The following is a 56,816-nucleotide window of genomic DNA, read 5'->3' as shown; positions in this document are numbered from 1 at the left end:
GTTCGCAGAGGCCGGCCGCCGCCATCTCGCGAAGATCGCGTCGAACCGTATCTTCCGAAACGCCAAACTCCGCCGCAAGTTCGGCGGCGATAACTCGGCCTTCCGACTGCAACTTTCGCGCAATCGCGCTTTGTCGTTCTGCCAGCAGCAGCTCATTTCCGCTCATGCCGATTTGCCCTAAAAACCGAGATCAGACAGCAACACGTACAAACGTGCATAAACATGCATTGCCAGCGGTTCGGTGTTTTGGCAATTCACAAAATGAAACACTCGGTACAAAACACGCGATAAATGAGAAAATTTTTCGCAGATGCCGATTTTCTTCGCAGTTTTCTGCGCATCGCAGCGCCCTATTTTCTGCAATTTTCAACGCATCGAACACACCTTGTGAACTGGATAGAAAAATGAACCTCCTGAAAACCATCGCCGCTGCAGCCCTGATTCAGGCCGCTGCGCTCCTTCCCGCCGTTGCCGGCGAAAACCTCGACGCCGTTAAATCTGCCGGTGTGTTCAAGATCGGCACCGAGGGCACCTATGCCCCATTCACCTATCATGACGACAGCGGCAAGCTTGTCGGCTTCGACGTCGAGATCGGCGAAGCGGTTGCTGCGAAGCTCGGCGTCAAGGCTGAGTTCGTTGAAGGCAAATGGGACGGTCTGATCGCCGGCCTCGATGCCAAGCGTTACGACACCGTGATCAATCAGGTCGGCATCACCGACGCGCGCAAGCAGAAGTACGATTTCTCCGAGCCCTACATTGCCTCTAAGGCTGTGCTCATCGTTCGCGATGGCGACGACAGCATCAAGGGCTTTGCTGATCTGAAGGGCAAGAAGTCGGCACAGTCGCTGACCAGCAACTTCGGCAAGCTTGCCGAACAGTCCGGAGCCGAACTGGTGGGGACCGACGGTTTTGACCAGTCGATCCAGCTGGTTCTGACCAAGCGCGCAGACGCCACCATCAATGACAGCCTGTCCTTCCTCGACTTCAAGAAACACAAGCCCGATGCTCCGGTAAAGATCGCCGCCCAGCAGGAAAATGCCGACTACTCCGGCATCATCATCCGCAAGGGCGAGCCGGAACTGCTTGACGCCATCAACAAGGCACTGGCCGACATCAAGGCCGATGGCACCTACAAGAAGATCTCCGACAAGTACTTCGGCCAGGACGTCTCGAAGTAAGTCGCTGCGACAGGCAGTCTTGCTGCCGCCGCCACATCCTTTATATGTGCGTGAAAAGCGTCCAGCGAAACCTCGCTGGACGCATCTTGTTTGAGGATTGACCTTTGCCTCACTGGCTTCAACTGATGGCGGAGTCGCTTGGCCCGCTCCTCTGGGCCGGCCTGATCTTCACGATCCCGCTGACGCTCCTGTCCTTTACGTTCGGTCTGATCCTTGGCCTGATCACGGCGATCGCGAGGCTCTTCGGCGCAGCACCTCTCGCTGCCATCGCCCGCTTCTATGTCTGGGTCATCAGAGGCACGCCGCTTCTCGTACAGCTGTTCGTGATCTTCTACGGCTTGCCAAGCGTCGGCATCCTGCTCGATGCCTTCCCGGCGGCCCTGATCGGCTTCACCCTCAATATTGGCGCCTACAGCTCCGAGATCATCCGGGCCGTCATTTCCTCGGTGCCCAAGGGGCAATGGGAAGCAGCCTATTCGATCGGCATGAGCTGGCGTCAGGCAATGACCCGCACGATCCTGCCGCAGGCCGGGCGCGTCGCCGTGCCTCCGCTTTCCAATACCTTCATCTCGCTCGTAAAGGACACGTCGCTTGCAGCCGCCATTACGGTGCCCGAACTGTTCCAGGCAGCGCAGCGGATCGTTGCAACCACTTACGAGCCGCTTATTCTCTATATCGAGGCAGCTTTCATATACCTTGCCCTGAGCTCGGTTCTGTCCGCGCTGCAGGTCCGCCTCGAGCGTCGGTTCGCGCGCTATGGCGGCATGCTGGAGGCAAACGCATGATCGAGCTTTCTCACATCGAAAAGCGCTTCGGCGATGCCGTTATCCTGAAGGATATCAGCATTCGTATTCCTGAGGGCAATGTCACGGCGCTGGTCGGCCCCTCCGGCGGCGGCAAGAGCACGTTGCTCCGTTGTATCAATCTGCTGGAGATTCCGACCGCAGGCACGATCCGCCTCGGCGATGAGACCCTGAGCTTTGCGCCGGGCCAGAAGAACGGCTGGCAAGCGATCCAGAAGATCCGTCGGCAGACCGGCATGGTGTTCCAGAACTTTCAGCTGTTTCCGCACCAGACCGCTATCGAGAATGTGATGGAGGGCCTGATCACTGTTCTGAAGTGGCCGAAGGACAGGGCCCGCGAACGGGCGATGGAATTGTTGACGAAGGTCGGCATGGCGCACAAGGCCGACGCCTGGCCTTCGACACTGTCGGGTGGTCAGCAGCAGCGCGTGGCGATCGCCCGTGCGCTTGCTCCATCGCCGCGTGTTCTTCTCTGCGACGAGCCGACGTCGGCGCTCGACCCCGAACTCTCGGCTGAAGTTGTCGACGTCCTCGGCCGCCTCGCCCGCGAGGGTACGACCATGGTGATGGCAACGCACGACCTGCGCCTTGCATCGAAGATCGCCAATGACGTGGTTTTCCTCGAAGCCGGCAGCGTCGTCGAGACAGGCAGCGCACGCAACATCTTCACCGCGCCGGAGCGCGAGCGCACCAAGCGCTTCATCTCAACGATAAACGCCGCCCACACCTACGATATCTAGGCACGAGCGGCGTTCGAATTCGGTACCGTTCAGGAGTGACAGGTTGCATCCGTCGAGACGCGACTTGTCTTTCTGCTGATTAGTTCTTTGCGCGTTCGACGTAGGAATTGTCTTCCGTCGCGATTACGACGCGGGTGCCGGCATCGATGTGCGGCGGGACCGAGGTGCGTACGCCGTTCGACAGCATGGCCGGCTTGTAGGAAGACGATGCCGTCTGGCCCTTGACGACCGGCTCGGTCTCGGTGATCTCGAGCGTCACGTGGCGCGGCAGCTGCAGGGCAAGCGCTACACCTTCGTGCATCGACAGGATGCAAACCATGCCTTCCTGCAGGTAGGCCTTCTGGTCACCCATGGTTTCGACGTCGACGACGACTTGGTCGTAGCTTTCCGGGTTCATGAAGTGGAAGCCTTCGCCGTCCTCATAGAGGAACTGGTGGTTGACGTCTTCCACGAAGGCGCGCTCGACCTGCTCGGTCGTGCGCCAGCGCTCGGACACCTTCACGCCATCGACGATGCGGCGCATGTCGACCTGGGTGACCGGCGTGCCCTTGCCCGGGTGGAAGTTGTTGGCCGTCAGAACGACGTAAAGCTTGCCGTCAACATCGAGGACGTTGCCCTTGCGAACAGAAGAGGCGATGATCTTGACCATAAGAGTTCCTTGTAACTCGGCTTTTGGCGTCGTAGAGGACTGTCGAAATGGCCCCGGAGACGCAATCAGGTATTCTTTGGGGCGCAACTAACCTAAAATCCGGCAAATTGCCAGCCCTGGATTGGCTGATCGGTCAGGACTTGTTCGAATGAAAGCTTCGATCACCAATATCTCCCCCTGGTGGACGCCCAGCGTTCATGCGGACCGTCGTCCGTTCCTGATGGGCCGGAACGCTGTCCAGCTGGCTGTGCGTGGTTATTTCCTGAGCGAGGACTTCGTCGAGGTCGACACGGCGGCGCTGCAGGTTTCTCCCGGAAATGAAGCGCATCTCCATGCTTTTGCCACCGAAGCGCTGACGACCGACGGGCAGGCCATGCCTCTCTATCTTCACACTTCGCCCGAGTTCGCATGCAAGAAGCTGCTGGCCGCCGGCGAGCAGCGGATTGCGTGTTTTGCGCATGTATACCGCAACCGTGAGCGCGGGCCGCTTCATCACCCCGAATTCACGATGCTCGAGTGGTATCGAACGGGCGAGAGCTATGAGAGCTTGATGCGCGATTGCTCCAGCCTTGTCGCTCTTGCGGCGGAAACGACGAAGAATCCGAAGTTCGTCTATCGCGGCAAGGAGTGTGATCCCTTTGCCGAAGCAGAGAGGCTCAGCGTTGCCGCGGCATTCGACCGTTTTGCCGGCATCGACCTGCTGGCATCGATTTCGTCTGATGGTTCGACCGATGTCGAGCGTCTGGCATCCGACGCAAGGAGCAATGGGATTCGCGTTGCCGATGACGACGGCTGGGCTGATGTCTTCAGCCGCGTTTTGGTCGAACGCGTGGAGCCGCATCTTGGCGTCGGGCAAATGACGATCCTCGACGAGTATCCCGTTTCGGAAGCGGCGCTTGCGAGGCCTTCCGCGCGTGATCCGCGCGTCGCCGAGCGGTTCGAGGCTTATATTTGCGGCGTCGAGCTCGCTAACGGCTTCGGGGAACTGACCAACGCTGTGGAACAGCGCCGGCGCTTCGAGATAGAAATGGCGGAAAAGTCGCGGATCTACGGCGAAACCTATCCAATCGACGACGATTTTCTGGATGCGCTAGCGATCATGCCTGATGCGAGCGGTATTGCGCTCGGTTTCGATCGCCTGGCGATGCTCGCTACCGGTGCGTCGCGGATCGACCAAGTGCTGTGGGCGCCTGTCGCGGAGTATGGGCAATGAATGTCGTGAGGCCGTTCAAGTCTCTCAGCGACCTTTCCGAAGCCGGTCTGCTTCAGGGGCGGGACAAGGCCGAGCTTGAGAAGGTTTCGGCGCGCTACGCGATTGCGGTCACGCCTACCATTGCGGGGCTGATCGATCCGACCGATCCAGTCGATCCCATCGCGCTTCAGTTCGTGCCTGATACCGCGGAACTTCACGTTACGCCCGAAGAGCGAGCGGATCCGATCGGAGATCATGCCCATAGCCCGGTCGAAGGGATCGTGCATCGATACCCGGACCGCGTGCTTCTCAAGGCCGTGCACGTTTGCCCGGTTTACTGCCGCTTCTGCTTCCGGCGGGAAATGGTCGGTCCTCAAGGGCTTGGGACGCTCGACGCGGCGGCGATGACGGCTGCGTTCGACTACATCCGGTCACATGACGAGATATGGGAGGTCATTCTGACTGGCGGCGATCCGTTGGTGCTGTCGCCTCGTCGCCTGGCTGATATCATGGGTGAGCTCGCATCCATCAGTCACGTCAAGATCATCAGGTTTCACACGCGTGTCCCAGTCGTCGATCCGCAAAAGATCGACGCGGCACTGATCGACGCACTGAAACGCAGCGGCAAGACGGTTTATGTCGCTCTGCATGCCAATCATCCGCGCGAAATGACAGACGAGGCGCGAGCCGCGTGCGGTCGCCTTGTCGACGCGGGTATCGCCATGGTTAGCCAGTCCGTGCTGCTGAAGGGCGTCAACGACGATCCGGCGGTGCTCGCGTCGTTGATGAGAGCCTTTGTCGAGACGCGCGTGAAGCCATACTATCTCCACCATCCCGACCTTGCGCCGGGCACCAGTCACTTCCGCCTGACGATCGAGGAAGGGCAGAAGATCGTCGCCGCATTGAGAGGTCGGATCTCCGGACTCTGCCAGCCGACCTATATTCTCGATATTCCCGGCGGTTATGGGAAAGCAGCCATCGGAGCACAACCTATCCGGCATATGGAGGATGGATGCTATATCGTGTCCGACTTCCAGGGGCGTGAGCATACCTATCCGCCTACCTGATAGTTCAGCCACGCGAAAGACGTACTGAATCAGGACGATTTGTCGCGCGCATCCGGCGTCGCCGCTGTTGCGACCTCCAAGTTAAGTTTTTGGTATATTTCAATTTTCTGGCGCGCTTACGCCTGCTTCTTGGTTTTTAATGACCGGGGTTATTTTCCTTTAACTACGTCATTTAGGGGAATCTTGGCTTTTCGCGAATAGAGCTAGTGTTATTGAGGCGTTAGTTGCCCCCTCGGGATATGATGATCTTGGAGATATTACGAATGAATACGACAATCCGCGAACTTCTGGTCAAGTTCGGTAAGCTTCCTGTCGCCGTTGACCAAGTGGCCGATGAAGCGGATCTCTACGCAGCGGGTCTTACTTCCTTTGCTTCCGTACAGCTGATGCTCGGCATCGAGGAAGCGTTCGACATCGAATTCCCGGATAACCTTTTGAACCGAAAGTCTTTCGCCAGCATTTCGGCGATTGCCAAGACGATCGAAGTCATCAAAGACAGCCGGAAAGTTGCTTAAATGAACATGCCGGTCAAAATCACGGAAGAAGATCTGAGTGTCAGGGTTTCCCGGGTTGCGGCAATCGCTGCCAAGCACGCGGACTCCGTTGATTTTGAAGCCAGGTTCCCGAGCGAAGCTGTTGAGGCAATGAAGGCCGAACGGCTGCTCGGCATCCAGATCCCCAGCCAGTTCGGTGGGGAAGGCGCAACCATCGCACAGATCGCCGAGCTCTGCTCGATGCTGGGTCAGGCCTGTTCGGCCGCGGCGATGGTGTTCGCGATGCACCACATCAAGCTCTGCAGCCTTGTCGAGCACGGCGACAGCAGTGAATGGCACCGTTCCTTCATGCGCCGTGTGGCCGCCGAGCAGATGCTCGTCGCATCCGCGACCACTGAAGGTGGTATCGGCGGCAATCTTCGAAACAGTATTTGCGCCATTTCTATCGAGGGTAAGACCTGCCGTCTCGAGAAGGATGCAACAGTCATTTCCTACGGCTCACATGCCGACGCGATCATGATCACGTCTCGCGCCCATGCGGATGCCGCGTCTTCGGATCAGGTTCTGACCGTCTTCCTGCGCGATCAGTACACGCTCGAAAAGACTCATGTGTGGAACACGCTCGGTATGCGCGGAACCTGTTCCGACGGCTTCCTTTTCAAGGGTGAGGCGCCGGCCGACCAGATCTTGCCGAAGCCGTTTGCGGAAATCGCGGCGCAATCGATGCTCGCCTCCTCACATCTCCTCTGGAGCAGCGTCTGGTACGGCATCGCGGTTGATGCGGTTGCTCGCGCGCAGGCATTCGTTCGTGCCGCTGCGCGCAAGTCGCCAGGTTCGCCGCCGCCGGGTGCGCTGCGCCTTGCCGAGGTTTCCAATCTTCTGCAGATGGTTCGATCCAACGTGGTCGCCGGGCTGAAGGCATATGAAGATGCCAAGAGCGATGGCGACAAGCTCTCGTCGATGGGTTTTGCGGTGACGATGAACAACGTCAAGATCGCGTCGTCTGAGACCATTCTCGAGATCATCAACCACGTGATGCTGATCTGCGGCATCATGGGCTACAAGAATGGCACGCCTTTCAGCGTGGGCCGTCATCTGCGCGATGCCCATTCCGCGCAACTTATGATTTCCAACGACCGCATACTCGGAAACACATCGAGCATGCTCCTGGTCCACAAGCAGGACACAAGTCTACTGGGGTGATGACATGGATGCACAAGTGACGTTTCTCGATCGGCTCTTCGAATCGGGACTTCTCATCGATACCGGGGTCGATGGCCTCTATGGCCGTAGCGGGCAGTTCGAAGACGTCATCGCCGCCTTCGAACGTTTGATCGATAAGTTTGGTGGCGCCGATGGTGCCGAAGCCATGCGTTTCCCGCCCGGCATGAACCGCGCATTCTTCGAGAAGAGCGGTTACATGAAGAGCTTTCCGCAGCTTGCGGGCACTGTCCACAGCTTCTGCGGCAATGAGCTCGATCACGTCAATCTTCTTCAATGCATGGAAGTGGGTGAAGACTGGACGGCGGAGCAGAAGGCTACCGACATCGTTCTGACGCCTGCCGCCTGCTATCCGCTGTATCCGACCGTTGCCAAGCGCGGCCGTCTGCCGGCTTCGGGTGGCTTGTTCGACCTGCAGTCCTACTGCTTCCGCCATGAGCCGTCGCAGGATCCTGCGCGCCAGCAGCTCTTCCGGATGCGCGAGTACGTGTGCATGGGAACCGAGCAGCATGTGACCGATTTCCGCCAGCGGTGGATGGACCGTGGCGTCGAAATGATGAGCGCTGTGGGGCTCGATGTTACAATCGACGTCGCAAACGATCCGTTCTTCGGCCGCGCCGGCAAGATGCTTGCCAACAACCAGCGCGACCAGAATCTCAAGTTCGAGCTGTTGATCCCGATCACTTCGGTCAGCAAGCCCACCGCCTGCATGAGCTTCAACTACCATCAGGATGCCTTCGGCACGAAGTGGGGTCTCAACCTCGAAGATGGCAGTGTCGCGCATACGGCATGCGTCGGCTTCGGGCTCGAGCGGATCGCTCTTGCGCTTTTCCATCACCACGGACTCGACGTTAAGGAGTGGCCTGCGAAGGTGCGCCAAGCGCTGTGGGGCTGAGCGTATCCATGACGGCTGTGTTCCCGGGGATTCGCCCCGAGGGCTACGAGCCACATGCCTTGCATTCAAGTGAGCGCATGTGGCCTGAAACCAACTGCTATGTCGACCTCTGGATCGAGGTGCTGAGTGCCTTCGGTGTTTCGCCGCTGGCCATGCTTGGCTTCACGCTGACGCAGGATTTCGAAGGCGACCAGTTCACTTTCTTCAAGGTGCCTCTCGAAGACCTGGAGGCGCTTTACGATATCCGCGTGACTGAGCTCGCGATTTTCGATGAGGTGCATCGGCACGTCGAGACGCAGATCGCGCGTGGCCGGCTTTGCCTGATCGAGATGGACTCCTTCTACATGCCGGATACGCTGGGCACGGCCTATAAGACCGAGCACGGCAAGACGACGGTTGCGATCAACCGTCTCGATTTTACTGGCAAGTGGATTGAGTATTTCCACAACGGTGGCTATCACGCGCTGCAGGGCGACGATTTCGACGGCCTTTTCCAGTTTCATCTGTCGGAAACAGATCCGCCGTTCCTTCCCTATACCGAGTTCGCCAAATTCCCGGAGAGAGCGAAGTCGAACGCAGATGTTCTCGACGTGGCAAGACGCCTGCTCGACGTCCATTTCAAGCGCCGTCCGCCGTCAAACCCGATCCGCGCTTTTGCAAGCGTCTTTCCGCAGCAGGTGGAGGCAGTTGCCGAGCGTCCGTTCGGCTTCTTCCACAAGTATGCCTTCAATACCTTGCGGCAGTTTGGCGCCAATTTCGAACTTGCCGCGGATCACCTGCTTTGGCTTTCAGGAGATGAGTTCTCTGAGGCTGCAGATCACGCCCGCCGGATCTCCGAGGTCGCAAAGTCCGTCCAGTTTCAGCTCGCGCGCGCTGTGACCCGCAAGAAGTTCGAGCCTTTGGCAACTGTACTTGATCCTGCCGCAGATGCATGGGATTCCATGATGGCTTCGCTTGCGGAGCGTCTGTGAAGCCGAGGGCCTGACAATGCGGGGGAGACTGGCGAGTATTGGAGCGGAAACGACTCCGCTCAGCGAAGGCTGGAATCTGGTGCTGACGGAGCCAGGCGCTTGCGCCTCTCCGCACGAGTTGCCGCTATCCGCAGACGTCATTCCTGCCGAAGTTCCTGGTACCGTTGCCGCTGCCCTGGAAAGAGCTGGCCTCTTCGACCGCGAGAACCCGCGGCCGCTCGACACGCAGGATGCTTGGTATGTCTGCCGCCTGTTCGACGCTCCGCCTGGTGATGCCATTCTTCGGTTCGAGGGTCTTGCGACGCTCTGCCATGTCTTTCTGAACGGCCAGGAAATCCTTGCCTCCGAAAGCATGTTTACCATGCATGAGGTCCCGGTCACGCTCTCGGGCGGTGACGAGCTGGCCATGTGTTTTCGCGCGTTGGCACCGCGATTGTCCGAGAATGGCCCGCGTGCGCGCTGGCGGCCGCAGATGATTACGCCGCAAGGTCTGAAGAACGTCCGGACAACGCTGCTCGGCCGGATGCCCGGATGGTGTCCGGAAATTCATGCTGTCGGGCCCTGGCGCGCGGTGACGCTCGTCCGGCGCGATGTGGTTTCCATCGACAATGTTTCGGTGCGAGCGACACTTGAAGAGGATGGAACCGGCAAGCTCAGCGTTTCGCTCCATGCCGATGTCGACAATCCGAGTCTGATGCTGCGATGTGCCGGTCGCGAGCAGCCGTTCGAGAAGGTGGGAGAGAAGCATTACTCCGCTATTCTCCGGTTGCCCGATGTCGAGGCCTGGTGGCCTCACACGCATGGCGAACCGCATCTCCATGCGTTTTCAATTGTCGTCGATGGTGTCGAGATCGATGCCGGAAGAACCGGCTTTCGGCAGATCGAGGTCGACCACGGCGAGGACGGCAAGAGTTTCGGATTGCGGCTGAACGGAGAGCCGGTTTTCTGCAGGGGTGCAGTCTGGACGACCGCCGACATCGTGCGGCTGCCGAGCGAGCGGGGTGACTACGAACCGTTCCTTCGTCTCGCCGCCGAGGCGGGGATGAACATGATCCGGGTCGGCGGGACCATGGCGTACGAAACGCCCGAGTTCTATGCCCTGTGTGACGAGTTGGGCCTGCTCGTCTGGCAGGACTTCATGTTTGCCAACTTCGACTATCCGAAGAACGACAAGGCTTTCATGGCTCATGTGCATGCCGAGGTGGAAGAATTTCTGCACGGCGTCCAAGGGTCTCCGTCGATAGCGGTGCTTTGCGGCGGCAGCGAGATCTATCAGCAGGCGGCAATGCTCGGGCTTCCTGCCGAGTTCTGGAGCAATCCGATCACCGAGGAAGTCATTCCGGCAATCGCATCGCGGTTGCGGCCCGATGTGCCTTACGTTCCGAACTCACCTTTCGGTGGGGCGATGCCGTTTTCACCGAATTCGGCGGTGACGCATTACTATGGTGTCGGCGCCTACATGCGCCCGTTCGCGGATGCGCGTCGCGCCGATGTGCGCTTTGCTGCGGAAAGCCTCGCCTTTGCGCATGTCCCGCAGCAGAAGACGTTGCAGCGATATCTCGATGTGCCGCCGGTCCACAGCCCCCTCTGGAAGGCGCGCGTACCCCGCGATCGCGGCGCCTCGTGGGATTTCGAGGACGTCAGGGATTTCTACCTCGGCGAACTTTACGACGTTGATCCGGCTGCCCTGCGTCGCGAAGACAAGGGTCGCTATCTTGATCTCTCCCGAGCGGTCACCGGCGAGGTGCTCGAAGAGACTTTCGCGGAGTGGCGCAGGAGCGGCTCGCGGTGCAATGGTGCGCTGGTCTGGACGCTTCAGGACCTGCTTCCAGGCCCCGGCTGGGGGGTGATCGATTCGACCGGAGAGCCGAAGCCGATCTGGTACGCGATGCGACGCGCATTCCGGCCCGTGCAGGTGGTGTTGACGGACGAGGGAACCAACGGGCTCGACGTTCACGTCATCAACGAGACCAATCATATCCTGAAGCTTGATCTTGAGATCGTTTGCTTTCGTCGCGGCAAGCAGCACGTCGTCAGTGGCGGACGTATACTGACGCTGGAGCCGAGAAGCCGCGAAACCTTTGCGGCTACAGACCTTTTCGGTGCGTTTTTCGATACGACCTACGCGTTTCGCTTTGGGCCGCCATCACATGACGTCGTCGTCGCGCGGCTGCGCTTGCCGGATGGCGGGCTGGTTGTCGCGGATGCGTTCTATTTCCCGATCGGGCGCGCCAAGGCATGCCATGATGTCGATATCAGCGTCGCTCTCACACGCGACGACAAGCGCTGGTTCGCCGATCTGACGACGGATTGCCTTGCGCAATCGGTCCATCTGACCGCCGACGGCTTCAGGGCAAGCGACGACTGGTTTCATCTCGCTCCGGGAGCGCCGAAGCGTGTCGAGCTTTTACCCTTGCCGGGAAAAAGCGAGGAAGATGCCCCATCCGGCGAAGTCGCAAGCATCGGCTGTGCCCGATCCTTTGCGTTCTAGGCAGCGCGGTCTGGAAAAATCGACCGGCTTTGCAAACCAATTTTGAAAGACTTTCACATTAGCATGGCCGGCATCAGACGGCTTGAACGGGATTGACATGTCGAAGGGAATTATTGCGAATTCGGTGATGAACGGCGCTGCAGGCATGCTGCTGCTGCTGACCGGGTTCCTTTCGTCCATCATTACCGCCCGTCTTCTGGGACCGGAAGCAAACGGCATCATCGCCTTCTCGCTCTGGCTCGTCGTTACAGGCGCCTCGATTGCTGAACTGGGGTCGAGCATTACGCTTGGGAAGACCCTGCCGCAGCTGCAGGCCGAAGGGTTCGATGCACGTCGCAGGCTTGGGTTTGCATCGCTGCTCGTCACTGTGATGCTGTGCTCGACGGTTGTTCTGGTTGGCCTTTACGCCCTGTTCTTCCTGACTTCGGAGGAAATGCACTGGGCAAAGACGGCGCCCTCGATTGCCTATGTGACCGCCGCGCTCTTCTTCGTTCAGTCGATCGGGTCGTTCGTCAAATTCTACCTCATCAGTGAGCGCAGGCTCGGGGATTTCTTCAAGCTCGCGATCGGCGTCTGCGTGCTGCAGCTTGTCGGCGTTGGCGCAGGAGCGATCTTCTACGGTGTCGAGGGCGTGCTTGTCGGCTATCTGCTCGGACAGCTTGTGTTCTTCGTCGCGACTCTGCCCATCCTATTCACCAAGCGGGATCGATGCGGCGTGCCGCTGAAGTATCTGGCAACCTCGTCCGTCATGATCGCGGCGCAGTTCCTGATCGACTCGATCTTCCTGAACAGGGTCGAAATTCTCTTCCTGCAGCAGTTCTGGTCGGTCGAGATGGTCGGCTTCTATGCGGTGGGTCTGTCGATCGCCAATATCGCGCTGCAGCTGCCCATCCAAATGACCGGCAGCCTCTTGCCCTATTATTCCGAGCGGCGGCACACGAGCGACGACCGCGCCTTGCCGGTCGAGGTTTTCGCCGCCGTTACGCGCAGCATGGCCTACATCATTCTGCCGATGAGTTTTGGGCTTGCGGCGATCTCGAGTGAGCTCGTGCGGGTGATTTTCGGCGAAGCCTTCGACAGAAGCGGCACCGTCGTCGCGCTGCTCGCGCTTGCCGCACCCTCCTACACATTCATGCAGACCCTGAGCCTCTATCTTCTTTCGATGGACAGGGTGCGCGATCGTGTTCGCGTCAGCGTTGTTGCCGCCGCGATCATGACGATCGGATGTCTGATGGTCGTGCCATACTTCGCTGCCGAGGGTGCTGCAGTCGTCAGAATCGCTGTGTTCACGATCATGTGCGTGATCATGGTTCGCCAGACTGGGTTCGGGAATCAGCTTTCAGGTCTATATGTAAGCCTATTGAAGACGATGACGTCGGCGGCCATTTGCGCTTGTATTGCCGTCGTTGTTTTACACTTCCTAAACGGTTCTGTTGGACTTTTGATCGCGATAACGGCCGGGGGCTCGGTTATATTGTCGCATTGAAGATCCTGAACGTAATTCCGTCCGAGGATGCCGAGGTTATGCTTTCAATCGTGGAGAAAATGCCCAGCTCGCTCAAGGGGCGTGCCAGGAAGGCCGTGGAGTTCATCGCTCCCGTTAATCGCGACAGAGCCGAAGAGACGGCTCCAGCCGATGTGAAGTCGGATGACGATCTCTATGCGGGAACCGCGGATGGCGCCGGCAGGGAAGCAGCGATTCCGTTTGCGTTCGACCAGACCGTCGCGCTTTACAAGCCGGAGACAACAGGCGTCAAAAAGCGCTCGACCGCGGTGCTTTTTGTCAACCCTTGGGGTTTCGAGGAAATGTGTACCCGGCGCTTCTTCCGCGTTGCCGCCGAGCATTTCGCCGACGTTGGCGTGCCGAGCCTCCGGTTCGATTACCCGGGCACCGGTGATGCGCTCGATCTCGGTGCTGCGCCCGCGAGTCTCGCCGTGTGGGAGGATTCGATCCGCGCACACGCTTCGAAGCTCAAGGAACTCAGCGGGTGCGATCGCATCGTATTCGTGGCCCAGGGCCTCGGCGCCACGCTGGCACAACGGATCGGCCACACGATCGAAGGCCTGGATGCCGTTGTCATGCTTGGCCCGGTTCTCAACGGGCGCTCCTACCTGCGCGAGCTCAGCGCATGGTCGAAGTTTATCAATCATCACCTCGGCCTGACCGAAGACGATCTTCCGAAGGACCAGCATATCATTGCCGGTCTCGTGCTGCCTGACGGCATCGCGGCCGAGTTGTCGAAGCTGAAGATCGGGACGCCGGAACGGATTGCCGCGCCTCGCTATCTTATCCTGGAACGTCCCGCGCGTGCCGATGAAACGGCTTTCGCCGACGGCCTCAGCGCTCTCGGTGCTGCCGTCGAGCAGCGGTCATTCGATGGCTATGATGATCTCGTAACCGATCCGCTATTCGCCAAGGTTCCGCTCGGTACGGTGCATATGCTTGCCGAATGGATGGATACGCACACGTCGCTCGACAACAGCGATGCGCGGTCCGTACAGGCCGTCGATGCCGGAGTGCTCAAAGGAAACGGCTTCGAAGAGGTGCCGGTACGCTTCGGTGAGTTCAATCACCTCGTCGGTGTGATCTGCCGTCCTGTCGGACCCGCAAGCGGAAACGCCGTGCTGTTTCTCTCGACCGCCTATGACCGTCATTGCGGTTGGGGGCGTACGATCGTCGATATGGCCCGCAATCTCGCATTGGAAGGAGTTGCCTCGCTGCGGTTCGATTCGGCGAATGCCGGCGATAGCCCGCCGCGGCCCGATGCACCGGCTCAGATCCTCTATTCGGCCACGCAGAACGAGGACGCACGCGCTGCAGTCGATCTGCTGGAGACCGTCGTGCCGGGCCCGCTGATGGTGGCAGGGCGTTGCAGCGGCGGATACCTGGCGATCCGGGCGGCTGTCGCGGATGACCGGCTGAAAGCAGCGGTGTCGATCAATCCGTTCGTGTTCTATTGGGATCCGAATCTCGCCGTCGAGAAGAGGCACGTGGTTTCCGTTCCACGCAGCTTCGAGGATTACGGCGAGCGCCTGGCGAGCATGGATACGTTCAAGCGCCTGATCCGTGGCGATGTCGACATCAAGGCGGCCGTCAAGAACGTGGTCATTGCCTTCGCGCGACGCATGTCGGTACGCATTGCTCCATTGATCGAATATCTGCCGGGTCGTCGCCACACTGCTGTCGAGGTCAAGCGGTCGTTCTCGATCTTCGGCAAGCGGAAGGTGCCGCTAACGCTGATCTACAGCGAAGGCGATGTCGGTCTCGAGCATATGTACTTCCATTTTGGCCCGGGTGGCCGGAAGTTCGCGCGCCATCCGAATGTCCGGCTGGTGATGCTTGCTGATGCCGATCACAATCTTACGCCGCCGGAATCACGACGGACCGTGTTCCAGGAAATCGTTCGGCTGGCAAAGGGGTAAAGCCGGCTCAGCCGGCGATCAGTTGCTCGTAGACCGAGATGTATCGGTCTGCGACGACGTCCCAGGAATAATCACCTGCTTCTTTCAGCAGTTGCGCCCGAATTGCGGGTGCATTTGCATGAAGACGTTCGAAGGCTGCATCCAGCGCGTCTGCCGCCGTCGCCGCATCGGAGAAGTCCGTCACCGAAATCTGTTCGTGGCGATCCGCGAGTGTCTTGTAGGCTTCGTTGGCATTCAGCACGGGCAGGAGGCCTGCACTCATCGCCTCCAGCGCTACGAGACCGAATCCTTCATAAGCCGACGCCGACGCGAAAATCGAGGCGCCCGAGATAATCTGGCGAATGGCGTCATTCTCGGGCGAAACGTGGATCGTGATTGCCGTTTCGATGCCGAGTTTCTTGGCCTGATCGACAAGCTCGTTTCGGCTCAGATCATACTCCACCCCGACGATATCGAGATGCCAGTCTTCCGATCGGGTCCTCAAGGCGGCAAGCGTCGTGAGCAGATTATCCAGCCGCTTGTTCGCAGAGAAACGGCCGATGGTGACGATCCGGCGTCGCGGGATGCGGGAAGCCCTATCGGCAAACTTGCCGATATCGGCACCGTTCTCGATGACAATGGTGCGGCTCGGCGCAATCTTCGAGAACTGCCGGAGATCGGACATGCTGCAGCCGATCACCTTGTCGTAGGCCATGGCTGACAGGCGGGTGATGGTTTGAAACCAAACCTTCTTCAGGGATGCATAGTTCGGGGTGTGGAAGAAACCGCCATGCGTCGTGACGACCATCGGCTTCCGATGCAGCGGCCGCCCCCAGGCGAGCGCGTCATAAAAAAAATCGATCGCGTGGACGTGGATGAGATCAGCGTCCGAGAGGTGGCGGAAGACCTGCGGCGCGATCGGATATCGCGTGCTGCCCGACCACGGGATACGGACGACCTCCGTGCCGTTTATGAACTCATGAGCCGGCAATTTGGAATCGGGCGTCGTGAACAGCGAGTCCAAGGTAACGACCCGGACGCGGTAACCGCGCTTGAGCGTGTGCTTTGCAAGGTTTGAGACAACGTCCTCCAGGCCGCCGCGGTTCGGCAGGAACTGGCGGATGACGTGGACAATCAGCGGCGCGGAAGCGACTGATGGCTCTGCGTCTTTGACGTAGGTTTCGACGGCGGACATGGCTCACCCCTTTGGCCGCAGATGGCCAAGAGTTACAATCCAGCCAACAGAACTACGCGCGTCGTTAAGGTGGCGTTTAAACGCCGTCCTTGCTGATTTTAGTCGTCGGCAAAGTTAACCGATCATGATCCGCAATCAGAATGCCTTGAAGGTCAGCGTCGTCAGCGAGCGGACAATGCCCGGGATATTGGCAATGTTGTCGTTAATGAATTTTCCGATGTCCTGCCCGTCCTGAATGTAGACTTTCAGGAGAAGGTCATAGTCGCCGCTCGTGGAATAAAGCTCCGACACCAGTTCAGTCTGGTAGATGGCGTCGGCAACTTCATAGGTCTTGCCGGGAGCGCACTGGAGCTGGACGAAAATCGGCTTCATGGGGAGTTCCTGCGTAGAATTCAGTTCGGGCCGCATAATGGTCGAAATGACCTTGTGGACGCAAGCTGTTATGCGGAGGCTTCCTTTACGATCCAGTCGCGAAAGGCCGCCAGGGGTGCATAATCCGCACGCTCAGGAGGATAGGCGAGATAATATCGCTCGCTGCTCTCCGTTTCGCGATCGACGGCGGCGACGAGATCGCCCCGCTTGCGTTCTTCCTCGATCAGGAAAGTCGGCAGCAGCGCAACCCCAAGACCAGCGATGGCAGCCTGGGCAGCGGTCGCGAACTGATCGAACAGCATGCCGTGAACATTCTGGAACGGCACGCCATTATCGCCGAACCACTGCTCCCAGGCATCCGGCCGCGTCGTCAGATGCAGCAGCGGCAGGTCGAGCAGATCTTCCGCGCTGCTGATCGAGTGGAGATCGCGGAAGGCCGGGCTGCAGGCGGGTACGGTTCTCTCGGACATCAGAAACGTCAGCTCGGCTCCCGGCCAATGGGCATGACCGAAGTGGATGGCGGCATCGATCGAATCGAGCCGGAAGTCGAACGAGGAGAGCCGCGTGACGAGGTTGATCGTCACGCCGGGATTGGTTGCCAGAAAACGGCCGAGACGGGGCGCCAGCCAGCGTGTTCCGAACGTTGGTAGAATGGCGAGGTTGAGTGTGCCTCCGTGCGGATTGGCGCGCAGGTTCAGCGAGGCGTTGGAAATACGACGCAATGCCTCGCGGATTTCGCGAGCATAGCTGTCACCGGCCAGCGTCAATCGCACCGTCTGGCGCTCACGAATAAAGAGTTCGACGCCGAGTTGCTCTTCCAGAGCCCTGATCTGCCTGCTGACTGCACTCTGCGTCAGGTCCAGTTCGCGTGCGGCGGCGGTGACGCTGCCGGTTCTCGCCACCGACTCGAAGGCGCTGAGCAGTGATGTGGAAGGTAAAAAACGCCGTGAAGGCAGCATGGGTCATTCCATTTGAGAATGAGCTATTTCCTAAATGTCGATATTTCTAGGTTATGCGTGCTTGTAAAGGACTCTATCGATCAAATTCGGAATGAACGCGGAGTTCACCATGCAGGCAGGTTTCGTTTCCACAGATCGCATTCGCTCTCTCTTCACGGAGGCGATGTCGCAGATGTACCGGGCTGAGGTGCCTCAGTACGGAACGTTGCTGGAGTTGGTCGCCGAGGTGAATGCCGAAGTGCTCGCTACGAATGCCGATCTTCGGGAGCGCCTGACCCGCGCGGGGGAACTGGAGCGTATCGACGTGGAGCGCCACGGTGCGATCCGCCTCGGCACTGCGGAAGAACTTCACACGATTCGCCGACTCTTTGCAGTCATGGGCATGCAGTCCGTTGGCTATTATGATCTTTCGGTTGCCGGGGTTCCGGTTCATTCCACCTGTTTCCGCCCGATCGACGATCAATCGCTAAGCATCAACCCGTTCCGGGTATTCACATCCCTGCTGCGTCTCGAGCTGATCGAGGATGAAGGACTGCGTGCCGAAGCTGCGGAGATTCTCGCGAAACGCCGCATCTACACCGATCGCGCGATCGAGCTGATCGAGCGGCATGAACGTGCGGGCGGGCTGACCGAGGCGGAGGCCAAGGAATTCGTTGCCGAAGCGCTCGAAACGTTTCGCTGGCATGGCGAAGCGACCGTCAGTGCCGAGACCTACAAACGCCTGCACGACGCGCATCGCCTGATTGCAGATGTCGTCAGCTTCAAGGGGCCACATATCAACCATCTGACGCCGCGAACGCTTGATATCGATGCCGTTCAGCAGCGGATGCCCCAGCGTGGAATTACGCCGAAGGCCGTCATCGAAGGGCCGCCGCGGCGGGAATGCGACATCCTGCTGCGCCAGACGAGCTTCAAGGCGCTGGAGGAATCGATCCTGTTTGCCGGCGCTGACGGAGCGACCGAAGGAACCCACACGGCACGCTTCGGGGAAATCGAGCAGCGCGGCGTTGCGCTGACGGCGAAGGGCAGGGCGCTCTACGATCGGCTGCTGGCGTCCGTTCGCGGCGAGGTGCAGGTTGGCGCTGCCGGTGCGAAGGCTAGAGATTATGACGCCGAGCTCTCCGAGCGCTTCCAGGAGCTGCCGGACGACTGGAGCGATCTTCGGAAGCAGGAACTGGCGTTCTTCCATTACTCCGCGACACCCGCGGGTATCGCGGCTGCGGTCACCGGACAGCTGCCGTCGAATGCCGAGGAGCTGATCGCGAAGGGATATCTGACGTTCGATCCGATCGTCTATGAAGACTTCCTGCCTGTTAGCGCTGCCGGCATCTTTCAATCGAATCTCGGCACCGATCAACAGCAGAACTATGCGACCCGATCAAACCGCGCGGCATTCGAAGAAGCCCTTGGCGCTGAAGTCACGGACGAGCTCGATCTTTATGCGGAACGGCAGGCCCGCTCGCTCGAAACCGCCATCGACTTGCTCGGGCTTGCGGCGCTACAGTTGAGGCCGGTCGCCTGACTGTTTCCTGAGTAATCCACCGGCGCTACAATGCCGCCAATCTCGTTTCATGGACAAGCTTGATGCTGAATGATCCGCGCTCCCACGGGCTTTGGGAAAAGACCGCTCCACCGGCTCCCGTGACCTCATTCTTCGACGGGAGCGTTTCCGCCGACGTCGTCGTCATCGGTGGAGGCTATACCGGCCTTTCGGCGAGCCTGCATCTGGCGGAAGCCGGCGCGAAGGTCGTCTTGCTGGAGGCCAAGGAAGTGGGCTTTGGCGGTGCCGGCCGAAATGTCGGGCTCATCAATGCCGGGATGTGGGTCATGCCAAATGATCTGCCCGGCGTGCTCGGCCCCGTCTATGGCGAGCGCCTGCTCGACCTCCTCGGCAACGCGCCCAAACTGGTGATGGAGCTGATTGAAAAGCACTCTATCGCTTGCGAACTCGAGCGCAATGGCACCCTTCATGTCGCCGTCGGGCCGGATGGCCTGAAGGAGGTTCAGGACCGCCACAGCCAGTGGGCAGCGCGCGGCGCTGCCGTCACGCTACTTGATGCGGCAGAGACGGCGAGACGCGTCGGCAGCGATGCTTACACCGGTGCGCTCCTCGACATGCGTGCCGGGACATTGCAGCCGCTGGCCTATGCGCGCGGCCTCGCTCATGCGGTTGTTGCCGCTGGCGTTCGTCTCCACACGTCCAGCCCAGTCGTTGCCGCCGAGAAGAACGGCGGCCGCTGGACGGTTCGCACCGATAAGGGTGATGTGACCGCCGATTGGGTCGTGGTTTCGACCGACGCTTACAGCATCGGGCCGTGGCAGCAGGTTCGCAATGAACAGGTGCACTTGCCCTACTTCAATTTTGCGACGACGCCGTTGAGCGACAATCTGCGCAAGTCGATCCTCGCCGGCGGCGAGGGCGTATGGGATACGAAGGAAATCCTGTCGTCCTATCGTATGGACAAGGCAGGACGGCTTGTATTCGGCAGCGTTGGCGCGCTGCGCAACACCGGGCTTTCCGTGCACAAGGCGTGGGCCAAGCGCTCGCTGCGCAAGCTGTTTCCTCAGATCGGCGACGTCGAGTTCGAATGCGAGTGGTACGGTAAGATCGGGATGACCGACAATGCGCTGCCGCGATTCCACAAGTTCGCGCCGAACGTCGTCGGTTTTTCCGGGTACAATGGTCGCGGTATTGCGCCGGGCACGGTTTTCGGGCGCACGCTTGCGCAGCATATCCTCGGTCATCTCAGTGAGGCCGATCTGCCCCTGCCGCTGACGGCGCCGATCGAGCCGCGCTTCCGCGCGGTCAAAGAATTATGGTACGAGGCTGGCGCGCAGGTCGCCCACTTCGCCGATGCACGCCTTTAAAAATATGAGGTTGGAACACGACATGACTATCAACGCTATCGATCTCGCCACTGAGACAAAGACACTGCTTTCCGAACTTGGCGTCCAGACGGACCGCTTTACAGGCGGCACACTTCGCGTCACTTCGCCCGTCACAGGCAAGGAAATCGGCGCGCTGAAGGAGCATTCGGCTGCTGACGCGAAGGCTGCAGTCGCAGAAGCGCACAAGGCGTTCCTCGCGTGGCGTTCCGTTCCCGCGCCGAAGCGCGGCGAACTGGTTCGCCTGCTTGGTGAAGAATTGCGCGCGGCGAAGACTGCCCTTGGCCGCCTGGTTTCCATCGAAGTCGGAAAGATCACCTCCGAGGGCCTGGGCGAAGTCCAGGAAATGATCGATATCTGCGATTTCGCCGTCGGCCTGTCGCGGCAGCTGTACGGCTTGACGATCGCGACCGAGCGTTCCGAGCATCGCATGATGGAAAGCTGGCATCCGCTTGGTGTCGTCGGCATCATCTCGGCGTTCAACTTCCCCGTTGCGGTCTGGTCCTGGAACGCGGCGCTTGCGCTGGTCTGCGGCAATTCCATCATCTGGAAGCCTTCCGAGAAGACGCCGTTGACGGCGCTGGCGACCCAGGCACTCTTCGAAAAGGCGCTGAAGCGCTTTGTCGCCGAAGGCGGCCAAGCGCCGGCCAATCTTGCCGCATTGCTGATCGGTGGGCGCGAACTCGGCGAGGTTCTCGTCGATAATCCGAAGGTACCGCTGATTTCGGCGACGGGCTCGACGGCCATGGGCCGTGCGGTCGCCCCGCGGCTTTCTCAGCGTTTTGCGCGCGCCATTCTGGAACTCGGCGGCAACAATGCGGCGATCATCTGCCCGACCGCCGACCTCGACCTGACGCTGCGCGGCGTCGCTTTCTCGGCCATGGGCACGGCTGGTCAGCGCTGCACGACCTTGCGCCGTTTGTTTGTCCATGAAAGCGTGTACGACAAGCTCGTCCCGCGCCTGCAGAAGGCCTACGGCTCGGTCTCAATCGGCAATCCGCTCGAAAGCGGCACGCTGGTCGGTCCGCTGATCGACAAGCAGGCCTTCGACAAGATGCAGTCGGCGCTGGCCGAAGCGAAGGCTGCCGGCGGCACGGTCACCGGTGGTGATCGCGTCGAAAACGATGCCTCCGAGGCTTACTACGTTCGCCCCGCTCTCGTCGAAATGCCGTCGCAGTCGGGCCCGGTTGAGCACGAGACCTTCGCGCCGATCCTTTACGTGATGAAGTACAGCGATTTCGATGAAGCGCTCGAACTGCACAATGCGGTTCCGCAGGGCCTGTCCTCGTCCATCTTCACAAACGACATGCGCGAGGCAGAGGCCTTCGTTTCGGCGCGCGGTTCCGATTGCGGCATCGCCAACGTCAACCTCGGTCCTTCCGGCGCTGAAATCGGCGGTGCGTTCGGCGGTGAAAAGGAAACCGGTGGCGGTCGCGAGTCCGGATCCGATGCGTGGAAAAGCTATATGCGTCGCGCGACGAACACGATCAACTACGGCAAGACCCTGCCGCTTGCCCAGGGCGTCAAGTTCGACGTCGAGTGATCGCTGCTACTCTGCATGAGACGGCGACGGCGCAATCGTGCCGTCGTCTTTTTTGTTTCCGGTCTAGAAGCGTTCTAAAATTGATCAAATATCTCAAGTATTTGTGATCAGGCATCCCGTGCTGAAACTTGAAATGCTAATTCAAGAAAAATATACGAGCTTCACCGCGTCCGGGGACGTGGAGTGAACCAGCATGGAGGGTATCATGGACTTTTCCTTTAACCGTCTTTCGGGTGCAATTGCTGTCGCAACGGCTTTGTTTGCCGCTACTGCTCTGACCAGCGGCGTTGCACGGGCAGACGATTCCGAAGGTATCGTGGTCTACAATGCGCAGCATGAAAGCCTTGGCCGCGAATGGGTCGATGCCTTCACGAAGGAGACCGGTATCAAGGTGACGATGCGTCAGGGCAGCGACATGCAGTTCGCCAACCAGATCATCCAGGAAGGCGATGCCTCTCCCGCAGACGTTTTCCTCACCGAGAACTCGCCGGCGATGACGCTGGTGGACAGCGCCGGCCTGTTTGCCCCCGTTGACAAGAACACGCTGGCTCAGGTGCCGGAAGAGTATCGCCCTTCGGACGGCATGTGGACCGGCATTGCCGCTCGTTCGACCGTCTTTGCCTACGACAAGACCAAGCTGACTGAAGACAAGCTGCCGAAGTCGCTGCTCGATCTGGCTGATCCGGCTTGGAAGGGCCGCTGGGGTGCATCTCCGGCTGGCGCCGATTTCCAGGCGATCGTCAGCGCTCTGCTCGAGTTGAAGGGCGAGGAAGCAACAGCCGCCTGGCTGAAGGCGCTCAAGGAAAACGCAACACCCTACAAGGGTAACAGCGTTGCCATGAAGGCGGTCAACGCGGGCGAAGTCGAAGGCGCCGTCATCTATCACTACTACTGGTTCGGCGATCAGGCGAAGACGGGCGAGAACAGCAAGAACGTCGCGCTGCACTACTTCAAGAACCAGGACCCGGGCGCATTCGTCAGCATTTCCGGCGGTGGCATTCTAAAGTCGAGCCAGCACATGAAAGAGGCGCAGGCGTTCCTCAAGTACGTGACCAGCAAGGCGGGCCAGGAGATTCTGAAGACGGGCACGTCCTATGAATACGCTATCGGCAAGGACGCGGCTTCGAACGACAAGCTGGTTCCGCTCAAGGATCTGAACGCACCCAAGGTTGATGCTGCGAAGCTCAACAGCAAGAAGGTCACCGAACTGATGACGGCTGCCGGCCTCATCTAGGCTCTTCTGCCTCGATCTCTGAAGCCAAAACTGTTGCTTTTGGCTCAAGAAAACCTTACGGCATGCGCAGTGGCAACCGCTTTTCCATAAGCGGTTGCCTTCCTTTTTCAGCGTTTGAAGGCGGTTGCCTTGCTGCAAGACAATAGAGTGCTCGCTCCTGGCCATGATGCGCCAAAGGTGCGGCCAGTTAAGGGATTGGACCGGCTGCGTTTCCGCATGCCGCATGTTTCCGTGGTCCTTGTCGCTTCCTTTGTTGCGCTGCTCAGCCTCGTTCCGCTCGGCTTCATCGCCTGGATTACCATCGATGTCGGCTGGCAGACGGTGCGCGAACTGGTGTTTCGTCCCCGCGTCGGCGAGTTGCTGGTCAATACGGTTTTCCTGGAAGCCCTCACTGTGCCGCTCTCGATCGCACTGGCCGTCACGTTGGCCTGGCTTACGGAGCGCACCGATATACCTTTCGCGCGCCTGTGGTCCTGGCTTGCGGTTGCTCCCCTCGCCGTGCCGGCTTTCGTACACAGCTACGCCTGGGTCAGTCTCGTTCCGGGCATGCGCGGCCTGACGAGCGGCGTCTTCGTTTCGGTGCTTGCCTATTATCCGTTTCTCTATCTACCCGTTGCAGCAGCCCTGCGGCGGCTCGACCCGGCGATCGAGGATGCGGCCGCTTCCCTAGGTCTCAACTCCTGGGTGTCTTTTTCCGGACGATACTGCCGCAATTGCGGCTGGCGATCTGCGGCGGCTCGTTGCTGATCGCGCTGCACCTGTTGTCGGAATACGGGCTCTACGTGATGATCCGCTTCGACACCTTTGCCACCGCGATCGTCGATCAGTTTCAGTCGGCCTATAATAGTCCTGCGGCGAACATGCTCGGTGGCGTGCTGGTCGCCTGCTGCCTGCTCCTGCTTTCCCTCGAGGTGCTGATCCGGGGTAACGAGCGCTATGCGCGTGTCGGTTCGGGTGCCGCGAGACCGGCCGACCGGCGCCGGTTAGGCTGGTGGGTGGTGCCTGCGATTGCGCTACCGCTGCTTTTGGCTCTTCTGACGCTCGGCGTTCCCCTCGTGACGCTGGCGCGCTGGCTCTATCTCGGCGGGCTCGGCATCTGGCGTCTGGATACGGTCGGTAATGCCTTCGGACAGACGATCATTCTTGCCGTCGTCGGTGGTATCCTGGCGACGATCGCGGCAGCGCCGATGGCATGGCTTTCGGTCCGTGCACCGGGGCGTCTCCAGCGCATTCTCGAAGCCTGCCACTACTACGTGGGTTCGCTACCGGGTGTCGTCGTGGCGCTTGCCCTCGTGACGATCACCGTTCGGCTTGTCCTGCCACTCTATCAGACATTCGCGACGCTGCTGCTTGCCTACGTTCTCCTCTTCCTTCCCCGCGCAATGGTCGGCCTGCGGGCAAGCATTGCGCAAGCGCCGGTGGAGCTTGAACGGGCGGCGATGGGGCTTGGCCGAACGCCCTCCCAGGCCGTTCGGCAGATCACGATGCGGCTTGCCGCACCCGGTGCCGCGGCGAGTATCGCCCTGGTCGCGCTTGGCATAACCAACGAACTCACGGCAACGCTGATGTTGGCGCCGAACGGCGTCGAGACGCTGGCGACGAAGTTCTGGTCGCTCACCAGCGAGATCGACTATGTGTCGGCCGCGCCTTATGCGTTCATGATGGTCGTTCTGTCATTGCCGCTAACCCTTCTTCTTCATGCTCAATCGAAACGGACTGCCGGACAATGACGCTGCTTACCATCAACGGCATCAGCAAGCGCTACAGCCGTGTTCAGGCGTTGGACAATATTTCGCTCGATATCGAGGCTGGCGGGCGGACGGCGATCGTCGGTCCATCGGGCTCGGGCAAGACCACGCTTCTGCGGATCATCGCCGGCTTCGAGCAGCCCGACACCGGACGTGTAACGCTTGAAGGCGATCTCCTTGCCGATGGCCAGGCTACCGTTCCCGCGCACAAGCGCGGCATTGGGATCGTATCGCAGGAAGGCGCGCTCTTTCCGCATCTGAACGTTGCCGAGAACATCGGTTTTGGCATCGCGCGCGGCGCAGCTGGCCGCGACGCGCGGATCGCCGAATTGCTCGATATGGTCGAACTCGACCGCAACATGCTGACACGCCGGCCGCATCAATTGTCAGGCGGGCAACAGCAGCGTGTGGCTCTTGCGCGCGCGCTTGGCCGCCAGCCGCGGCTGATGCTGCTCGACGAACCGTTCTCGGCTCTCGATACCGGCTTGCGCGAAAACATGCGCAAGGCGGTCGCACGCGTACTGCAGGCTGCCGGGATCACCACGATCCTCGTCACGCACGACCAGGCGGAAGCACTGTCGTTCGCCAACCAGGTTGCGGTGCTGCGTGAAGGACGGCTTGTCCAGTCCGGCTCGCCGCAGTCGCTCTACAGGCAGCCGCGCGATCGTGAAACCGCTCTTTTCCTTGGCGATGCGGTGATCCTGCCGGCGATCGTCAGGGACGGTCTGGCGGATTGCGCGCTCGGTCGGGTCGCTGTCGACGGCAGTCACGCCGGCAAGGTGGAGATCATGCTGCGGCCGGAGCAGATCCGCGTCGTGACGGATGAGAGCAATTCGAACTACGGCGGTCGTGTCGTGGAAGTCGAATTCGGCGGTGCCACATGCACAGTGTCGGTTTCGCTTGAGGGCGTTGCACTCCCGCCGATCCTGATCAAGACCTCCAGCGTGGCATTGCCGGCGCGCGGCGATCGCGTTCGTCTCGACATCGCCGGCAAGGCGCATGTCTTTATGGGCCGGTCGTCAGGCTGATCTTTGTTCGGCCTGTCTTACGCTTTCGTCCAGCCAACCTCCGGTAAAGCCAGCCAGTTCCAGGCCTCGCCGGATTACTGGCGATCGGCGCATCAAGTCCCAGATGAAGTCGGAACGATCGTTCTCGATCGACATCACGAGAAGTCCCTGGTCGATGGCGACACAACGGTCATCGACCCAGCCCTCCGGCCGTTTCGTCTTCACGGTCGGATTGAACCCGCCGGGAAAGCGGTCCTCGTAAAGCAGGTTGGGATAGGTCGAAAGCAATGCACGCACGCCGTCGATCGATGCCTGACGATCATAAGGTAGCGATGCCAGTGCTGCCCACGGCGCGATGGTGCCATCATCCGGACCAAGCGGCGCACCGCGGGCGGCATAGCCGAGAACGCGTGGGTGCCGACCGCCGCGCATATTGCGCGTCGGCGGCGGACCATCGGACGCCGAGAGCCCCCAGACGTCCCTGTTGTAACCTACGAAATGGCCGGGATTGCGCTCGGCATAGTCACGCTGCACGGCGATCGATATCTGGGTGTTGCGGAAATAATCGAGATTCCGCTCGCGCATGGGCTTGTCCTGGATATCTCGGAAATCGATCCAGGCATGCGAGAAGAAGTGGATGAACAGCGGGCCGGCGTAGAGATAGGGCTGCTCGCCGAACAGCATCCAGGAATAGCTCGAGATAAAGGCATCGTAGCTGGACGGCTGGACCGGGTGCGTCGGTGAGGCTAGCGCCAATGTGTAGAGCAGGACGGCTTCATCATAGCCCTGCCAGCGCCAACGCAGAAATCCACTGCCCGGCTTCCAGCCCATGCAGATGGTCTCGCCCTTGTTCAGCGCCCAATGCCAGTCGATCCGTTCATAGACAAGCGTTGTCAGCCGTCTGATGTCAGCCTCGGTCTCATCGGGACCGTCGAAATAGCTTGCCGCCGTCAGCATGCCGGCCACGAGCAACGTCGTATCGATGGTCGAAAGCTCGCTGTTCCAGGCACGATGGCCAGTATCCATGTGCAGGAAATGGTAGAAAAAGCCCTTGTAGCCGATCGCGTGCCGTTCCCGGCCTTGATGTCCCTCGGCGAAGAAACAAAGCGTCTTTTTCGTCCGCCGAGCCGCCTCGGTTCGCTCCATCCATCCGCGCTCGACGGCCACGGTGTAGGAGGACAGTGCAAAGCCGACCGCCGCAATGCTGCAGGGCACGCCGGCAACGGACGTATCGGCGACAAGTCCGTTCTCCGGATTGTCGTGTTTCAGGAAATAGCTGAACGCGGCTTTCTGCAACCTGTCGATCAGTGCGCTATCCGCCTCGTCGGTCCGTTGTAGCATGCGCTCTAGCCTAGTTTGTTTTCCTGTCCTGTGTTCACCATGTGGAAACGGTCAGCGCAAATCAATCCTTTTTGAGTTGGTTGCGGCGATCCATTGTCGCGTCCTTTTTTCGGGGTTCTCGTTCAAGGTTATGTCGGTCACGACAGCGGCGCTGTCGGCGCCGTGCTCGAAGACGCCGTCGATGCGATCGATATTCAGCCCGCCGATCGCAACCAGCGGCAGATCGCCGACAAGCGATCTCCAGTGACGAAGCCGTTCCAGACCCTGTGGCGCCCATTTCATCTGTTTGAGTATCGTCGCGTAGATGGGGCCGAGCGCGATATAATCGGGCTCTACGGCAAGCGCTGCCGTCAGCTCTACTGCGTCGTGGGTCGAGACGCCGAGCTTCACTCCCGCGCTTCGGATCGCTCCGAGATCAGCATCCGCGAGATCCTCCTGTCCGAGATGAATGAAATCGCAGCCCTCCTCGATCGCAAGACGCCAGTAATCGTTGACGATCAGCTGGCACCGATCGGCGGCGCAGATGGCCTTTGCATTGCGGATCTCTGTGCGTATTTCCGTTTCACTGCGATCCTTGATCCGCAACTGCACGAGTTTGACACCGAGCGGCACGAGGCGGGCTACCCAGTCCGAACTGTCGACGATTAGGTAAAAGGGATCAAGTTTCATGCAAAGACTGCCTTTCCGATGACGGGTGTGGACGGTACTGCCATGTCGCGCGGCTCAAGCATTCCGGCCTCGTAGGCTTGCCTTCCTGCCTCGATCGCTTTGGCGAAAGCACTCGCCATGGCCACCGGATCGCCGGCGCCGGCTACGGCTGTATTGAGCAGGACGGCATCGAAGCCAAACTCCATGACCGCAGTGGCGTGCGATGGCCGTCCGATGCCCGCATCGACGATAAGCGGAACCTCGGGGAAATGGGCACGTATCGCCCTCAACGCTGACGGATTGAGCGGGCCGGCGGCGCTGCCGATCGGCGCGCACCAGGGCATCAGCACCTTGCAGCCCGCTTCCACCAGCCGCTCGGCGACGACGAGGTCGTCTGTGGTGTAGGGGAAGACCTCGAAGCCTTCGCCTGTGAGGATGCGGGCGGCTTCGACGAGGCCGAAAACATCCGGCTGCAACGTGTCGTGGTTGCCGATGACCTCCAGCTTGATCCAGTTCGTCGCGAAGACCTCGCGCGCCATCTTCGCCGTCAGCACGGCCTCCGATACGCCATGGCAACCGGCGGTGTTCGGCAGGACGCGGACGCCGAGCCCGCGGATCATCTCGAAGAAGGCGCCGCCGTTGCGGCCGCCCGCAGCTTCACGACGGAGAGAGACTGTCACGATTTCCGTTTCAGACTGCCGGACCGCTTCAGAGAGTTTCGCGGGCGAGGGGTATCGGGCGGTGCCCAGTAGTAGCCGGGACTCGACGTCGACTCCATAGAATGTCGGCATCGTCAGCCTCCCTGCATGGGAGACAGGATCTCGATCCTGTCGTTATCGTTGAGCGCACAATCCTGGCGATCCTCGCGATGGACGAGTTCGCCGTTCACCGCGGTTGCCAGCCAGTCCCCTTCGTAATCCAGCGACGTCAGCAACTCTGATAGCGTCGACGCTCCGTTGTCCTGGGGTTCTCCGTTGACGATCAATCTCATTGGGATCGGTCTCCTCTGGGCTGGTCACTGAAGGCGAGGTTCACTGCTTCCGCCGCCATCGTAGGCGCCAGCAGGAAGCCGTGGCGGTAGAGACCGTTCAGCGAGATGACGTTGCCGTGGCGGGCGACGCGCGGGAAATTGTCGGGGAAGGCCGGCCGAATGCCAGCGCCGGTTTCTATCACGATGGCATCGGCAAAAGCCGGATGCAGGGCATAAGCCGCATTCAGCAGTTCCATCAGGGACCGGGCGGCGATCGGGCCTGAAAATTCCGTCTCGATCATCGTGGCACCGACCATGAAAAGGCCATTGCCGCGGGGAACGATATAGACGGGAATGCGCGGATGCAGCAGGCGAACGGGCCGGGCAAGTGTGACTTCGTCGGTCTTGAGGTAGAGCATCTCGCCTCTAACGCCACGCAAGCCGGGGAGGGTTCCAATGCGGGCCGCGCCGGTACAATCGATAACGCGATCGTAGCAGTCATTCCCGTTGGCCTCGGCCGTGAAAATGACGCCCGCAGCTTTCAGATTGGCGCGGAGCGCCATCAAGACCTGCCGCGGATCGAGATGGGCTTCGCGGGGGAAGAACAGACCCTCGCGAAAGCGGCCGGCAAGACTGGGCTCCAGCGCAGCGATCTCTGCCTCGTCAACCCACTGATACCCCGTCGTTCGGCCAGCGAACCGCTTCAGCTCGCTGTGGTCGCGCGGCGGCGCGACCACCAGAGTACCGTTTCTTTTTACCAGCTCAGGCAGGATCGCCTCCCAGCGATCGGCGGTGTCCTCGCCTCTCTGCAGCACCGAGGCGTCGGCGCTTTCGCGCTCGCACCAGGGCGCGAGCATTCCGCCGGCGAGCCAGGAGGCCGCGCCGGCGAAGGTCGCCTGCCGCTCCAACACCGTGACGTCGGCGCCGCGGTTTTGTAGCTCCCACGCCACGGTAAGGCCGGCGACGCCGGCCCCTTTGACAAGAACACGCATCTCAGCCGGCCGCGCCGGCATCGACAGCCATGTAGAGGTCGCCGCCGTCGCGATACTTGGCCGCCATGGCGTCCAGACCCTCTTTCTGCGCCTCGGCGCGGATGTCGTGGGAAATCCGCATCGAGCAGAATTTCGGGCCGCACATGGAGCAGAAATGCGCGACCTTGTGCGCCTCCTTGGGCAGCGTCTCGTCGTGGAAGCTGCGGGCGGTTTCCGGATCGAGCGAGAGGTTGAACTGGTCCTCCCAGCGGAACTCGAAGCGGGCGCGCGACAGCGCGTCGTCGCGCAGTTGCGCGGCCGGGTGCCCCTTGGCGAGATCGGCGGCGTGGGCGGCGATCTTGTAAGTGATGACGCCGGTTTTCACGTCGTTGCGGTCCGGCAGGCCGAGATGCTCCTTCGGCGTGACGTAGCAGAGCATTGCCGTGCCGAACCAGCCGATCATCGCAGCACCGATGCCCGATGTGATGTGGTCGTAGCCCGGCGCGATATCGGTCGTGAGCGGTCCGAGCGTATAGAACGGCGCCTCGCCGCAGACGGCGAGCTGCTTGTCCATATTCTCCTTGATCTTGTGCATCGGCACATGGCCGGGCCCTTCGATCATCACCTGGCAATCCTTCGCCCATGCGATCTTCGTCAGCTCGCCCAGCGTTTCCAGCTCGGCGAATTGTGCTGCGTCGTTGGCGTCGGCGATCGAGCCGGGGCGCAGGCCGTCGCCCAGCGAGAAGGAGACGTCATAGGCGCGGCAGATGTCGCAGATCTCCTCGAAATGCTCATAGAGGAAGCTCTCGCGGTGATGATGAAGACACCACTTGGCCATGATCGAGCCGCCGCGCGAGACGATGCCGGTGACGCGGTTGACGGTCAGCGGGATGTAATGAAGCCGCACGCCGGCATGGATGGTGAAATAGTCGACGCCCTGCTCGGCCTGTTCGATCAGCGTGTCGCGATAGACTTCCCAGGTCAGGTTCTCGGCGATGCCTTCGACCTTCTCCAGCGCCTGGTAAAGCGGCACCGTGCCGATCGGCAGCGGCGAGTTGCGGATGATCCATTCCCGGATGTTGTGGATGTTGCGGCCGGTGGAGAGATCCATGACCGTATCGGCGCCCCAGCGCGCCGCCCAGACCATCTTCTCGACCTCTTCGGCCATCGAGGAGGTGACGGCGGAGTTGCCGATATTGGCGTTGATCTTCACCAGGAAATTGCGGCCGATGATCATCGGCTCGGCTTCGGGATGGTTGATGTTGGCGGGGATGATGGCGCGGCCGGCGGCGACTTCCTGGCGGACGAATTCCGGGGTGACGTGATCGGGAATATGGGCGCCGAAGCTCTCGCCGTCGCGGATCATGGCTTCGGCCTTCGCCTTGCGGCCGAGATTTTCGCGGATGGCGATGAATTCCATCTCGGGCGTGATGATGCCTGACCGGGCATAGGCGAGCTGGGTCACGGCCTTGCCGTCCTTGGCGCGCAACGGCTGGCGCTTGGCGGGGAATTCTGGCGTCAGGCGCTCGCCACTGGCAAAGCCGTTATCCTCCGGGCGTATCTGCCGGCCGTGATAGGCTTCGACGTCGCCGCGGGCGAGAACCCAGTCGCGCCGCAACGCCGGAAGGCCCCGTTCGATGCTGATATCGGCACCCTCGACGGTGTAGATGCCGGAGGAATCATAGACCGTGACCGGCGGCTCGCCGGAGGTGGGGTGGACGCTGATCTCGCGCATGGGAACGCGGATATCGGGGTGGATCTCGCCCGGGATATAGATCTTGCGGGAGGCAGGCAGCGGGCCGGTGGTGACTGTGGGGGTGATGGTCTTTGCGGCGATATTCATGGTTTGAGGCTCCAAGTTTGCGATTGGAGACCCAGTCCTCAGCCGGAATGATGAAAAGACGCCAGCACGGATTCCACGCGGGAATCCCGGCCTTCGAGCGCTTGCACCGTCCCTACGCCAGTATGAACTGGATCAGGTTCAACGGGTCACTGCGCCACGAAAGGCCTAAGCCTTTTCGCCAGCAGTATCTCAGCCCCTTGCCGGGACCCCCCTGGTGAATGCCTCAACGGTAGGCCGGGTGATCCGAATCGTCAAGCACCGGTCCGGAGATACGGAATCATCTAATGGAAAGCGGCGGAAAAAAGCTGCGACGCTCTGTAGGAAATAGCTATGAGAATCAGTGGTTTGCGATTTCTCGCCAAAACACGAAAGCAGTGGCGCCACTTTGGCAGAACCTAGAAACACAAAAGCCTCGGAAAACCGAGGCTTGAAGCGTCTTTAGGAAAATTTGGAGCGGGCGAAGGGGTTCGAACCCTCGACCCCAACCTTGGCAAGGTTGTGCTCTACCACTGAGCTACACCCGCTCATAATCCCGACGGCCTGTGGTAGTTTGGAGGACCGTGGGCGCCACCTTGCGGCGACGGGCGCTATATCGCCCAAACGATTCTCAAATGCAACAGGGAAATGACGCAAAGGCGAAGAAAAATATCCAGGCCAGACGCAGATCGGTCGAGAAGGCCGCAAATGCAGGCGAAAGCGACGGGTGTGAACATTGCAAAAGATCGATACGGGACTTAATCAGGACCTGTAGCTAGACCCAGACAGGACTCGAAATGACCGACGTCACACCCAAGACCGCCGACGATCTATTCACGTTTCTGGATGGGCTGGGCATCAAGCACAGCACGAAGACTCATGCTCCGGTCTTCACCGTTGCCGAATCCGTTGCCCTGCGAGACGAGATTCCGGGTGGGCACACGAAGAACTTGTTCGTAAAGGACAAAAAGGATCAGTTCTTCCTGCTCACGGTCGAAGAAAACGCAACGGTCGACCTGAAGACGGTCCATACGCTGATCGGCGCAGCGAGCAAGGTGTCCTTCGGCAAGCCGGAAAAGCTCCTGGAATATCTCGGCGTCGTGCCCGGCTCCGTGACCGCGTTTGGCGCCATCAATGATACCGGCGGCAATGTCACCTTCATTCTCGATGCGGAGCTGATGAAAGAGGATATCGTCAACTGCCATCCGCTTTCGAACGATGCCACAACCTCGATCGGCAGCGCGGATCTCGTTCGATTTATGGAAGCGACGGGCCACAAGCCGCTTGTCTTGAAAGTGACGTCCTGACATACGATTTTAGCGCTAGAAAAGCCGGCTGACCGGCACGGCGGGAGATACCCATGAGCGGCAACGACAACCCTTACAGCAATTCCTATGGCCAGATGTCCGCTTCGGCGAGTTTTGGAGCGGCGCCGGCTGCTGCCGGTGGCTACATCAAGGACACGACCACCGCGACCTTCGCGAAGGATGTCATCGAGGAGTCCCGTAACCAGCCGGTACTCGTCGATTTCTGGGCGCCCTGGTGCGGTCCCTGCAAGCAGCTGACGCCCGTTATCGAAAAGGTCGTGAATGAGGCCGAGGGACGCGTCAAGCTGGTGAAGATGAACATCGACGATCATCCGTCGATCGCCGGCCAGCTCGGTATTCAGTCCATTCCCGCGGTCATCGCCTTCGTCGGCGGGCGTCCGGCGGATGGTTTCATGGGAGCCGTGCCTGAAAGCCAGATCCGTGAGTTCATCGATCGTGTTGCCGGTCCGGCCGGAGCTGATCAGGCGGCCGAGATCGAGGCGGTGCTGAAGGAAGCCGACGAGCTGCTCGCCGGTGGAGACGTCAACGGCGCCGCGCAGCTCTACGGCGCAGTCATGCAGGCAGATCCTGAGAATGCCAAGGCGCTTGCCGGCATGGCAAACTGCATGATTGCCGCAAACCAGCATGAACGGGCTCGCGAAGCGCTCACGGACCTTCCCGAAACGATAGCCAACGATGCCGCGATACAGGCGGTTCTCAAAAAGCTTGAGCAGATCGAAGAAGCCCGCAAGCTCGGCGATCCGGTTGCGCTCGAACACGAGCTTGCGAACGATCCGGACGCTCACGAAGCCCGGCTAAAGCTTGCGAAAATCCGCAACGTCGAGGGCATGAGAGACGAGGCGGCGGACCATCTGCTCTACATCATGCGCAAGGACCGTAGCTTTGACGACGACGGTGCTCGCCGCCAGCTGCTGCAGTTCTTCGACGTTTGGGGTTTCAAGGATCCGGCGACGGTTGCTGCCCGCCGCAAGCTTTCGGCGATGCTCTTCTCGTAAGTTTATTGCATTGACCCTTGCGTTTTCGGAGGGGTACTCCACATTTCCGTAGGTGCGGGCGCGGGGCTTTTTCCGCCCCGCCATTATGCGGGACCAGCCTTCATGCAAGTGGGGAATGCTAGATATCTCAAGTCCGGTGATCTGCCTGATGCGATCGCCGTCTTTCCTCTGGCGGGTGCGCTGTTGCTACCCACCGGTCAGCTGCCGCTCAATATTTTCGAGCCGCGCTATCTTGCGATGTTCGACGCGGCGCTTACCGGGAATCGACTGATCGGAATGGTTCAGCCGGCGCTTGGCGAAAGCGATGAGCGGCATGGTGAAACCAATCTCGCGTCCGTTGGTTGCGTTGGCCGAATCACATCCTTTGCCGAAACCGGGGATGGCCGGTACATCGTTTCTTTGACCGGCATTTGCCGTTTTCGGCTGCTGGAAGAAAAAGAGACACATAATCCCTTCCGAATCTTTCGGATCGCGCCTTTTATCGCCGATCTTTCCGCTCGCGATGAAGAGGACGCGGTGGATCGCGCAGCACTCCTGACGGCCTTCAAGGCCTATCTCGACGCCAACAAGCTGGAAGCGGATTGGGAGAGTGTCGAGCGTGCCAGCAATCTGACGCTGGTAAACTCGCTTGCAATGATGTCTCCCTTCGGACCGGCCGAGAAGCAGGCGCTTCTCGAAGCGCCCGATTTGAAGACGCGAGCAGAAACGTTGATCGCCATCACAGAGATCGTGTTGGCGCGTGTCTTTGGTGACTCCGACACCGTTCTGCAGTAGAAACTGTCATGGACGAAAAACTAAGCCGTGTCGATCCCAAGCTGCTTGAGCTTCTGGTGTGCCCTTTGACGAAGGGGCGACTGACTTACGATCGCGAGCACAACGAGCTCGTGTCGGAAAAAGCACGCCTCTCCTATCCGATCCGCGACGGCATTCCGATCATGCTGGTGTCCGAGGCGCGCAGTCTCGACGACTGAAGCTGTGAAGCTTTAGATCGTCTGCCCGGCGAGCAGTCTCGGATTATCAGGGGCCGTCGTGCCGGCCGCCTGGCCGATAAAGAAGGATTTGAGGCCGGGCAAGCGTTCGACGATCCCGAGTCCGACATCGCGGGCAAGGCGAATCGGCGCCAGATCGTTGGAAAACAGCCGGTTCAGCACATCCGTGGTTACGCCCATGCGGAACGTGTCGAAGCGCCGCCATGCCTGATAGCGTTCCAGCGTGTTGATCGAGCCGATATCCAGGCCGAGCCGGTCGGCTTCGACGATGGTTTCGGCAAGAGCGGCCACATCCTTGAAGCCAAGGTTGAGACCCTGGCCGGAGATCGGATGGATGCCGTGGGCGGCGTCACCGGCAAGGGCGAGGCGAGGCGCGACGAAGGCTCGGGCAAGCGTCAGGCCAAGCGGGAAGGCGCGCTTGTCGCCGACGACCTTGATGGCGCCGAGTTTGTGTCCGAAGCGGCGCTCCAGCTCTTCCTCGAAAACGAGATCGTCCGAGCGCACCAGCCGGGCGGCCTCTTGCGTCGATTCCGTCCACACCAGCGAGGATCTGTTGTTCTTCAATGGCAGGATGGCAAAGGGGCCGGCGGGCAGGAAATGCTCTTCGGCGCAGCCGTTGTGCGGCCGTTCGTGCTCGACCGTCGCCACGATGCCGGATTGGCCGTAATCCCAGCTGACGGTCTTGATGCCGGCGAGTTCGCGGACATGGGAGCGGACGCCGTCGCACGCGACTACCAGTCTCGCCTCAATGGTTTTGCCGTTGGAAAGAGTAACTTCGGCGTGCGTATCGCCACTGTCCAGCCCGGTTGCACTTACCCCGTGGTGGATTTCGATGCCCAGGCGCTCGCAAGCGCCGCGAAGGGCCCGCACGAGCGAGAGGTTCGGAACCATATGGGCAAACGGCCGTCCATCCTGGACCTCGCCGTCGAAGGTCAGAAAGACGGGTCGGACCGGATCCGACGTCTTCGAATCGGTCACGATCATCTTGTTGATCGGCTGGGCGTCCGGCTCGATCTCATTCCAGATGCCGAAGACCTCAAGCATTTTCGTCGCCGCGGCAATAATCGCCGAAGCACGCATGTCCTTTTCCCAGGCACCGGCGGGAGCCGCCTCAACGATGGCGACATTCAAGTGCGGCGCCGCTTGCTTGACCGCCACGGCAGCCGAAAGGCCGACATAACCTGCACCAACAACCAGCATGTCCCGCATAGCGTCCCGTTCCGTTCCTTGTGAATATCGTATTGATCTATATAGATCATCGGCACCGCACTTCCTACGTCCGGAGCCTTACAAAATGACGCACAACACCGAAAAGCCGACGGCAATGGAGACGCTTCTGTCGACGCTCGACCTTGAGCCGATCGAGGTGGACATTTTCCGCGGTGTCAGTCCGCAGGTCGGTTGGCAGCGTGTGTTTGGAGGCCAGGTCATCGCGCAGGCGCTGATGGCGGCGCAGCGAACCGTCGAGCGCGAGCGTCTCGTGCATTCGCTGCATGCCTACTTCATGCGACCGGGCGATCCTTCGGTGCCTATCGTCTATCAGGTCGAGCGCATTCGCGACGGTTCCAGCTTCAACACGCGCCGGGTTGTCGCCATCCAACACGGAAAGGCAATCTTCGCGCTTTCGGCTTCTTTCCAGATCGAGGAGCCGGGTTTCGATCACCAGATCACCATGCCTGATATACCCATGCCTGAGACGCTGCTCGACGAGCAGCAGATCGCCAGGCAATATCTTGCAAATGCACCGGCTGCGATCCGCAAATACTGGGAGCGTGAGCGACCGATCGAGATTCGCCCGGTATCGCTGACCCACTACTTTTCGGACAAGAAGCTCGATCCGGTGCAGCATGTCTGGGTGCGTGCGACGGGGCCGGTGCCGGATGATCGGCTCTACCAGGCCTCGGTACTCGCCTACCTGTCGGATATGACGCTGCTCGATACCTCGCTTTATCCGCACGGAACGTCGATCTTTGATCAGACAATACAGGTGGCAAGCCTTGATCATTCCATGTGGTTTCACCGGCCGATACGGTTCGACGATTGGTTGTTGTTCACGCAGGACAGTCCTTCCGCATCCGGAGCGCGAGGGCTGACGCGCGGTAGTCTCTTTACGCGAGATGGTGTTCTGATTGCGTCGGTCGCTCAGGAAGGCCTGATTCGTAAAAGGGCAAATGAATAATTTATGTGCATATTTGCACATTTGGATATTTTTTAAGCGGTTATCGCGCGATCATTTGCCTCATTATTGGCTACGCATTTTATAACCTTTATTTTTCAATAACTTAGTTTTCGTCTCGAATCTGGCACGCCCCTTGAATGTATATCGCCGGTCGCTGTTCGTTGAACGTCAGCGGCAAGGAGAGTCGGCTCCGCGCCGAGGATAACGAAGGATGGGAAACCAGATGAAAATTGTGATGGCCATTATCAAGCCGTTCAAGCTCGATGAGGTCCGCGAGGCCCTCACGGCAATCGGCATTCAGGGCCTGACCGTAACCGAAGTAAAGGGATACGGGCGCCAGAAGGGACATACCGAAATTTATCGCGGCACCGAGTACGCGGTCAGCTTCCTGCCGAAGCTCAAGATCGAAATCGCCGTCGCGTCCGAACTCGTCGACAAGGCGGTTGAAGCCATCGCGTCGTCGGCCAAGACCGGCCAGATCGGCGACGGCAAGATCTTCGTCTATTCGATCGACCATGCCGTGCGCATCCGTACGGGCGAAACCGATTCAGAAGCGCTGTAAGAACGGCTGAGCAAGGAGCTTTTTTCCAATGTCAATTTCGAAGTTTTCTTCTCATTTTGCGCGTCTCGGCGCTGCGTCCGCTGCGCTCCTCGCGCCGGTCGTTGCCTTCGCGCAGGATGCAGCCACCACGGCTGCTCCGGCTGCTGCTGCCGCTCCGGTTCCGGACAAGGGCGACACCGCCTTCATGTTCATTTCCACCCTGCTCGTTCTCTTCATGATCCTGCCGGGCCTCGCTCTGTTCTACGGCGGCCTCGTCCGTGCGAAGAACATGCTTTCGGTTCTGATGCAGTGCACGATGGTTGCCGCCGTTCTGATGCTCATCTGGGTCATCTACGGCTACTCCTTCGCATTCGGCGGTTCCGACAGCCCCTATTGGGGCGGTACGGCCAAGCTCTTCCTCGCTGGCGTAACGAAAGACTCGACGGCAGCGACCTTCTCGCAGGGCGTCGTCATTCCTGAGTTCATCTTCGCGATGTTCCAGATGACCTTCGCCGCCATCACGCCTGCCCTGATCGTCGGCGCCTTTGCCGAGCGCATCAAGTTCTCGGCAGTCGTGCTGTTCTGCGCATTGTGGGCAACGTTCGTCTACTTCCCGATCGCTCACATGGTCTGGGACGCAAACGGCCTGCTCTTCAAGATGGGCGCTCTCGACTTTGCTGGTGGCACGGTCGTTCACATCAACGCCGGCGTTGCTGGTCTGATCGGCGCGATCATGGTCGGCAAGCGCACTGGCTACGGCAAGGACATGATGGCTCCGCACTCGATGACGCTGACCATGGTCGGTGCATCCATGCTGTGGTTCGGCTGGTTCGGCTTCAACGCTGGCTCCAACCTCGAAGCTTCTGGCGGTGCAATGCTTGCAACGGTCAACACCTTCATCGCCACGGCTGCTGCCATCGTTTCGTGGGCCGGCGTTGAAACGCTTACTCGCGGCAAGGCTTCGATGCTCGGCGGCGCTTCCGGTATGGTTGCCGGTCTGGTTGCCATCACGCCTGCTGCCGGTATCGTTGGTCCGATGGGCGCGATCGTCATGGGTCTGCTCGTTTCGCCACTTTGCTACTTCTTCGTCTCTGTCGTAAAGAACAAGTTCGGCTACGACGATACGGCTGACGTATTCGGCGTCCACGGCATCGGCGGCATGTTCGGCGCAATCGCGACCGGCGTATTCGCCAGTGCTTCCCTCGGTGGCGTCGGCTATGCCGAAGGCGTTACCATGAGCGGCCAGGTCGTTACGCAGCTGACGGCGATCCTCACCACCATCATCTGGTGCGGTATCGGCTCTGCGATCCTCTACAAGGTCGTCGACATCATCGTCGGCCTGCGTGTTACGGTCGAAGCCGAGCGCGAAGGTCTCGATCTCGCAACGCACGGCGAAGCCGCTTACCACTCTTGACAAGAGCTTGCGGCGCCTGATCCAGGCGCCGCTGAACATCCCGTCGCGGCTTATTCGTCAAGCTTAAGCCGCCTTTGGCCCGAGCCTCCATGGTTCGGGCCTTTTTATTTGTGTGATGCAAGATGTGGGTACCGCATGGTTAACATCGCTTTAACCGTCCTTTGATTAGGTAGAGCGGACGCATTGGGCGCGAACCGTTTCGCGATTCGCACGCTTTCCAGGCATTGGACGGGTAAACACATGGCAAGAAGCACATCGCCAGCAATGGATGGCCGGCCGGAACGTTTCTCCCTGTCGGGGTTCATGTTCCGACAGGTTCAGACCCTTTTGGGCTTCGCTATCTTTCTGCTGCTCGCACTTGCGATTGCAGCACTTGCGACGTGGAATGTGGCCGATCCCAGCTATTCCTACGCGACCGGCAACGAGCCGACCAACGTGCTGGGCTACGGCGGCGCGGCGTTTGCCGATATCCTGATGCAGTTCTTCGGCCTGGCGAGCGTGGTGGCATTGCTGCCTGTGGTCGCTTGGGCACTCGCTCTCATCTCGGGACGCCGGCTTAGCCGGATTCCTGCTAGGGCAGCTGCCTGGGGTCTCGGATCCGTCCTTGCTTCCGCTGTACTCGGCTGTTTTCCTCCGCCGCTGACTTGGCCGATTCCGAACGGCATCGGTGGCGTGATCGGCGACATGATCCTGCGGTTTCCGGCGCTCTTTGTCGGCGCATATCCGACCGGCGCGTTCGCGACCGCCGTCGGCTGCGTGTTTGCGGCTCCGACAGCGTGGATGATGCTGTTTGCAGCGGGTCTCGTCGGGCGCACGGAAGAAGAAGAGGCCGAGGACGAAGCCGAGCAGTATGAGGCAAGCCGTTCGAAGCTTCGTTCGGTCGGTGACGACGAAGACGAAGATGATGACGGTGGCGGCTGGCTTGCATTCGGTGCGCTGACCCATGCCTGGTACATGAGCCAGGCGCGCATGCGGCGGCTTTTCGGTATAAAGCCGCGTAAGCGCCAGCACGACGATTTCGAATCGCCGTATGATTTCAATGATGACGAATTCGGCAAGATGAACGAGCCCGTTCGCGCCAAGGCGCCGTCGGCACGTGGCGAACGGATGGATCCGTCGATGGAGCCGCGCGCCGCCTCGCAACGCAGGATCGTTTCCGCTCCTTCGATCTCGCTCAATGATGACGACGAGGATGACGACGGCGCGTTCGACGCCGATATGCCTCCGCGCCCCGCCGATATCCTGCCTGATGATGACGACTGGATGATGCGTGCGCCGGCGAAACAGGCCGGTGGCAAGGCGCAGCCAAGAGTTTCGCAGCCTGCAGGCCGCCCGAAGCCGGGCGCTCGTTCGGATCGCGAGCAACAGGGATCGTTCATTCGTCCCGAGGGTTTCCAGCTTCCTTCCATGCATCTGCTTGCAGAGCCGAAGAATGTCGTGCGTGACTCCACTCTGTCGGCGGATGCGCTGGAGCAGAATGCGCGTATGCTCGAGGGCGTGCTTGAAGACTTCGGCGTCAAGGGCGAGATCATTCACGTCCGCCCGGGTCCTGTGGTTACTCTCTACGAACTGGAGCCTGCTCCGGGCATCAAGTCGTCGCGCGTCATCGGCCTTGCCGACGATATCGCCCGCTCGATGAGCGCGATTGCCGCGCGCGTCGCCGTCGTGCCCGGTCGCAACGCCATCGGTATCGAACTGCCGAATTCAACGCGTGAGACGGTGTACCTTCGCGAGCTGATCGCATCGCGTGATTTCGAGAGTTCGAAGGCGAAGCTTGCAATGGCTCTCGGCAAGACGATCGGCGGCGAGGCCGTCATCGCCGATCTGGCGAAGATGCCGCATCTTCTCGTCGCCGGGACGACCGGCTCGGGTAAGTCCGTTGCCATCAACACGATGATCCTCTCGCTGCTCTATCGCATGACGCCGGAGCAATGCCGCCTGATCATGATCGATCCAAAGATGCTGGAACTGTCGGTCTATGACGGGATCCCGCATCTTCTGTCGCCCGTCGTGACGGATCCGAAGAAGGCTGTCGTCGCGCTCAAGTGGACCGTCCGCGAGATGGAAGAGCGCTACAAGAAGATGTCGAAGATCGGTGTCCGCAACATCGATGGCTTCAACAGCCGCGTCGAGCAGGCGCTTGCCAAGGGCGAAGTGATTTCGCGCACCGTCCAGACTGGTTTCGACCGGCAGACGGGCGAGGCGATGTACGAGACGGAAGAGTTCGATCTGCAGCCGATGCCTTATATCGTCGTCATCATCGACGAAATGGCCGACCTGATGATGGTCGCCGGCAAGGATATCGAAGGCGCGGTTCAGCGCTTGGCACAGATGGCGCGCGCGGCCGGCATCCACGTGATTATGGCAACGCAGCGCCCATCGGTCGACGTCATCACCGGCACGATCAAGGCCAACTTCCCGACCCGTATCTCCTTCCAGGTGACCTCGAAGATCGACAGCCGCACCATCCTTGGCGAACAGGGCGCAGAACAGCTGCTCGGCATGGGCGACATGCTCTACATGGCAGGCGGCGGCCGCATCCAGCGCGTCCACGGTCCGTTTGTCGCCGACATGGAAGTCGAGGAGATCGTCTCCTACCTTAAGACGCAAGGATCGCCTCAGTATCTCGATGCCATCACCGCGGATGACGACGAAGACGGCGAGTACGGCGGCGGGCCTGCGGGTACCTCCAACCTCAGCGATTCTGATGATCCCTATGATCAGGCGGTGGCCATCGTTCTGCGTGACGGAAAGGCATCGACGTCGTATATTCAGCGAAGACTTGGCATCGGCTACAACAGAGCCGCATCGCTGATCGAGCGGATGGAGCAGGAAGGTATCATCGGCCCGGCGAACCATGCCGGGAAGCGAGAGATCCTGGTTCCGACCGATGGTGATGTTCTCGACCGTTGAGCGTCCGACTTTTTTCATGCCGCAGCGGACTTCACGGAAACCTGATCGCTCTGAAAACGTTAGCTTTGGCGGTTCCTTGAACACGCCTTGAAGACGCCGCGTTTCGACAGCATTCAGACTGCATAAAGGAGACTTAAATGACCAACTCCGATTCCTTCCTGGATCGCATTCTGCTGACGCGGCGCCATATGCTGGGCGCCATGGCTGTCGCTGCGGCGTCCACTGCCTTGCCGGTCAATCTTTTTGCGCAGGCAGCGGCTGCTGCATCCAACAACGCTACCGCACAAGCGATCGCGGACCACTTCTCCAGCGTCGCGACCATGCAGGGCGAGTTCGTCCAGTTCGGTCCGCGGGGCGAGCAGACGGGCGGCAAGTTCTTTATCCAGCGCCCCGGCAAGCTGCGCTTCAACTATGACGACCCGTCGCCGATCCGGGTGATTGCCGACGGCAAGAACGTTGCGATCGGCAACATGAAGCTGAAGACCTGGGATCTTTATCCGCTGTCCAAGACACCGCTCAGCCTGCTTCTGGCGCAGCGTATCGACCTCTCGGCTGGTTCGGTGAAAAGCGTCAAGGAAGAGTCGGATCTGACGACCATCGCGCTCGGCAACAGCACGGTCTTCGGCAATTCAACGATCACTATGATGTTCGACCCGAAAACCTACGACCTGCGGCAGTGGACGATCACCGACAACCAGGGCAAGGACACCTCAGTCATGGTGTTCAACGTGAAGACCGGTGTGCAGTTCGACGACAAGGTGTTCAAGGTGCCCTACGAGGTGATCCCGGGTACAGCCGCGTACCGCGACTAATTCTACGCCACGAAACGTTTCTGAGGCGCCCCTCCTGGGGCGCTTTTTCTTTGCGCGCCCGCGTTCCCTCGGCTCGATCTTTGCTCTAAAGGCAAGACCGAACGCGTCTCAAGGGTGTCCGCATGAGCTTCTCGATTACCACCTGGAATATCAATTCTGTCCGGCTGCGCATGCCGATCGTCGAGCAGTTCGTTCTCAAGCATAAACCCGATATCCTCTGCCTGCAGGAAACCAAGGTTCCAAACGAGCTTTTCCCGGCGGCGCCGCTGCGTGCCATGGGCTACGAGCACATCATCATCCATGGCCAGAAGGGCTATCATGGTGTCGCGATCGCCTCGCGCATTCCACTGACGGAAGACCACCGGCAGGATTACTGCAAGGTCGGAGACGCACGCCACATCTCGGCTGTGTTCGAACGCGGCGGCAGGCGGGTGCGGCTTCATAACTTCTATGTGCCGGCCGGCGGCGATGAGCCCGATCGTGCCATCAATCCGAAATTCGGCCACAAGCTCGACTTCATCGAGGAAATGAAGTTGCTGAAGGCAAATGGCGAGGCGAACACCTCGGCGATCCTCGTCGGCGACCTGAACATCGCGCCGCTGGAACACGATGTCTGGTCGCACAAGCAGTTGCTGAAGATCGTCAGCCATACGCCCGTCGAGACCGAAGGACTGTTGGAAATCATGCGCCGCGGCGCCTGGCTCGATCTGATGCGGCACCACGTTCCGGAAAACGAGAAGCTCTATACGTGGTGGAGCTATCGCGCCAAGGACTGGGAGGCCGCCGACCGCGGTCGCCGTCTCGACCACATCTGGTCATCGCAGGATCTGGGGCCGCATCTGCAGCGCATCGAGATCCTCAAGGAAGCGCGCGGCTGGGATCGTCCGTCCGACCACGTTCCGGTGACCGCGCACTTCGATTTCTGAGGCTGTCAGGCGAAGCGGTGAAGTTCCGCTGCCGCCTTGGCGGCTAGTGATGCAATGTTGTCGCGAATTCGGTTCTCGATCAGCAGCGCGGCGTCGGGGTATTCCTCGATCAGACGATGGAAGAGCGGACGGGTGATCCTGATGATCCCGGTATCCTCCGTCGCGACTGCCGTGAACTTGCGTTCGACCAGAGTGATCAGAGCCAGCTCGGACAGTAGCGTCCCGGCGCCCACCATCGCCTGGACCTCGGGCTGCCCGTCACGACCTGTGCGGCTGAGTTCGATGCGCCCGCTGAGAACGACGTAGGCGCTCTCTGCGGGGGAGCCTTCCCGGAACAGCATCTGCCCGCTTGAAACGACCCGACGATCGGCGCCGAAAGCGATCAGTCGCAGCTGATCTTCCGACATGCCGCCGAAGAGGGGTATCTGCGACAGCAGTCGGATATCGTCGTTAAGAGCCATTAGGGAATGATCTTGTAGCCGCCGTTTTCCGTTACCAGAATTTCGGCGTTGGAGGGATCGCGCTCAATCTTCTGACGCAGGCGATAGACGTGGGTCTCCAGGGTGTGCGTCGTGACGCCGGAATTGTAGCCCCAGACTTCCTCGAGCAGCACGTCACGGGTGACGACCTTCTGCTCCGCCCGGTAGAGATAGCGAATAATCGCCGCCTCTTTCTCGGTGAGCCGGATCTTCTGGCCGTTTTCCATGGTCAGCAGCTTCTGGCTCGGCTTGAACACATACGGACCGACGTTGAAGGTCGCGTCTTCGCTCTGCTCGTGCTGACGAAGCTGCACGCGGATACGGGCTAGAAGCACCGCGAACCGGAACGGCTTCGTGACATAGTCGTTGGCGCCCGCTTCCAGGCCGAGGATCGTGTCGGAGTCGGTATCGTGACCGGTCAGCATGATGATCGGCGCCTTCAGGCCGCCCTTACGCAAAAGCTTCACCGCTTCGCGACCATCCATATCCGGCAAACCAACGTCCATGATCAGGAGATCGATCGGTGTCGCGCGCGCTTTCTCGACGCCCTTAGTGGCTGTCGTCTCCTGGAGAACCGTAAACTCGTCGTACAGGGAAAGCTGCTCCGTGAGGGTCTCGCGGAGGTCGTCGTCGTCATCCACCAGAAGGATGGTGCGTGCGGTCATGCGGCTCAAATCCTCACCTTCGGCTTCCTAGTCCTACGCCAATTTCGATCATTGGCAAAGATCGGAAGACCAAGCGTTGTCGTATATTCTGCTATATGATTTCAATCGATCCCCAAGCAATGCAAAGACATGTGAGAAAGATGGAAAAAACAAGGCGGTCGCGAACTATACAGTCAACGATGATTATCGTTCGTCCCGCACCGCGCAATAAAAGCCGCGCTTTGATCCAATTCGATACGCTAAGGATCCCGGCTGCCATCGGTCGCTCGGGCCGAACCGTCACCAAGCTGGAGGGGGACGGAGCCACTCCGGTTGCCTCGATGAAGGTCCTTCATGGCTTTCGTCGCGGGGAGAAGCCGCTGCGCCTTCAGACGCCCCTGTCGCTGCGCCGCATCGGTGCCGAGATGCTCTGGTGCGACCAGCCGGATCATCCGAGCTACAATCGTCTCGTCAAGGCACCGTTCCGGCCGAGCCACGAGGAGATGAAGCGAGCCGATGGCCTTTATGATGTCTGTCTAGTCCTCGATTGGAATGTCCGTTCACGGGCCCGCAATCGCGGCTCGGCGATCTTCTTTCATATGATCAAACCCGGCTATGAACCGACTGCCGGCTGCGTCGCCGTTCATCCGCGTGACATGCGCCGTCTGCTACCTTTTATCCGCAAGGGCACGGTCGTTCGCGTTCTCTAGAGTTGGGGGATGATAAAGGACGATTGGCGACCTATATGCGTCTCGACCCGCGTCGGGGCTTTCACGCGCGCAGGGAAGCCGTTGCATGACGAGCTCAAACAAGCCCGTGCAATTCTGAGTTTTTGGAGAGACAAAAGTGGCACAACAATCCGTCATTACCTTCCACGATGGAAACACTATTCCGCAGGTCGGCCTCGGTGTGTGGCGCACGCCCGCCGATATTGCGGCGCCGACCGTCCGCACAGCAATTGCAGCCGGCTATCGTCACGTCGATACCGCCGCCATCTATGAGAACGAAGACGGGGTCGGGGAGGGTATCAAGTCGTCCGGCGTGCCGCGGAGCGACATTTTCCTGACCACCAAGCTCTGGAATGACAACCAGGGCTACGATGCGACGCTGACGGCATTCGACAAGAGCCTGAAGCGCCTCGGGACCGATTATGTGGACCTCTACCTCATTCACTGGCCGGCGCCGACGCGCAACCGCTACGTGGATACGTGGAAGGCGTTCATCCAGCTGAAGAAGGATGGGCGCGCCCGGTCGATCGGCGTATCGAATTTCTATCCGGAACATATCGACCGCCTTGTTGCCGAAACGGGCGTCGTTCCTGTCATCAATCAGATCGAACTTCATCCCGACTTTCAGCAGAAGGCTTCGCAGGCCGCGCACAAGAAGCTTGATATCGCGACACAATCCTGGAGCCCCCTCGGCCAGGGCAAGCTGATCGACCATCCCGTCATCGGCGGCATTGCCAAGAAGCACGGAAAAACGCCGGCCCAGACAATCATTCGCTGGCACATGGACAGCGGGCTGGTGGTGATCCCCAAGTCCATCACGCCGTCGCGCATCGAAGAGAACTTTCAGGTGTTCGACTTCGCGCTTGATGATGACGACATGGCGGCGATTGCCAAGCTCGATGATATCGGGGCTCGCATGGGTCCAGACCCGAAGACGGCAACTTTCTGATGCGGCTGGGACGGCGGACAGCGTCGCCCCTCCAATCACACCAAGAGCTCACAAAAGATTCTGAGGTCGCGGGCGATTTCGCGACTTCAGCCAAGCATGCGTGGGGTCACGAACGCTTCAAGGTGACCACTTGCCGGTGACAAGGACTGCCATGCTCCTATACGGATCACGGCAAGTCCAGCAGTCGGAAATTTCTCGGCCATACGCGTTCGCGCCCCCGTCTCGCCCCCGCCGACGAGATCCAGTGCAAAATCCTGAAGGCCGGGATTGTGGCCGATGACCAGCAGGCTTTCGACGGATGGGTCGATGGATCGCAGCAAGGTGGCGATGGCACTTGCGTCGGCCTCGTAGAGATCGGCGGCGTCACGTTTTGTCGGAGCTTTCGCAAGGTTGGCGGCGAGGAGATCCCAGGTTTCCTGGGTGCGCCGTGCGGTGGATACCAGCGCAAGGTCTGGGCGAATCTTGTGATCGGCCATAAAGGCAGCGATCAGAGGCACAGCTTTTCGGCCGCGTTCGGCGAGTGGGCGATCATGGTCGTCAATGCCTTCAGGCCAGGCCGATTTCGCGTGGCGGAGCAGATAGAGATGGCGCGAGTTCTGTTTGCTGCTCATAGGCCTATCCGAAATTGGCGGCCTCAGGCGTGCCGCTACGGCGACGACTTATGTAAAAGCCCGGAGAAGGGCGCCTCTCCCCAAAGGGGAGAGGCAGTTTCGATTAGTTCCAGTCGCGGATGTCGACGAAGTGGCCGGCAATCGCTGCTGCCGCTGCCATTGCCGGAGAAACAAGGTGCGTGCGGCCCTTGAAGCCCTGGCGGCCTTCAAAGTTGCGATTCGAGGTCGAAGCGCAACGTTCGCCCGGCTTCAGGCGGTCGTCGTTCATGGCAAGACACATCGAGCAACCCGGCTCGCGCCAGTCGAAACCGGCAGCCTTGAAGATCTTGTCCAGGCCTTCCGCTTCCGCCTGTTCCTTGACGAGGCCGGAACCCGGGACGATCATGGCGTTGACGGTCGATGCGACGGTCTTGCCGTCGACGACCTTGGCGACTTCGCGCAGATCTTCGATACGGCCGTTGGTGCAGGAGCCGATGAAGACGCGGTCGATGTTGATCTCGGTGATCGGCGTGCCCGGCTTCAGACCCATGTAGTCGAGCGCACGCCACTTGGAAGCACGTTTCGTTTCTTCCTGGATTTCGTCCGGGTTCGGAACGACGCCCTGAACGGAGATGACGTCTTCCGGCGAGGAGCCCCAGGATACGATCGGCGGCAGGGAAGCGGCGTCGAGAACGACGACGCGGTCGTAGTGAGCGCCTTCGTCGGTCTGCAGCGTCTTCCAGTAGGCGATTGCCTGCTCCAGCGTTTCGCCCTTCGGCGCGCGGGGCTTGCCCTTGATGTATTCGAAGGTCTTTTCGTCAGGCGCGATCAGGCCGGCGCGGGCGCCGCCTTCGATCGTCATGTTGCAGATCGTCATGCGGCCTTCCATCGACAGCGCGCGGATCGCTTCGCCCGCGAACTCGATGACGTGGCCCGTGCCGCCGGCAGTGCCGATCTCGCCGATGATGGCAAGGATGATATCCTTGGCCGTGACGTGCGGTGGAAGTTCGCCATCGACACGCACGAGCATGTTCTTGGCCTTCTTCTGGATCAGCGTCTGAGTCGCGAGAACGTGCTCGACTTCCGAGGTGCCGATGCCATGCGCCAGTGCGCCGAAAGCGCCGTGGGTCGACGTGTGGCTATCGCCGCAGACGATGGTCATGCCAGGCAGGGTAAAGCCCTGCTCGGGACCGACGATGTGAACGATGCCCTGGCGCTTGTCGTTCTCGGAGTAGTACTCGACGTTGAACTCGGCGGCGTTGATGGCAAGCTGCTCGACCTGGATGCGGCTTTCTTCGTTCTTGATGCCGAGATGACGATCGGGCGAGGTCGGGACGTTGTGGTCGACGACTGCCAGCGTCTTTTCCGGTGCCCGGACCTTGCGGTGAGTCATCCGCAGGCCTTCGAATGCCTGCGGCGAAGTGACTTCGTGGACCAGATGGCGGTCGATGTAGAGAAGACAGGTTCCGTCGTCCTGCTGGTCAACCAGGTGATCGTCCCAGATCTTGTCGTAGAGGGTACGCGGTGCGCTCATGGCGTTGAATCCGTATTTTAAGGCATGGAGAATGGAGTTTTGGCGGTAGGGCCGCCGGCCGTTATTCGATCAACGAAGTCGGCTGTTGAGTGCACCGGATACGGACGCAAAGAAGCGTGCCGGCAGGCGGTAATGATCCTGCAGCACGAAGATATGCGCTCCAATGCACTTGAACTTGGATTCCATGAACCGTCACATATCAATTTTTGGCGACGGCGGCAATTTGAATCATGATGCCGCTATCGCCGGTCTCTCCTGCGCATCCGCTTCTCGACTTGCCGCAACGCAAGCGACAGGCCGATCGTCAGGATGAGATAGATGTAGGTGACGATCGAGTAGGTTTCAAAGAAGCGGAAGGAACCCGAGGCGTAAATCTTTCCCATCTGGGTGATATCGGAGACGCCGAGCACCGAGACGAGCGAACTGTCCTTCACCATGGCGACGAAATCGTTCGAGAGCGGCGGGAAGATCACCTTCACGGCCTGGGGGAAGATCACGAAGCGAAAGCGGTGGTAGCGCGAGAGGCCGAGCGCCTTGGCGGCTTCGATCTGTCCGTGATCGACAGACTGGATGCCGGCGCGGAAGACCTCGGCGATGAACGACGAATAGCCGATCATCAGCGCGATGATGGCGCGCCACATCAGCGAGAAGTCTCGCACCAGGATCGGCTCGGCAAGTTCCAGTCGCACCAGCGGTGTGATCAGGGCGTTATAGGCCGCGACGATGCCGGGGCGCCGACGAAAGCGACGTAGAAGAGCAGCACCAGCATCGGGACGCCGCGGATGACCTCGACATAGAAACGCGAGATCTGGCGCAGCACGACACTGTCCGACAACCCGAGCAGTGCGATCCCGAGGCCAAGGATGGTGGCAAGCGTAAAGCCGACCAGCGTCACGAAGATGGTGACGCCGACGCCATTGAAGACGGTGCGGAAGACCTGCGCGTAGATGTCGTTGGTGATGATGACGGCGGCAAGGATGAGGCCGATCGCCACGAGGGCGACCAGCCACCAAGGATAGTCGCCCTTGCTATGCCCGCCGGGGGCCGGCTGCGGAGCCATCATAGTGTGGTCGGAAGCGCGATCATTCGCCCATCTTGTAGTCGAGGAACCACTTCTTGTTCAGCGCATCGAACGTGCCATCGGCCTTCAGGCTGGCGATGGCGGCGTTGACGGGCGCGACAAGATCAGAGCCCTTCGGAAAGATGAAACCGAAGTCTTCGGTGCCGAGCGGACCGCCGACGACCTTGAGGCCGCCGCTCGATGCGTCAACATAGCCCTTGGCGGCGACGCTATCGGTAAGAACGACATCAACGTCGCCTGCCTTCAGGGCCTGAACCGTGGCGCCGAAGGTTTCGAAGAGCTTGATGCGCGGGTTCTGTTCGTTGCCGTCGAGGATTTCGTAGACAGCGGTGTAGAAGGGCGAAGTTCCGGGCTGTGCGCCCACGAGGCCATCGTTGAAGGCGCCGAAGGTCTTGGCGTCACTGAAGCGCTTCTCGTCGCCACGAACCAGCATGAACTGCTGCGAGCGCATGTAGGGATCGGAGAAATCCACCTTGGCCTTGCGATCGTCCTTGATGGTGATGCCGGTCATGCCGATGTTGTACTGGTTGTCGGAGACGGCCTGGATCATCGCGTCCCAGCTGGTGTTCTGGTACTCGACCTTGAAATTCAGCCGCTTTGCGATCTCGTTCATCGCGTCATATTCCCAGCCGATTGCCTTGCCGGACTTCGGATCGACGAACTGGAGCGGCGGGTAGGCGTTCTCAGTAACGACAACGACCGTCTTGCCCTTGAGGTCGGGAAGGTCAGCGGCAAAAGTCGCGATCGGCGACAGAACGAGAGCGGTCAGTCCTGCAAGGACGGTGCGACGGAACGGCATTAAATATCTCCCCGAAATAAAGCTCGCGAAACCTGTCATAGTTGCGAAGCGGATAGCAAGAGAATTGCCGCATGTCGCCATCCAAAAACAGAAAAGGCGGCCCAAAGACCGCCGCTTCCTGCGAAGATTTTTGCGAGATGCATCGCAAGCATCGCCGGCCACGTGTCCAGGAGGGCAATGCTTGCATCAAAGGCGCGAAAGTTAGCTGCTTTTTGCCGATGCGATGCCGTTCAATTTCTCGATCGCGGCGGCAGGCAAGGTGATATCGGCGACCGCGAGGTTTTCCCTCAGATGGGTGCGGGACGAGGTGCCGGGTATCAGCAGAATGTTCGGCGCGCGCTGCAGGAGCCAGGCAAGCGCAACCTGCATCGGCGTCGCGCCAAGATCGGCGGCAACATCGGAAAGCGTCGAGGATTGCAGCGGCGAGAAGCCCCCGAGCGGAAAGAACGGCACATAAGCCGTCCGTTGAGCGGCGAGCTGGTCGATCAGCGCATCATCTTCCCGATGCGCAAGATTGTACTGGTTCTGGACGCAAACGATCTCGGTGATCTTTCGTCCGTCGGCAATCTGCTTGGCAGTGACGTTGGAGAGGCCGATGTGCTTGACAAGGCCCTGGCGCTGAAGGTCGGCGAGAACCGTGAGAGGCTCCTCGAGAGATCCTTCCGCGGGTCCATGAACATCGAACATGGCGCGCAGATTGACCACCTCGATCACATCGAGGCCGAGGTTCTTCAGGTTGTCGTGGATTGCCTGCGTCAGTGCCTCTTTCGAAAAGGCCGGGTTCCAGGATGCGTCGGGGCCGCGCGTCGCTCCGATCTTGGTGACGATCACGAGGTCGTCCCGGTAAGGATGCAAGGCTTCCCGGATGATCTGGTTGGTGACGTGCGGGCCGTAGAAGTCGCTGGTGTCGATATGGTTGACGCCGCTTTCGACGGCTTCACGCAGAACGGCTATGGCTTCGGCGCGGTCTTTCGGTGGTCCGAACACACCCTTGCCGGCCAGTTGCATAGCGCCATAACCGAGCCGCGTCACCGTGCGGTCGCCGAGTGTGAATGTGCCCGATTTTTCGAGGTTGGACATTGTCTGCTCCCTTTGAAGACGGGGTAGACATAGGGCAGGCGAGCGCCGCTGATAACGCCATGCATTCCGCACGGGCTGTTCGGAATTCCGGACAATGGCTCGTGGAATTGGCCGGCAGCTGCGCGCAACAAAAAAGGCGACCCGAAGGTCGCCTTTTCAACAATCCCTGAGGATTGAAACTTATTCGGCTGCCGGCTCGGCTGCGGCCGCTGCTGCAGCTTCTGCTGCTGCTTTGGCTTCTGCGGCTTCCTGTGCTGCCTTTTCGGCTGCGAGCGCCTGAGCTGCTGCAACCTTTTCGGCTTCAATGCGTGCCTTTTCCTCGGCCAGGGCCTGACGCTCGGCGTCGTTCAGCTTGCGGGCGCGCGTGCCGGTGTTCTCGACGATACGAGCCGACTTGCCGCGACGGTCGCGCAGGTAGTAGAGCTTCGCGCGACGGACCTTACCGCGGCGAACGATTTCTACGCTTTCGATTGCCGGGGAGTAGATCGGGAATACGCGCTCGACGCCTTCGCCGTAGGAGATCTTGCGAACCGTGAAGTTCTCCTGCAGACCGCCGCCGGAGCGAGCAATGCAAACGCCTTCGTAGGCCTGTACACGGGTACGGTTGCCTTCCTTGACCTTCACGTTGACGCGAACGGTGTCGCCCGGGGAGAATTCCGGAAGCTTGCGCTGGGCTTCGATCTTGGCGACCTGTTCGGCCTCAAGCTGCTGAATGATGTTCATGACTCAACCTCTTTGTTGGTTCAACAGCCAGAGCGCTCTGAACGATCTATCCTTGGTCGAGCCTCAGATATTTGCCGGTGAGGGCAGGAGCGAGTTCGTCTGTTTTTCTTTACGTGGCTGATGGGATTTTTCCCATTCCGGGCGTGCGCATACCGTATTGCGCAGGCTTTGTCACCCCTTCAGCCGGGAAATTTCAGCGGCCGGGCTGTTAAACAGGGCTTTCCGCGACTGCACAAGGCATCAAGCCTGTGACTCATTTGATTAAATATTTGTCAAATGCACAACTGAGGAGCAGATTCGCTTTTGGATCAAATTGTGATCCGTGGGAGTTCTGGAGGGGAATGAATGACAATAAGCAATCCGTCGCCCTCGTTGTATAACGAGGACCTGGCGCCCGCTGAGGAGAGGAAGTGGGGCGCATTCAGCATCTTCAATGTGTGGACATCAGACGTCCACAGCCTATGGGGTTATTATCTGGCCGCCAGCCTTTTCCTGTTGTGCGGCAGCTTCATCAACTTCGTGATCGCGATCGGCATCGGCTCGCTGGTCATCTTCTTCTTGATGAGTCTCGTCGGCAATGCCGGGGTGAAGACGGGCGTGCCGTTCCCGGTTCTCGCCCGTGCCTCGTTCGGCACGTTCGGCGCCAATGCTCCGGCTCTCGTGCGCGCCGTCGTCGCCTGCTTCTGGTATGGCGCACAGACCGCGGCGGCATCCGGCGCCATCGTGGCGCTTCTCATCCGCAACGACAGCATTCTTGCCTTCCACCAGAACAGCCACATGCTTGGTCATTCCACGCTTGAGGTGATCTGCTACGTCATCATTTGGGCGCTGCAGCTTCTGATCATTCAGCGCGGCATGGAAACGGTCCGCAAGTTCCAGGATCTGGCCGGCCCCGCCGTCTGGATCATGATGCTGGTTCTGGCGGTCTATCTCGTCGTCAAGGCCGGGACCTTCTCGTTCGGCAGCGAGATCCCGCGCGACGTCCTGATCGAAAAGACGAAGGACGCGGGCATCTCTTACGAGCCTGGCTCGTTCCCGGCCCTTGCGGCGGTCGCGGCGACCTGGATCACCTACTTTGCGGCTCTCTATCTGAACTTCTGCGATTTCTCGCGTTACGCCAAGGACACCAAGACGTTGCGCACCGGCAATCTCTGGGGTTTGCCGATCAACCTGCTCGCGTTCTGCCTCGTCGCAGGCGTGACGACGACCGCTGCATTCACCGTCTACGGTGAAGTGCTGCTGCATCCGGAAGCGATCTCGGCCAAGTTCGACAGCTGGTTCCTGGCGTTGCTTGCGGCCTTGACGTTCGCCGTCGCAACGCTCGGCATCAACGTGGTGGCAAACTTCGTTTCGCCGGCCTTCGACTTCTCGAATGTCTTCCCCCGGCAGATCAGCTTCAAGCGGGGCGGTTATATCGCAGCCCTGATCGCTCTGGTGCTCTATCCGTTTGCCCCGTGGGAAACCGGTGCGGCTCACTTCGTGAACTTCATCGGTTCGACGATGGGGCCGATCTTCGGGATCATGATGGTTGACTACTATCTGATCCGGAAAGGCGAGCTGAACGTTGCGGATCTCTATCAGGAGAATGGCGAGTTCCGCTTCCAGAACGGTTGGCACGGCAATGCCTTCATCGCATTGATCATCGGCGCGCTGTTCTCATCGATCCTGCCGACCTTCACGTCGATCCTGCCTGAATGGTGGGGGACCTATGGATGGTTCTTCGGTGTCGGTATCGGCGGTGCTGTCTATTACGTGCTGCGGATGAGCGCACGCGGTTCGGCCGTTGGCGCCGCGTCCCGATAACGAGATGCCCGGCTTCGGCCGGGCATTTTTTCTTCGCCGCCGTCATCTAGACGGCGGCGTTTCTCAGCCTGGCACAACGCCGCGACAGGCCCAGGCGACGGAAGCAAAGGAGCGCGGTCCGTCCGGCCTGCCCGCCTCGTAGGCGCCACGCACTGCCGATTTCAGGCGCTCCCGCAGCCCTGCCTCGAGATTGGCGACATATTGGCCGAGCGGTCCGTCTCCGCCGGCAAAAGGCATCCAATAATCGTCGAAGGACTGGTAATCCATTCGGATCAGCAGCGAGGTCTGCTCGACCGAGACCAGTCCCTGGTTGATGAAGCTGTTCTTCATCTCGTCGGGCGCCGTCATCGGCCGGAAGCAATAGTTGCGCCGGAAGTCGTGGCTGTTTTCATCGAGCATGGCCGCAGTATCCAGCAGCATCCGCATCCCGGGCATGCCGCCCATATGATCCCACGTGGCCGCCGCCACCACGCCGCCCGGCCGCACCACGCGCCGCATCTCGGCAATGGCTTTGTCAGGGTCGGAGAGGAAGTGCAGAACCAGCAGGGAAAACGCGCGGTCGAACCTGTGATCTTCGAACGGCAGCGCCATCGCATCCGCCTGCCGGACGCTGATGCGCGGATCGGTATTGGCGCGGGCGACATCTTCGACGAAGATAGGCGAATAGTCGATCGCGGCGAGCTCCTCGACGTCAGCCGCCTGCGGCAGGAAGAAGGTCAGGCTGCCATTGCCACAGCCCACATCCAGAACCCGCTCGCCATCCGAAAGCCCGGCAAAATCGACGAAGAGTGTAGCCAGCCGCTTGCTCCAGCGGCCCATCAGTTGCTCGTATCCCCCTGCACTGCGGACATTGAAGCTCGACGTCATGGCAGCCTCCCTGTGCGGAGGGTTGAAAATAGACCTGGTGAGAGAGTGTCGCAAGAGGCGTGCCAGCCTCCGTTCCGACGCCAAAGGCCTGGGAACGCTATTCCTCGAGCAAATCCGGACGGCGTTCGCGCGTCAGCTCCAGCGCTTGCTCGCGTCGCCATTTGTCGATGGCGCCGTGGTTGCCGGAGGTGAGGATGGCGGGAATCTCGCGGCCTTCCCACTCCTGTGGGCGGGTATAGTGCGGATGCTCCAGCAGGCCGCCCTCGAAGCTCTCGTGAAGCCCTGACAGATCATTGCCCATGACGCCGGGCAAGATGCGAACGATTGCGTCCAGTACCGTCAGAGCTGCTGGCTCGCCGCCCGAGAGCACGTAATCGCCGATCGAGACTTCTTCCAGCTCTCGTGCGTCGATGACGCGCTGATCGACACCCTCAAAACGCCCGCAAATGATGATGACGCCGTTGCCATCAGCCAGTTCGCGCACGCGCTCCTGCGTCAGCGGCCGGCCGCGCGGGCTCATCAGCAGGCGCGGGCGGCTGTCGTTTTCCGAAACGGTATCGATAGCGCGGGCGAGCACGTCGGGCTTCAACACCATGCCGGCGCCGCCGCCGGCGGGCGTATCGTCGACCGTGCGGTGCTTGTCAGTGGCGAAATCACGGATCTGTACGGCGTCGAGCGCCCACTGGCCGCGTTCCATCGCCTTGCCGGCAAGAGAATAGCCGAGGTGGCCCGGAAACATTTCCGGGTAAAGCGTCAGCACCGTTGCCCGGAATGCCATCGCGTCGCTCACTTCTTCTTTTTTGGCGTGTCTGGCGTGAATTTCGCGCTGTCATCCTCGGTATCGACGAGGCCGGCAGCCAGGGGATCGATGGTGATTCTGCCGCCTTCGAGGTCGATGTCGAGAACCGACGCCTCGGAGAACGGGATGAGCACCGGGCGCTTGCCGGGGCCCTTCAATTCCAGAAGGTCGCCAGCGCCGAAATCGAAAACGCCTGTCACGGTGCCGTAGCTGACGCCCTGGTCGTCGAATGCTTCCAGGCCCTCGAGATCGGCGTAGAAGAACTCGTCTTCCTCCAGCTCCTCGTCCGGCAGGTTGTCGCGCTCGATGTAGAGCTCCAGTCCGTTCAGCGCTTCGGCAGCATCGCGGTCGTTGACGCCGCGGAAACGAACGACGACGACGTTCTTCATCTCCCGGATATCGAGCACTTCGAAGGTGCGTCCATCCATGCTGTGCAGCTTTCCGTAGTCACCGAGCGCGGTCGGGTCGGCTGTGTAGGCCTTGGCGCGCACTTCGCCGCGAAGGCCCTGGGCGCCGCCGATCGTTGCCATCAGAACGGGATTTTCAAGCTTTGTCATGGCGTCCCTAGTGTGAAGCCGGAGGTTTGGTTTCTCATAACCGAAGTGAACAGGAATGGAAACGAAAACGGGCGGCATGTCGCCATGCCGCCCGTTCGATAGGGAAAAGTCCCCGATTATTCCGCGGAAGCAGCAGCTTCGGCAGCGTCGGCGGCCTTCTGAGCCTTTTCAGCAGCGCGCTCCTGAGCCTTCTTGCCCGGCTTTGCCTTTACCGGGTTGCTCTTGGCGTCGCGCTTTGCGAGGCCGGCTTCGTTCAGGAAGCGCAGAACGCGGTCGGTCGGCTGTGCGCC

51 protein-coding genes, 1 tRNA gene, 3 pseudogenes and 1 riboswitch (2 of these 56 only partly in view) are annotated in these 56,816 nt (G+C 60.2%); of the genes and pseudogenes, 30 read left to right on the top strand and 25 right to left on the bottom strand.

Annotated elements, in window-relative coordinates; all coding sequences use genetic code 11:
• Positions 1-166, bottom strand: partial view of a DeoR/GlpR family DNA-binding transcription regulator gene (locus FZ934_RS15630; RefSeq protein WP_153271816.1) — the 5' end (the start) only. The gene continues 608 nt to the left of window position 1, outside the view; the window shows 166 of its 774 coding nt (coding positions 1-166); the start codon lies at positions 164-166; its stop codon lies off the left edge, out of view.
• 238 nt (positions 167-404) lie between these two features.
• On the opposite strand from FZ934_RS15630, the gene FZ934_RS15625 reads away from it, so the two are divergent.
• The 3 genes from FZ934_RS15625 (at position 405) to FZ934_RS15615 (ending at position 2,721) form a co-directional block, all read left to right on the top strand.
• Positions 405-1,178 carry an amino acid ABC transporter substrate-binding protein gene (locus FZ934_RS15625; protein WP_153271815.1) on the top strand — a complete coding sequence of 258 codons (774 nt, stop codon included), beginning with the start codon at positions 405-407 and terminating at the stop codon, positions 1,176-1,178.
• 104 nt (positions 1,179-1,282) lie between these two features.
• A complete protein-coding gene (locus FZ934_RS15620; RefSeq protein WP_153271814.1) occupies positions 1,283-1,963 on the top strand; it encodes an amino acid ABC transporter permease in 681 nt (226 codons plus the stop codon).
• On the top strand, positions 1,960-2,721 hold the full coding sequence (locus FZ934_RS15615) for an amino acid ABC transporter ATP-binding protein (RefSeq protein WP_153271813.1): 762 nt from the start codon (positions 1,960-1,962) through the stop codon (positions 2,719-2,721). The genes FZ934_RS15620 and FZ934_RS15615 overlap by 4 nt, the downstream gene beginning before the upstream one ends.
• 79 nt (positions 2,722-2,800) lie before the next feature.
• Here the strand turns inward: FZ934_RS15615 and efp are convergent, their stop codons facing one another.
• Positions 2,801-3,370 (bottom strand): elongation factor P, encoded by a 570-nt coding sequence (gene efp / locus FZ934_RS15610; RefSeq protein ID WP_153271812.1) that lies wholly within the window; start codon positions 3,368-3,370, stop codon positions 2,801-2,803.
• 148 nt (positions 3,371-3,518) lie between these two features.
• Here efp and epmA point away from each other — a divergent pair, with 148 nt between their 5' ends.
• The 8 genes and pseudogenes from epmA (at position 3,519) to FZ934_RS15570 (ending at position 15,124) form a co-directional block, all read left to right on the top strand.
• Positions 3,519-4,583, top strand: a complete 1,065-nt coding sequence (gene epmA, locus FZ934_RS15605) for an EF-P lysine aminoacylase EpmA (RefSeq protein WP_153271811.1) — start codon at positions 3,519-3,521, stop codon at positions 4,581-4,583.
• Positions 4,580-5,629 carry a lysine-2,3-aminomutase-like protein gene (locus FZ934_RS15600; RefSeq protein ID WP_153271810.1) on the top strand — a complete coding sequence of 350 codons (1,050 nt, stop codon included), beginning with the start codon at positions 4,580-4,582 and terminating at the stop codon, positions 5,627-5,629. Before epmA ends, FZ934_RS15600 begins: the two co-directional genes overlap by 4 nt.
• A 263-nt stretch (positions 5,630-5,892) precedes the next feature.
• A complete protein-coding gene (locus FZ934_RS15595) occupies positions 5,893-6,144 on the top strand; it encodes an acyl carrier protein (protein WP_113360094.1) in 252 nt (83 codons plus the stop codon).
• The gene (locus FZ934_RS15590) at positions 6,145-7,326 is read left to right on the top strand and encodes an acyl-CoA dehydrogenase family protein (RefSeq protein ID WP_153271809.1); all 1,182 of its coding nucleotides are present in this window, start codon (positions 6,145-6,147) and stop codon (positions 7,324-7,326) included.
• Between the two features lie 4 nt (positions 7,327-7,330).
• Positions 7,331-8,239, top strand: coding sequence for an amino acid--[acyl-carrier-protein] ligase (locus FZ934_RS15585; RefSeq protein WP_153271808.1), 909 nt, complete (start codon positions 7,331-7,333; stop codon positions 8,237-8,239).
• On the top strand, positions 8,230-9,210 hold the full coding sequence (locus FZ934_RS15580; RefSeq protein WP_153271807.1) for a DUF1839 family protein: 981 nt from the start codon (positions 8,230-8,232) through the stop codon (positions 9,208-9,210). The genes FZ934_RS15585 and FZ934_RS15580 overlap by 10 nt, the downstream gene beginning before the upstream one ends.
• A gap of 16 nt (positions 9,211-9,226) precedes the next feature.
• Positions 9,227-11,701, top strand: coding sequence for a glycoside hydrolase family 2 protein (locus tag FZ934_RS15575; RefSeq protein WP_153271806.1), 2,475 nt, complete (start codon positions 9,227-9,229; stop codon positions 11,699-11,701).
• A gap of 97 nt (positions 11,702-11,798) precedes the next feature.
• Positions 11,799-15,124, top strand: a pseudogene (locus FZ934_RS15570) (oligosaccharide flippase family protein).
• Between the two features lie 7 nt (positions 15,125-15,131).
• Here FZ934_RS15570 and FZ934_RS15565 read toward each other — a convergent pair.
• The 3 genes from FZ934_RS15565 to FZ934_RS15555 form a co-directional block, all read right to left on the bottom strand.
• Positions 15,132-16,298 carry a glycosyltransferase family 4 protein gene (locus FZ934_RS15565; RefSeq protein WP_153271805.1) on the bottom strand — a complete coding sequence of 389 codons (1,167 nt, stop codon included), beginning with the start codon at positions 16,296-16,298 and terminating at the stop codon, positions 15,132-15,134.
• A 135-nt stretch (positions 16,299-16,433) separates the two neighbouring features.
• Positions 16,434-16,670 carry an Lrp/AsnC ligand binding domain-containing protein gene (locus tag FZ934_RS15560; RefSeq protein ID WP_113360113.1) on the bottom strand — a complete coding sequence of 79 codons (237 nt, stop codon included), beginning with the start codon at positions 16,668-16,670 and terminating at the stop codon, positions 16,434-16,436.
• Between the two features lie 68 nt (positions 16,671-16,738).
• Positions 16,739-17,629, bottom strand: coding sequence for a LysR family transcriptional regulator (locus tag FZ934_RS15555; protein ID WP_113360115.1), 891 nt, complete (start codon positions 17,627-17,629; stop codon positions 16,739-16,741).
• Between the two features lie 109 nt (positions 17,630-17,738).
• On the opposite strand from FZ934_RS15555, the gene hglS reads away from it, so the two are divergent.
• From hglS to FZ934_RS15525, 6 genes and pseudogenes are all read left to right on the top strand, one after another.
• A complete protein-coding gene (hglS, locus tag FZ934_RS15550; protein ID WP_153271804.1) occupies positions 17,739-19,151 on the top strand; it encodes a 2-oxoadipate dioxygenase/decarboxylase HglS in 1,413 nt (470 codons plus the stop codon).
• 62 nt (positions 19,152-19,213) lie between these two features.
• Positions 19,214-20,497 (top strand): NAD(P)/FAD-dependent oxidoreductase, encoded by a 1,284-nt coding sequence (locus FZ934_RS15545; RefSeq protein ID WP_153271803.1) that lies wholly within the window; start codon positions 19,214-19,216, stop codon positions 20,495-20,497.
• Between the two features lie 22 nt (positions 20,498-20,519).
• Positions 20,520-22,058: an L-piperidine-6-carboxylate dehydrogenase gene (gene amaB, locus FZ934_RS15540; RefSeq protein WP_153271802.1), complete on the top strand. Its 1,539-nt coding sequence runs from the start codon at positions 20,520-20,522 to the stop codon at positions 22,056-22,058.
• Between the two features lie 205 nt (positions 22,059-22,263).
• Positions 22,264-23,292 (top strand): iron ABC transporter substrate-binding protein, encoded by a 1,029-nt coding sequence (locus FZ934_RS15535; RefSeq protein WP_153271801.1) that lies wholly within the window; start codon positions 22,264-22,266, stop codon positions 23,290-23,292.
• A gap of 129 nt (positions 23,293-23,421) precedes the next feature.
• Positions 23,422-25,022 (top strand): annotated as a pseudogene (locus FZ934_RS15530) (ABC transporter permease).
• Entirely contained in the window at positions 25,019-26,068 is a 1,050-nt protein-coding gene (locus tag FZ934_RS15525; RefSeq protein WP_153271800.1) for an ABC transporter ATP-binding protein, read from the top strand. Before FZ934_RS15530 ends, FZ934_RS15525 begins: the two are co-directional and overlap by 4 nt.
• Here FZ934_RS15525 and FZ934_RS15520 read toward each other — a convergent pair.
• The 7 genes from FZ934_RS15520 to FZ934_RS15490 all read right to left on the bottom strand — a co-directional run bounded on the left by FZ934_RS15520 (position 26,060) and on the right by FZ934_RS15490 (position 32,344).
• On the bottom strand, positions 26,060-27,388 hold the full coding sequence (locus FZ934_RS15520) for a glucoamylase family protein (RefSeq protein ID WP_153271799.1): 1,329 nt from the start codon (positions 27,386-27,388) through the stop codon (positions 26,060-26,062). The two genes, FZ934_RS15525 and FZ934_RS15520, sit on opposite strands and share 9 nt — an antisense overlap.
• Positions 27,389-27,439: 51 nt before the next feature.
• Entirely contained in the window at positions 27,440-28,057 is a 618-nt protein-coding gene (locus FZ934_RS15515; protein ID WP_153271798.1) for a thiamine phosphate synthase, read from the bottom strand.
• The gene (locus FZ934_RS15510; RefSeq protein ID WP_153271797.1) at positions 28,054-28,827 is read right to left on the bottom strand and encodes a thiazole synthase; all 774 of its coding nucleotides are present in this window, start codon (positions 28,825-28,827) and stop codon (positions 28,054-28,056) included. Before FZ934_RS15510 ends, FZ934_RS15515 begins: the two co-directional genes overlap by 4 nt.
• 2 nt (positions 28,828-28,829) lie before the next feature.
• Positions 28,830-29,027 (bottom strand): sulfur carrier protein ThiS, encoded by a 198-nt coding sequence (gene thiS / locus FZ934_RS15505; protein ID WP_153271796.1) that lies wholly within the window; start codon positions 29,025-29,027, stop codon positions 28,830-28,832.
• Positions 29,024-29,998: a glycine oxidase ThiO gene (thiO, locus tag FZ934_RS15500; RefSeq protein WP_153271795.1), complete on the bottom strand. Its 975-nt coding sequence runs from the start codon at positions 29,996-29,998 to the stop codon at positions 29,024-29,026. Before thiO ends, thiS begins: the two co-directional genes overlap by 4 nt.
• 1 nt (position 29,999) lies before the next feature.
• Positions 30,000-31,820 carry a phosphomethylpyrimidine synthase ThiC gene (gene thiC, locus FZ934_RS15495; RefSeq protein ID WP_153271794.1) on the bottom strand — a complete coding sequence of 607 codons (1,821 nt, stop codon included), beginning with the start codon at positions 31,818-31,820 and terminating at the stop codon, positions 30,000-30,002.
• Between the two features lie 91 nt (positions 31,821-31,911).
• Positions 31,912-32,043: riboswitch (TPP riboswitch) on the bottom strand.
• A gap of 226 nt (positions 32,044-32,269) precedes the next feature.
• Positions 32,270-32,344, bottom strand: a tRNA-Gly gene (locus tag FZ934_RS15490).
• Positions 32,345-32,593: 249 nt separating this feature from the next.
• Here FZ934_RS15490 and FZ934_RS15485 point away from each other — a divergent pair.
• From FZ934_RS15485 to FZ934_RS15470, 4 genes are all read left to right on the top strand, one after another.
• On the top strand, positions 32,594-33,103 hold the full coding sequence (locus FZ934_RS15485; protein ID WP_153271793.1) for a prolyl-tRNA synthetase associated domain-containing protein: 510 nt from the start codon (positions 32,594-32,596) through the stop codon (positions 33,101-33,103).
• A gap of 53 nt (positions 33,104-33,156) precedes the next feature.
• Positions 33,157-34,119 carry a thioredoxin gene (gene trxA, locus FZ934_RS15480; RefSeq protein WP_153271792.1) on the top strand — a complete coding sequence of 321 codons (963 nt, stop codon included), beginning with the start codon at positions 33,157-33,159 and terminating at the stop codon, positions 34,117-34,119.
• A 102-nt stretch (positions 34,120-34,221) separates the two neighbouring features.
• Positions 34,222-34,893 carry an LON peptidase substrate-binding domain-containing protein gene (locus FZ934_RS15475; RefSeq protein WP_153271791.1) on the top strand — a complete coding sequence of 224 codons (672 nt, stop codon included), beginning with the start codon at positions 34,222-34,224 and terminating at the stop codon, positions 34,891-34,893.
• Positions 34,894-34,901: 8 nt separating this feature from the next.
• The gene (locus FZ934_RS15470; protein WP_113360146.1) at positions 34,902-35,090 is read left to right on the top strand and encodes a Trm112 family protein; all 189 of its coding nucleotides are present in this window, start codon (positions 34,902-34,904) and stop codon (positions 35,088-35,090) included.
• Positions 35,091-35,102: 12 nt separating this feature from the next.
• Here FZ934_RS15470 and FZ934_RS15465 read toward each other — a convergent pair whose 3' ends face one another.
• On the bottom strand, positions 35,103-36,350 hold the full coding sequence (locus FZ934_RS15465; RefSeq protein WP_281409933.1) for a ubiquinone biosynthesis hydroxylase: 1,248 nt from the start codon (positions 36,348-36,350) through the stop codon (positions 35,103-35,105).
• 52 nt (positions 36,351-36,402) lie between these two features.
• Here FZ934_RS15465 and tesB point away from each other — a divergent pair, with 52 nt between their 5' ends.
• From tesB to xth, 6 genes are all read left to right on the top strand, one after another.
• Positions 36,403-37,287 (top strand): acyl-CoA thioesterase II, encoded by an 885-nt coding sequence (gene tesB, locus FZ934_RS15460; protein WP_113360149.1) that lies wholly within the window; start codon positions 36,403-36,405, stop codon positions 37,285-37,287.
• Positions 37,288-37,498: 211 nt separating this feature from the next.
• On the top strand, positions 37,499-37,849 hold the full coding sequence (locus FZ934_RS15455) for a P-II family nitrogen regulator (RefSeq protein WP_065694547.1): 351 nt from the start codon (positions 37,499-37,501) through the stop codon (positions 37,847-37,849).
• Between the two features lie 28 nt (positions 37,850-37,877).
• Entirely contained in the window at positions 37,878-39,242 is a 1,365-nt protein-coding gene (locus tag FZ934_RS15450; RefSeq protein ID WP_153271789.1) for an ammonium transporter, read from the top strand.
• Positions 39,243-39,482: 240 nt separating this feature from the next.
• Positions 39,483-42,155: an FtsK/SpoIIIE family DNA translocase gene (locus FZ934_RS15445; RefSeq protein WP_153271788.1), complete on the top strand. Its 2,673-nt coding sequence runs from the start codon at positions 39,483-39,485 to the stop codon at positions 42,153-42,155.
• A 137-nt stretch (positions 42,156-42,292) separates the two neighbouring features.
• Complete coding sequence (locus FZ934_RS15440; protein WP_113360153.1) at positions 42,293-42,967, top strand: outer membrane lipoprotein carrier protein LolA; 675 nt, start codon at positions 42,293-42,295, stop codon at positions 42,965-42,967.
• A gap of 122 nt (positions 42,968-43,089) precedes the next feature.
• The gene (xth, locus tag FZ934_RS15435) at positions 43,090-43,893 is read left to right on the top strand and encodes an exodeoxyribonuclease III (protein WP_153271787.1); all 804 of its coding nucleotides are present in this window, start codon (positions 43,090-43,092) and stop codon (positions 43,891-43,893) included.
• Between the two features lie 5 nt (positions 43,894-43,898).
• On the opposite strand, the gene FZ934_RS15430 is transcribed toward xth, so the two are convergent.
• Together FZ934_RS15430 and FZ934_RS15425 are read right to left on the bottom strand one after the other, a co-directional pair.
• On the bottom strand, positions 43,899-44,354 hold the full coding sequence (locus tag FZ934_RS15430) for a cyclic nucleotide-binding domain-containing protein (protein ID WP_153271786.1): 456 nt from the start codon (positions 44,352-44,354) through the stop codon (positions 43,899-43,901).
• Positions 44,354-45,037: a response regulator transcription factor gene (locus tag FZ934_RS15425; protein ID WP_153271785.1), complete on the bottom strand. Its 684-nt coding sequence runs from the start codon at positions 45,035-45,037 to the stop codon at positions 44,354-44,356. Before FZ934_RS15425 ends, FZ934_RS15430 begins: the two co-directional genes overlap by 1 nt.
• A gap of 140 nt (positions 45,038-45,177) precedes the next feature.
• On the opposite strand from FZ934_RS15425, the gene FZ934_RS15420 reads away from it, so the two are divergent.
• Both FZ934_RS15420 and FZ934_RS15415 read left to right on the top strand, forming a co-directional pair.
• Entirely contained in the window at positions 45,178-45,726 is a 549-nt protein-coding gene (locus tag FZ934_RS15420; protein WP_153271784.1) for a L,D-transpeptidase family protein, read from the top strand.
• Positions 45,727-45,862: 136 nt separating this feature from the next.
• Complete coding sequence (locus FZ934_RS15415; protein ID WP_153271783.1) at positions 45,863-46,693, top strand: aldo/keto reductase; 831 nt, start codon at positions 45,863-45,865, stop codon at positions 46,691-46,693.
• 86 nt (positions 46,694-46,779) lie between these two features.
• Here the strand turns inward: FZ934_RS15415 and FZ934_RS15410 are convergent, their stop codons facing one another.
• The 6 genes and pseudogenes from FZ934_RS15410 to rplS all read right to left on the bottom strand — a co-directional run bounded on the left by FZ934_RS15410 (position 46,780) and on the right by rplS (position 52,500).
• Positions 46,780-47,304, bottom strand: coding sequence for a SixA phosphatase family protein (locus tag FZ934_RS15410; protein WP_153271782.1), 525 nt, complete (start codon positions 47,302-47,304; stop codon positions 46,780-46,782).
• A 103-nt stretch (positions 47,305-47,407) separates the two neighbouring features.
• Complete coding sequence (leuC, locus tag FZ934_RS15405) at positions 47,408-48,817, bottom strand: 3-isopropylmalate dehydratase large subunit (protein ID WP_153271781.1); 1,410 nt, start codon at positions 48,815-48,817, stop codon at positions 47,408-47,410.
• A gap of 239 nt (positions 48,818-49,056) precedes the next feature.
• A pseudogene (locus tag FZ934_RS15395) lies at positions 49,057-49,877 on the bottom strand (amino acid ABC transporter permease).
• A 22-nt stretch (positions 49,878-49,899) separates the two neighbouring features.
• On the bottom strand, positions 49,900-50,697 hold the full coding sequence (locus tag FZ934_RS15390) for a transporter substrate-binding domain-containing protein (protein WP_153271780.1): 798 nt from the start codon (positions 50,695-50,697) through the stop codon (positions 49,900-49,902).
• Between the two features lie 201 nt (positions 50,698-50,898).
• On the bottom strand, positions 50,899-51,777 hold the full coding sequence (locus FZ934_RS15385) for an aldo/keto reductase family oxidoreductase (RefSeq protein WP_153271779.1): 879 nt from the start codon (positions 51,775-51,777) through the stop codon (positions 50,899-50,901).
• 180 nt (positions 51,778-51,957) lie between these two features.
• Positions 51,958-52,500 (bottom strand): 50S ribosomal protein L19, encoded by a 543-nt coding sequence (gene rplS / locus FZ934_RS15380; RefSeq protein ID WP_113360166.1) that lies wholly within the window; start codon positions 52,498-52,500, stop codon positions 51,958-51,960.
• A gap of 345 nt (positions 52,501-52,845) precedes the next feature.
• Here rplS and FZ934_RS15375 point away from each other — a divergent pair, with 345 nt between their 5' ends.
• A complete protein-coding gene (locus FZ934_RS15375) occupies positions 52,846-54,303 on the top strand; it encodes an NCS1 family nucleobase:cation symporter-1 (RefSeq protein ID WP_153271778.1) in 1,458 nt (485 codons plus the stop codon).
• Between the two features lie 63 nt (positions 54,304-54,366).
• Here the strand turns inward: FZ934_RS15375 and FZ934_RS15370 are convergent, their stop codons facing one another.
• The 4 genes from FZ934_RS15370 to rpsP all read right to left on the bottom strand — a co-directional run.
• Positions 54,367-55,170, bottom strand: coding sequence for a class I SAM-dependent methyltransferase (locus tag FZ934_RS15370; protein ID WP_153271777.1), 804 nt, complete (start codon positions 55,168-55,170; stop codon positions 54,367-54,369).
• Between the two features lie 97 nt (positions 55,171-55,267).
• Complete coding sequence (gene trmD / locus FZ934_RS15365) at positions 55,268-55,948, bottom strand: tRNA (guanosine(37)-N1)-methyltransferase TrmD (RefSeq protein ID WP_153272473.1); 681 nt, start codon at positions 55,946-55,948, stop codon at positions 55,268-55,270.
• 8 nt (positions 55,949-55,956) lie between these two features.
• Entirely contained in the window at positions 55,957-56,526 is a 570-nt protein-coding gene (gene rimM / locus FZ934_RS15360) for a ribosome maturation factor RimM (RefSeq protein ID WP_153271776.1), read from the bottom strand.
• Between the two features lie 116 nt (positions 56,527-56,642).
• Positions 56,643-56,816: the end of a 30S ribosomal protein S16 gene (rpsP, locus tag FZ934_RS15355; protein WP_153271775.1), read on the bottom strand. 195 nt of this gene lie beyond the right edge of the window; the window shows 174 of its 369 coding nt (coding positions 196-369); its start codon lies beyond the right edge, outside the window — the gene reads right to left on this strand; the stop codon is at positions 56,643-56,645.

This window comes from Rhizobium grahamii, assembly GCF_009498215.1.
GTDB classification, from domain to species: Bacteria; Pseudomonadota; Alphaproteobacteria; order Rhizobiales; family Rhizobiaceae; genus Rhizobium; species Rhizobium grahamii_A.
The sequence above is the reverse complement of the archived record's forward strand: the minus strand, read 5'-3'. Positions and strand labels throughout refer to the sequence as shown.

Excerpts from the sequence above, each read along its gene's own strand:
- FZ934_RS15625 (WP_153271815.1), top strand. The coding sequence starts at position 405 with ATGAACCTCCTGAAAACCATCGCCGCTGCAGCCCTGATTCAGGCCGCT.
- FZ934_RS15615 (WP_153271813.1), top strand. The coding sequence starts at position 1,960 with ATGATCGAGCTTTCTCACATCGAAAAGCGCTTCGGCGATGCCGTTATC.
- efp (WP_153271812.1), bottom strand. The coding sequence starts at position 3,370 with ATGGTCAAGATCATCGCCTCTTCTGTTCGCAAGGGCAACGTCCTCGAT.
- epmA (WP_153271811.1), top strand. The coding sequence starts at position 3,519 with ATGAAAGCTTCGATCACCAATATCTCCCCCTGGTGGACGCCCAGCGTT.
- FZ934_RS15600 (WP_153271810.1), top strand. The coding sequence starts at position 4,580 with ATGAATGTCGTGAGGCCGTTCAAGTCTCTCAGCGACCTTTCCGAAGCC.
- FZ934_RS15595 (WP_113360094.1), top strand. The coding sequence starts at position 5,893 with ATGAATACGACAATCCGCGAACTTCTGGTCAAGTTCGGTAAGCTTCCT.
- FZ934_RS15590 (WP_153271809.1), top strand. The coding sequence starts at position 6,145 with ATGAACATGCCGGTCAAAATCACGGAAGAAGATCTGAGTGTCAGGGTT.
- FZ934_RS15585 (WP_153271808.1), top strand. The coding sequence starts at position 7,331 with ATGGATGCACAAGTGACGTTTCTCGATCGGCTCTTCGAATCGGGACTT.
- FZ934_RS15575 (WP_153271806.1), top strand. The coding sequence starts at position 9,227 with ATGCGGGGGAGACTGGCGAGTATTGGAGCGGAAACGACTCCGCTCAGC.
- FZ934_RS15565 (WP_153271805.1), bottom strand. The coding sequence starts at position 16,298 with ATGTCCGCCGTCGAAACCTACGTCAAAGACGCAGAGCCATCAGTCGCT.
- FZ934_RS15560 (WP_113360113.1), bottom strand. The coding sequence starts at position 16,670 with ATGAAGCCGATTTTCGTCCAGCTCCAGTGCGCTCCCGGCAAGACCTAT.
- FZ934_RS15555 (WP_113360115.1), bottom strand. The coding sequence starts at position 17,629 with ATGCTGCCTTCACGGCGTTTTTTACCTTCCACATCACTGCTCAGCGCC.
- hglS (WP_153271804.1), top strand. The coding sequence starts at position 17,739 with ATGCAGGCAGGTTTCGTTTCCACAGATCGCATTCGCTCTCTCTTCACG.
- FZ934_RS15545 (WP_153271803.1), top strand. The coding sequence starts at position 19,214 with ATGCTGAATGATCCGCGCTCCCACGGGCTTTGGGAAAAGACCGCTCCA.
- amaB (WP_153271802.1), top strand. The coding sequence starts at position 20,520 with ATGACTATCAACGCTATCGATCTCGCCACTGAGACAAAGACACTGCTT.
- FZ934_RS15535 (WP_153271801.1), top strand. The coding sequence starts at position 22,264 with ATGGACTTTTCCTTTAACCGTCTTTCGGGTGCAATTGCTGTCGCAACG.
- FZ934_RS15525 (WP_153271800.1), top strand. The coding sequence starts at position 25,019 with ATGACGCTGCTTACCATCAACGGCATCAGCAAGCGCTACAGCCGTGTT.
- FZ934_RS15520 (WP_153271799.1), bottom strand. The coding sequence starts at position 27,388 with ATGCTACAACGGACCGACGAGGCGGATAGCGCACTGATCGACAGGTTG.
- FZ934_RS15515 (WP_153271798.1), bottom strand. The coding sequence starts at position 28,057 with ATGAAACTTGATCCCTTTTACCTAATCGTCGACAGTTCGGACTGGGTA.
- FZ934_RS15510 (WP_153271797.1), bottom strand. The coding sequence starts at position 28,827 with ATGCCGACATTCTATGGAGTCGACGTCGAGTCCCGGCTACTACTGGGC.
- thiS (WP_153271796.1), bottom strand. The coding sequence starts at position 29,027 with ATGAGATTGATCGTCAACGGAGAACCCCAGGACAACGGAGCGTCGACG.
- thiO (WP_153271795.1), bottom strand. The coding sequence starts at position 29,998 with ATGCGTGTTCTTGTCAAAGGGGCCGGCGTCGCCGGCCTTACCGTGGCG.
- thiC (WP_153271794.1), bottom strand. The coding sequence starts at position 31,820 with ATGAATATCGCCGCAAAGACCATCACCCCCACAGTCACCACCGGCCCG.
- FZ934_RS15485 (WP_153271793.1), top strand. The coding sequence starts at position 32,594 with ATGACCGACGTCACACCCAAGACCGCCGACGATCTATTCACGTTTCTG.
- trxA (WP_153271792.1), top strand. The coding sequence starts at position 33,157 with ATGAGCGGCAACGACAACCCTTACAGCAATTCCTATGGCCAGATGTCC.
- FZ934_RS15475 (WP_153271791.1), top strand. The coding sequence starts at position 34,222 with ATGCAAGTGGGGAATGCTAGATATCTCAAGTCCGGTGATCTGCCTGAT.
- FZ934_RS15470 (WP_113360146.1), top strand. The coding sequence starts at position 34,902 with ATGGACGAAAAACTAAGCCGTGTCGATCCCAAGCTGCTTGAGCTTCTG.
- tesB (WP_113360149.1), top strand. The coding sequence starts at position 36,403 with ATGACGCACAACACCGAAAAGCCGACGGCAATGGAGACGCTTCTGTCG.
- FZ934_RS15455 (WP_065694547.1), top strand. The coding sequence starts at position 37,499 with ATGGGAAACCAGATGAAAATTGTGATGGCCATTATCAAGCCGTTCAAG.
- FZ934_RS15450 (WP_153271789.1), top strand. The coding sequence starts at position 37,878 with ATGTCAATTTCGAAGTTTTCTTCTCATTTTGCGCGTCTCGGCGCTGCG.
- FZ934_RS15445 (WP_153271788.1), top strand. The coding sequence starts at position 39,483 with ATGGCAAGAAGCACATCGCCAGCAATGGATGGCCGGCCGGAACGTTTC.
- FZ934_RS15440 (WP_113360153.1), top strand. The coding sequence starts at position 42,293 with ATGACCAACTCCGATTCCTTCCTGGATCGCATTCTGCTGACGCGGCGC.
- xth (WP_153271787.1), top strand. The coding sequence starts at position 43,090 with ATGAGCTTCTCGATTACCACCTGGAATATCAATTCTGTCCGGCTGCGC.
- FZ934_RS15430 (WP_153271786.1), bottom strand. The coding sequence starts at position 44,354 with ATGGCTCTTAACGACGATATCCGACTGCTGTCGCAGATACCCCTCTTC.
- FZ934_RS15425 (WP_153271785.1), bottom strand. The coding sequence starts at position 45,037 with ATGACCGCACGCACCATCCTTCTGGTGGATGACGACGACGACCTCCGC.
- FZ934_RS15420 (WP_153271784.1), top strand. The coding sequence starts at position 45,178 with ATGGAAAAAACAAGGCGGTCGCGAACTATACAGTCAACGATGATTATC.
- FZ934_RS15410 (WP_153271782.1), bottom strand. The coding sequence starts at position 47,304 with ATGAGCAGCAAACAGAACTCGCGCCATCTCTATCTGCTCCGCCACGCG.
- leuC (WP_153271781.1), bottom strand. The coding sequence starts at position 48,817 with ATGAGCGCACCGCGTACCCTCTACGACAAGATCTGGGACGATCACCTG.
- FZ934_RS15390 (WP_153271780.1), bottom strand. The coding sequence starts at position 50,697 with ATGCCGTTCCGTCGCACCGTCCTTGCAGGACTGACCGCTCTCGTTCTG.
- FZ934_RS15385 (WP_153271779.1), bottom strand. The coding sequence starts at position 51,777 with ATGTCCAACCTCGAAAAATCGGGCACATTCACACTCGGCGACCGCACG.
- rplS (WP_113360166.1), bottom strand. The coding sequence starts at position 52,500 with ATGAACATCATTCAGCAGCTTGAGGCCGAACAGGTCGCCAAGATCGAA.
- FZ934_RS15375 (WP_153271778.1), top strand. The coding sequence starts at position 52,846 with ATGACAATAAGCAATCCGTCGCCCTCGTTGTATAACGAGGACCTGGCG.
- FZ934_RS15370 (WP_153271777.1), bottom strand. The coding sequence starts at position 55,170 with ATGACGTCGAGCTTCAATGTCCGCAGTGCAGGGGGATACGAGCAACTG.
- trmD (WP_153272473.1), bottom strand. The coding sequence starts at position 55,948 with ATGGCATTCCGGGCAACGGTGCTGACGCTTTACCCGGAAATGTTTCCG.
- rimM (WP_153271776.1), bottom strand. The coding sequence starts at position 56,526 with ATGACAAAGCTTGAAAATCCCGTTCTGATGGCAACGATCGGCGGCGCC.